The sequence below is a fragment of the Shewanella marina JCM 15074 genome, assembly GCF_000614975.1.
In the GTDB taxonomy this organism is placed as follows: Bacteria; Pseudomonadota; Gammaproteobacteria; order Enterobacterales; family Shewanellaceae; genus Shewanella; species Shewanella marina.
Window position 1 is genome coordinate 115,343 of the sequence record NZ_BALM01000006.1, and the last position, 54,630, is coordinate 169,972.

At 42.5% G+C, this 54,630-nt stretch carries 42 protein-coding genes, 2 tRNA genes, 4 pseudogenes and 1 riboswitch (1 of these 49 running past the window's edge); of the genes and pseudogenes, 33 read left to right on the forward strand and 15 right to left on the reverse strand.

Features of this window, described 5'->3' with window-relative positions; all coding sequences use genetic code 11:
• The 10 genes from ygeW to nifJ form a co-directional block, all read left to right on the forward strand.
• Positions 1-342 carry the final stretch of a knotted carbamoyltransferase YgeW gene (ygeW, locus tag JCM15074_RS21300; RefSeq protein ID WP_267880173.1) on the forward strand. It extends 534 nt beyond the left edge of the window, so 342 of the gene's 876 nt are visible here — the last part of the coding sequence; its start codon lies off the left edge, out of view; it ends in the stop codon at positions 340-342.
• Between the two features lie 65 nt (positions 343-407).
• Complete coding sequence (locus JCM15074_RS25235; RefSeq protein ID WP_267880174.1) at positions 408-653, forward strand: hypothetical protein; 246 nt, start codon at positions 408-410, stop codon at positions 651-653.
• 86 nt (positions 654-739) lie between these two features.
• Positions 740-1,942 (forward strand): diaminopropionate ammonia-lyase, encoded by a 1,203-nt coding sequence (dpaL, locus tag JCM15074_RS06820; RefSeq protein WP_025820539.1) that lies wholly within the window; start codon positions 740-742, stop codon positions 1,940-1,942.
• 117 nt (positions 1,943-2,059) lie between these two features.
• Positions 2,060-2,455: a hypothetical protein gene (locus JCM15074_RS24845; protein ID WP_234400177.1), complete on the forward strand. Its 396-nt coding sequence runs from the start codon at positions 2,060-2,062 to the stop codon at positions 2,453-2,455.
• Positions 2,407-3,270 carry a YgeY family selenium metabolism-linked hydrolase gene (locus tag JCM15074_RS21305; protein WP_234400178.1) on the forward strand — a complete coding sequence of 288 codons (864 nt, stop codon included), beginning with the start codon at positions 2,407-2,409 and terminating at the stop codon, positions 3,268-3,270. Before JCM15074_RS24845 ends, JCM15074_RS21305 begins: the two co-directional genes overlap by 49 nt.
• Positions 3,271-3,409: 139 nt before the next feature.
• Positions 3,410-4,681, forward strand: a complete 1,272-nt coding sequence (hydA, locus tag JCM15074_RS21310) for a dihydropyrimidinase (protein ID WP_304621826.1) — start codon at positions 3,410-3,412, stop codon at positions 4,679-4,681.
• Positions 4,648-4,995 carry an amidohydrolase family protein gene (locus JCM15074_RS25395; RefSeq protein ID WP_304621827.1) on the forward strand — a complete coding sequence of 116 codons (348 nt, stop codon included), beginning with the start codon at positions 4,648-4,650 and terminating at the stop codon, positions 4,993-4,995. Before hydA ends, JCM15074_RS25395 begins: the two co-directional genes overlap by 34 nt.
• 73 nt (positions 4,996-5,068) lie before the next feature.
• A complete protein-coding gene (arcC, locus tag JCM15074_RS06840; RefSeq protein ID WP_025820540.1) occupies positions 5,069-5,977 on the forward strand; it encodes a carbamate kinase in 909 nt (302 codons plus the stop codon).
• Between the two features lie 145 nt (positions 5,978-6,122).
• A complete protein-coding gene (locus tag JCM15074_RS06845; RefSeq protein ID WP_025820541.1) occupies positions 6,123-7,754 on the forward strand; it encodes an NAD(P)-binding protein in 1,632 nt (543 codons plus the stop codon).
• A gap of 9 nt (positions 7,755-7,763) precedes the next feature.
• Positions 7,764-11,459 carry a pyruvate:ferredoxin (flavodoxin) oxidoreductase gene (gene nifJ, locus JCM15074_RS06850; protein WP_084266971.1) on the forward strand — a complete coding sequence of 1,232 codons (3,696 nt, stop codon included), beginning with the start codon at positions 7,764-7,766 and terminating at the stop codon, positions 11,457-11,459.
• Between the two features lie 77 nt (positions 11,460-11,536).
• Here nifJ and yqeB read toward each other — a convergent pair whose 3' ends face one another.
• The 3 genes from yqeB to yqeC are packed head-to-tail and all read right to left on the reverse strand — an operon-like array spanning position 11,537 to position 14,008.
• Positions 11,537-12,898 carry a selenium-dependent molybdenum cofactor biosynthesis protein YqeB gene (gene yqeB / locus JCM15074_RS21315; protein WP_234400179.1) on the reverse strand — a complete coding sequence of 454 codons (1,362 nt, stop codon included), beginning with the start codon at positions 12,896-12,898 and terminating at the stop codon, positions 11,537-11,539.
• On the reverse strand, positions 12,847-13,125 hold the full coding sequence (locus JCM15074_RS24850; RefSeq protein WP_234400180.1) for an XdhC family protein: 279 nt from the start codon (positions 13,123-13,125) through the stop codon (positions 12,847-12,849). The genes yqeB and JCM15074_RS24850 overlap by 52 nt, the downstream gene beginning before the upstream one ends.
• Before the next feature lie 58 nt (positions 13,126-13,183).
• Entirely contained in the window at positions 13,184-14,008 is an 825-nt protein-coding gene (yqeC, locus tag JCM15074_RS06860; protein ID WP_025820543.1) for a selenium cofactor biosynthesis protein YqeC, read from the reverse strand.
• Positions 14,009-14,052: 44 nt separating this feature from the next.
• Between yqeC and mocA the strand changes: the two genes are divergently transcribed.
• The 14 genes from mocA to JCM15074_RS06925 all read left to right on the forward strand — a co-directional run bounded on the left by mocA (position 14,053) and on the right by JCM15074_RS06925 (position 32,977).
• The gene (gene mocA / locus JCM15074_RS21320) at positions 14,053-14,637 is read left to right on the forward strand and encodes a molybdenum cofactor cytidylyltransferase (RefSeq protein ID WP_037469260.1); all 585 of its coding nucleotides are present in this window, start codon (positions 14,053-14,055) and stop codon (positions 14,635-14,637) included.
• A gap of 317 nt (positions 14,638-14,954) precedes the next feature.
• A complete protein-coding gene (ygfK, locus tag JCM15074_RS06870; RefSeq protein WP_025820544.1) occupies positions 14,955-18,074 on the forward strand; it encodes a putative selenate reductase subunit YgfK in 3,120 nt (1,039 codons plus the stop codon).
• Between the two features lie 62 nt (positions 18,075-18,136).
• Positions 18,137-18,397: a hypothetical protein gene (locus JCM15074_RS24855; protein WP_234400181.1), complete on the forward strand. Its 261-nt coding sequence runs from the start codon at positions 18,137-18,139 to the stop codon at positions 18,395-18,397.
• Positions 18,398-18,414: 17 nt separating this feature from the next.
• Positions 18,415-19,464, forward strand: coding sequence for a putative aminohydrolase SsnA (ssnA, locus tag JCM15074_RS06880; RefSeq protein WP_025820545.1), 1,050 nt, complete (start codon positions 18,415-18,417; stop codon positions 19,462-19,464).
• Positions 19,465-19,601: 137 nt separating this feature from the next.
• Positions 19,602-21,782, forward strand: coding sequence for a xanthine dehydrogenase family protein molybdopterin-binding subunit (locus JCM15074_RS06885; RefSeq protein WP_025820546.1), 2,181 nt, complete (start codon positions 19,602-19,604; stop codon positions 21,780-21,782).
• The gene (locus JCM15074_RS06890; RefSeq protein WP_025820547.1) at positions 21,772-22,242 is read left to right on the forward strand and encodes a (2Fe-2S)-binding protein; all 471 of its coding nucleotides are present in this window, start codon (positions 21,772-21,774) and stop codon (positions 22,240-22,242) included. Before JCM15074_RS06885 ends, JCM15074_RS06890 begins: the two co-directional genes overlap by 11 nt.
• Positions 22,236-23,087 (forward strand): FAD binding domain-containing protein, encoded by an 852-nt coding sequence (locus JCM15074_RS06895; RefSeq protein ID WP_025820548.1) that lies wholly within the window; start codon positions 22,236-22,238, stop codon positions 23,085-23,087. The genes JCM15074_RS06890 and JCM15074_RS06895 overlap by 7 nt, the downstream gene beginning before the upstream one ends.
• A gap of 448 nt (positions 23,088-23,535) precedes the next feature.
• On the forward strand, positions 23,536-24,327 hold the full coding sequence (gene ygfM / locus JCM15074_RS06900; RefSeq protein ID WP_025820549.1) for a molybdopterin-dependent oxidoreductase FAD-binding subunit: 792 nt from the start codon (positions 23,536-23,538) through the stop codon (positions 24,325-24,327).
• Position 24,328: 1 nt separating this feature from the next.
• Positions 24,329-27,199, forward strand: a complete 2,871-nt coding sequence (locus JCM15074_RS06905; protein WP_025820550.1) for a molybdopterin-dependent oxidoreductase Mo/Fe-S-binding subunit — start codon at positions 24,329-24,331, stop codon at positions 27,197-27,199.
• A gap of 171 nt (positions 27,200-27,370) precedes the next feature.
• Positions 27,371-28,783, forward strand: a complete 1,413-nt coding sequence (locus tag JCM15074_RS06910) for a nucleobase:cation symporter-2 family protein (RefSeq protein WP_025820551.1) — start codon at positions 27,371-27,373, stop codon at positions 28,781-28,783.
• 165 nt (positions 28,784-28,948) lie between these two features.
• Entirely contained in the window at positions 28,949-29,242 is a 294-nt protein-coding gene (locus JCM15074_RS24860) for a hypothetical protein (protein WP_234400182.1), read from the forward strand.
• A complete protein-coding gene (gene guaD / locus JCM15074_RS21330; protein WP_234400183.1) occupies positions 29,191-30,264 on the forward strand; it encodes a guanine deaminase in 1,074 nt (357 codons plus the stop codon). Before JCM15074_RS24860 ends, guaD begins: the two co-directional genes overlap by 52 nt.
• Before the next feature lie 243 nt (positions 30,265-30,507).
• Complete coding sequence (locus JCM15074_RS06920; protein WP_051536852.1) at positions 30,508-31,887, forward strand: NCS2 family permease; 1,380 nt, start codon at positions 30,508-30,510, stop codon at positions 31,885-31,887.
• 109 nt (positions 31,888-31,996) lie between these two features.
• Complete coding sequence (locus tag JCM15074_RS06925) at positions 31,997-32,977, forward strand: endonuclease/exonuclease/phosphatase family protein (protein WP_025820553.1); 981 nt, start codon at positions 31,997-31,999, stop codon at positions 32,975-32,977.
• 3 nt (positions 32,978-32,980) lie between these two features.
• On the opposite strand, the pseudogene rihA reads toward JCM15074_RS06925, so the two are convergent.
• Positions 32,981-33,918 (reverse strand): annotated as a pseudogene (rihA, locus tag JCM15074_RS21335) (pyrimidine-specific ribonucleoside hydrolase RihA).
• A gap of 197 nt (positions 33,919-34,115) precedes the next feature.
• Positions 34,116-34,299, forward strand: a riboswitch (cobalamin riboswitch).
• 79 nt (positions 34,300-34,378) lie between these two features.
• Here rihA and JCM15074_RS06935 point away from each other — a divergent pair.
• Together JCM15074_RS06935 and JCM15074_RS06940 are read left to right on the forward strand one after the other, a co-directional pair.
• The gene (locus JCM15074_RS06935; RefSeq protein ID WP_025820554.1) at positions 34,379-36,355 is read left to right on the forward strand and encodes a TonB-dependent receptor; all 1,977 of its coding nucleotides are present in this window, start codon (positions 34,379-34,381) and stop codon (positions 36,353-36,355) included.
• A 127-nt stretch (positions 36,356-36,482) separates the two neighbouring features.
• A complete protein-coding gene (locus tag JCM15074_RS06940; RefSeq protein ID WP_025820555.1) occupies positions 36,483-36,719 on the forward strand; it encodes a dodecin in 237 nt (78 codons plus the stop codon).
• Here JCM15074_RS06940 and queG read toward each other — a convergent pair.
• From queG to JCM15074_RS23520, 4 genes are all read right to left on the reverse strand, one after another.
• Positions 36,716-37,876 carry a tRNA epoxyqueuosine(34) reductase QueG gene (gene queG, locus JCM15074_RS06945; RefSeq protein WP_148300746.1) on the reverse strand — a complete coding sequence of 387 codons (1,161 nt, stop codon included), beginning with the start codon at positions 37,874-37,876 and terminating at the stop codon, positions 36,716-36,718. The two genes, JCM15074_RS06940 and queG, sit on opposite strands and share 4 nt — an antisense overlap.
• A 43-nt stretch (positions 37,877-37,919) precedes the next feature.
• Entirely contained in the window at positions 37,920-38,408 is a 489-nt protein-coding gene (locus tag JCM15074_RS06950; protein ID WP_025820557.1) for a YcxB family protein, read from the reverse strand.
• Between the two features lie 61 nt (positions 38,409-38,469).
• Positions 38,470-39,255: a GGDEF domain-containing protein gene (locus JCM15074_RS23515; RefSeq protein ID WP_051536850.1), complete on the reverse strand. Its 786-nt coding sequence runs from the start codon at positions 39,253-39,255 to the stop codon at positions 38,470-38,472.
• On the reverse strand, positions 39,219-40,121 hold the full coding sequence (locus JCM15074_RS23520; RefSeq protein WP_051536851.1) for a tetratricopeptide repeat protein: 903 nt from the start codon (positions 40,119-40,121) through the stop codon (positions 39,219-39,221). Before JCM15074_RS23520 ends, JCM15074_RS23515 begins: the two co-directional genes overlap by 37 nt.
• Before the next feature lie 423 nt (positions 40,122-40,544).
• On the opposite strand from JCM15074_RS23520, the pseudogene JCM15074_RS21345 reads away from it, so the two are divergent.
• Positions 40,545-41,074, forward strand: a pseudogene (locus tag JCM15074_RS21345) (phosphatase PAP2 family protein).
• Positions 41,075-41,083: 9 nt separating this feature from the next.
• Entirely contained in the window at positions 41,084-41,515 is a 432-nt protein-coding gene (locus JCM15074_RS06965; RefSeq protein ID WP_025820558.1) for a DUF3069 domain-containing protein, read from the forward strand.
• Positions 41,516-41,577: 62 nt separating this feature from the next.
• Here the strand turns inward: JCM15074_RS06965 and JCM15074_RS21350 are convergent.
• Positions 41,578-43,265: pseudogene (locus tag JCM15074_RS21350) on the reverse strand (NAD-dependent malic enzyme).
• 170 nt (positions 43,266-43,435) lie between these two features.
• Positions 43,436-43,900, reverse strand: a complete 465-nt coding sequence (locus JCM15074_RS06975; RefSeq protein ID WP_025820559.1) for a YehS family protein — start codon at positions 43,898-43,900, stop codon at positions 43,436-43,438.
• A 279-nt stretch (positions 43,901-44,179) separates the two neighbouring features.
• Between JCM15074_RS06975 and JCM15074_RS06980 the strand changes: the two genes are divergently transcribed.
• Complete coding sequence (locus tag JCM15074_RS06980; protein WP_025820560.1) at positions 44,180-46,771, forward strand: TonB-dependent receptor plug domain-containing protein; 2,592 nt, start codon at positions 44,180-44,182, stop codon at positions 46,769-46,771.
• 69 nt (positions 46,772-46,840) lie between these two features.
• On the opposite strand, the gene JCM15074_RS06985 is transcribed toward JCM15074_RS06980, so the two are convergent.
• A complete protein-coding gene (locus tag JCM15074_RS06985) occupies positions 46,841-47,341 on the reverse strand; it encodes a DUF4447 family protein (RefSeq protein WP_025820561.1) in 501 nt (166 codons plus the stop codon).
• Between the two features lie 22 nt (positions 47,342-47,363).
• Entirely contained in the window at positions 47,364-47,759 is a 396-nt protein-coding gene (locus tag JCM15074_RS06990) for an SMI1/KNR4 family protein (protein WP_025820562.1), read from the reverse strand.
• 191 nt (positions 47,760-47,950) lie between these two features.
• On the opposite strand from JCM15074_RS06990, the gene rsuA reads away from it, so the two are divergent.
• Positions 47,951-48,643: a 16S rRNA pseudouridine(516) synthase RsuA gene (gene rsuA / locus JCM15074_RS06995; protein ID WP_025820563.1), complete on the forward strand. Its 693-nt coding sequence runs from the start codon at positions 47,951-47,953 to the stop codon at positions 48,641-48,643.
• 47 nt (positions 48,644-48,690) lie between these two features.
• On the opposite strand, the gene JCM15074_RS07000 is transcribed toward rsuA, so the two are convergent.
• The 3 genes from JCM15074_RS07000 to JCM15074_RS07015 form a co-directional block, all read right to left on the reverse strand.
• A tRNA-Leu gene (locus JCM15074_RS07000) sits at positions 48,691-48,777 on the reverse strand.
• A gap of 34 nt (positions 48,778-48,811) precedes the next feature.
• Positions 48,812-48,887: transfer RNA gene (locus JCM15074_RS07005), tRNA-Phe, on the reverse strand.
• 183 nt (positions 48,888-49,070) lie between these two features.
• Positions 49,071-49,832: an outer membrane protein assembly factor BamD gene (locus JCM15074_RS07015; RefSeq protein ID WP_025820564.1), complete on the reverse strand. Its 762-nt coding sequence runs from the start codon at positions 49,830-49,832 to the stop codon at positions 49,071-49,073.
• Between the two features lie 125 nt (positions 49,833-49,957).
• On the opposite strand from JCM15074_RS07015, the gene rluD reads away from it, so the two are divergent.
• The 3 genes and pseudogenes from rluD (at position 49,958) to clpB (ending at position 54,304) form a co-directional block, all read left to right on the forward strand.
• The gene (gene rluD / locus JCM15074_RS07020; RefSeq protein WP_025820565.1) at positions 49,958-50,929 is read left to right on the forward strand and encodes a 23S rRNA pseudouridine(1911/1915/1917) synthase RluD; all 972 of its coding nucleotides are present in this window, start codon (positions 49,958-49,960) and stop codon (positions 50,927-50,929) included.
• Positions 50,930-50,932: 3 nt separating this feature from the next.
• Positions 50,933-51,651: pseudogene (gene pgeF / locus JCM15074_RS21355) on the forward strand (peptidoglycan editing factor PgeF).
• A 79-nt stretch (positions 51,652-51,730) separates the two neighbouring features.
• The gene (gene clpB / locus JCM15074_RS07030) at positions 51,731-54,304 is read left to right on the forward strand and encodes an ATP-dependent chaperone ClpB (protein ID WP_025820566.1); all 2,574 of its coding nucleotides are present in this window, start codon (positions 51,731-51,733) and stop codon (positions 54,302-54,304) included.
• The last annotated feature ends 326 nt before the right edge of the window (positions 54,305-54,630 follow it).

Consider the following 54,630-nt stretch of genomic DNA (forward strand, 5'->3'; position numbering starts at 1 on the left):
TTTGGTAGCTTAGATCAACTAAAAGGCAAGAAGATTGCGATGACTTGGGCTTATTCTCCAAGCTATGGCAAACCATTATCAGTACCACAAGGCATTATCGGCTTGATGACTCGCTTTGGTATGGATGTCACTCTTGCTCATCCAGAAGGCTATGACTTAATCCCTGAAGTTGTAGAGCAAGCGCGCATTAACGCTGCTGAGTCAGGCGGAAGCTTCACTCAAGTAAACTCTATGGCAGAAGCTTTTGAAGGTGCGGATATTGTTTATCCAAAATCTTGGGCTCCTTATCAAGTGATGGAGCGTCGTACTGAGTTACTTCGCGCCAACGATCACGACGCTTAAAAGCCCTTGAGAAAGAGTGTTTAGCACAAAACGCACAGCATAAAGACTGGCATTGTACTGAAGAGATGATGCAGTTAACGAAAGAAGGCGAAGCATTATATATGCATTGTCTACCTGCTGACATTACAGGTGTTTCATGTAAAGAAGGTGAAGTGACTGAAGGCGTATTTGATAAGTACCGCATCGCGACTTACAAAGAAGCAAGCTGGAAGCCATATATCATCGCTTCAATGATTCTTAACCGTAAGTACCAGAACCCAGGTTTAGTGCTACAGCAGTTATTAAACGACTACGATAAGCGCGTTAAATAAGCCTATCACCATGGTTTTAATTAGCCAGTAATCGACGAGAGAAGGCTGTTCTCTCGTCACCTTCTCTTCGTTTAAAGGGGTTTATTGTGTCTACATTCTCTTTAAAGATGGATATTGCAAATAACCATCATTTTACCGGTCAGCAGTCTCCACTATTTAGTGTTGAAGAAGCACAAAAAGCACATGCTTTTCATGCCAAAATTGCTGGTTATCAAGCAACCCCACTGCAATCACTGGATCATTTAGCAGCGCATTTTGGCATCAGTAAAATACTGGTCAAAGACGAGTCATATCGATTCGATTTAAACGCGTTCAAAATGCTTGGCGGCGCATATGCGGTGGCGCGTTTGTTATGTGAAGAATATCAACTTGATATTAATGAATTTAATTTTGAAACGCTTAAAAAAGATATCAAACAACCGATGACATTTGCTACCGCAACAGATGGTAATCACGGTCGTGGTATTGCGTGGGCTGCCAATCAATTAGGCCAACACGCTGTCGTGTATATGCCAAAAGGTGCAGCAGCAGAGCGGGTAGAAAATATTCGTGCATTAGGCGCTGAATGTATTGTGACCGACCTTAACTATGACGATGCTGTGCGCTTAGCAATCAAGACTGCGGCTGAAAATGGTTGGAAAGTCGTACAGGACACAGCTTGGGAAGACTATGAGCAGATCCCGACTTGGATTATGCAAGGTTATACCACGCTAGGTGTTGAAGCGGTTGAGCAGATGCAAGCGATGAACGTGAAGCCAACTCACCTATTTTTACAAGCAGGTGTTGGTGCGATGGCTGGCGGCGTGTTGGGTTACTTCACTAATGTGTATGGCGCAAATAACTTACACAGTGCCATTTTAGAGCCTGAATTAGCTGATTGTATTTACCGTTCTGGTATTAGTGCTGATGGTCATATGGTCAATGTTGACGGCGATATGGCAACCATCATGGTTGGTCTTGCATGTGGTGAGCCTAATCCATTGGGTTGGCCTGTACTACGTGACTGTGCTACCCAATTTATCTCATGCCAAGACAGTGTTGCTGCATTAGGTATGCGAGTGTTGGCTAACCCACTTAAAAACGATCCTAAAGTGATTTCGGGTGAGTCTGGTGCCGTGGGTGTTGGTCTATTAGCTGCTATTTATCATCATCCACAACGCGCTGAATTAATGGCCAAATTGGGGCTAAATAAAGACTCAGTGGTGTTAGTGATTAATACCGAAGGTGATACCGACCCCGTGCACTATCAAGAAGTGTTATGGGAAGGCAAACACCCAACAACAGCGTAAGTTTTACCGATTGGTCAAAGTGTAGATTTACCAAGTCATCTAAGTGGTCTGCGCTCAAAAAATAATGAAATGGATTTTCGGTTGTGATGACCCCCAACCGCTTATTGGAGAAAGATAATGGCTATTCCTTTTAATGACGTACTTGCAAAAGCTCAAGAATACAAAGCTGATATGACTCGCTTCCTACGCGATATGATTGCAATTCCAAGTGAGAGTTGTGATGAAGAAAAAGTCGTCTTGCGTATTAAAGAAGAGATGGAAAAAGTAGGGTTTGATAAAGTTGAAATCGATCCAATGGGTAACGTGTTAGGTTGGATTGGTCACGGTCCTCATTTAATCGCAATGGATGCGCACATCGATACTGTTGGTGTGGGTAACATGGACAACTGGACTTTTGACCCATATCTAGGCATGGAAGATGATGAAATCATCGGCGGCGTGGTGCATCAGACCAAGAAGGCGGTATGGCGTCTATGGTTTACGCGGGCAAGATCATTAAAGATCTTGGTCTAGAAGATGAGTACACACTATTAGTGACGGGTACTGTGCAGGAAGAAGACTGTGATGGTCTATGCTGGCAGTACATCATCGAAGAAAGCAAAATCCGTCCTGAGTTTGTTGTTTCTACTGAGCCAACAGATTGCCAAATTTACCGCGGTCAACGTGGTCGTATGGAAATCCGTATCGATGTTGCAGGCGTGAGCTGTCATGGTTCTGCTCCTGAGCGTGGCGACAACGCTATCTTCAAAATGGGTCCTATCTTAAACCAACTTGAAGGTCTGTCTCATAACCTAAAGGATGATGAATTCTTAGGTAAAGGTACGCTAACTGTTTCTGAAATTTTCTTCACTTCACCAAGCCGTTGTGCTGTTGCTGATAGCTGCGCAGTATCAATTGACCGTCGTTTAACTTGGGGCGAGTCATGGGAAGGTGCACTAGAAGAGATCCGCGCACTTCCAGCAGTGCAAGAAGCAAATGCAGTTGTTTCTATGTATGAATATAACCGCCCAGCATACACAGGTTTAGTATATCCAACTGAATGTTACTTCCCTACTTGGGTGATTGACGAAGAGCATGTGGCAACTAAGACGCTTGAAGCTTCTTACGAACTACTATTCGACAAGAAACCAACGGTAGACAAGTGGACTTTCTCAACTAACGGCGTATCAATCATGGGTCGTTATGGTATCCCTGTTATCGGTTTCGGTCCTGGTAAAGAGCCAGAAGCTCACGCGCCTAACGAGAAGACTTGGAAAGATCATTTAGTGACATGTGCGGCTATGTACGCAGTGATCCCACAAATGTATTTACACCAACTTAAAAAGTAGTTGCTTGACGCGGTAACGTTAGTGTTACCGCTTTTTCTGCCACCTTTAATGCCTCATTTAAAGGTGGGTATGAATGACTAGCCTTAATATTAACCCAATCAGTAACGTGCTGTGTTAAGGCGCAGATTAGGACGATCTTATGGCTAGTTTTTTTCATGTTAATGATGCTCCATTTAATCGTGATGGGCGTGTCAATCAGATCAAAAATTTCATCATGGCATTGGCGTTTGAATATAAGTGTGAACTGATGAAATTGGCGAGTTTATTACGGCCAAAACAGGGTGGACAGATAGAGGTTGAAGCAATGGAACAGGCAAATCTATTAATTAAAAATGCCAAGCTGGTGGATGATCGCCAGCAATATGACGCTGATATGCTGATCCTTGATGGTCGTATTGAATTAATTAACACCCAAATTGATGCTGCAGATTGGCCCAATATTAAAGTGATTGATGCTAAAGGCTTGTGGTTAATGCCGGGCGGTATTGATGTGCATACCCATTTTAATATCGATGTCGGGATTGCTCAAAGCGTTGATGACTTCTTTACCGGCACCCGTGCAGCAGCCTGCGGTGGCACTACGATGGTGGTGGACCATATGGGCTTTGGCCCTAAAGGCTGTAATCTGCATTATCAGCTGGAACAATATAAGCAACATGCCCAATCTCGGGCTGTGATTGATTACAGTTTCCATGGGGTTATCCAACATATTGATGCTGATATTTTGGCAGAAATGCGTTCCATGGTGGAGCAAGAGGGCATTAGTAGCTTTAAGTTGTATCTCACCTATGGCTACAAGTTGGATGATAGCGAAGTTTTTCAAGCGGTATCAGAACTTAAAAAAGTAGGGGCTTTAACCACGGTTCATCCTGAAAATGATGCTGCCATTGTACAAATACGCCAACAACTTGAGGCCAAAGGGCAAATATCGCCACGTTATCTTGGTGTCAGTCGGCCGTTAGAGTGCGAAGCGGAAGCGATAGCACGGATGATCAATTTAGCCAAATTAGCCGGTGATGCGCCGCTGTATATTGTGCATTTATCTAATGGGTTAGGGTTAGATTATGTGCGCTTAGCACAACACAATGGTCAACAAGTTTGGGCGGAGACTTGCCCACAATATCTAGTGCTTGATGATAGCTGTTATGAGCGTGAGGATGTGCTTAAATTTACCCTTAGCCCACCATTACGTCCGCAAGCTGAGCAAGCAAAGTTATGGCAAGGTTTGATTGATGGCAGCATTGATACTGTCGCAACCGACCATTGTTCATTTAGTTATCAGCAACAAAAGCAGCTTGGTAAGGATGATTTTAAAGCTTGCCCTAATGGTCTTCCCGGTGTTGAAACACGTATGCCATTACTGTTTTCAGAAGGGTTATGCAAGGTCGGATTAGTCCATCACGTTTTGTAGAACTTACTAGCACTATGCCGGCAAAACTATTTGGTTTATATCCACAAAAGGGCTGCTTACAAATTGGCAGTGATGCCGATTTAGTCCTATTTGATCCGCAATTTAAACAAACCATTAGTCATGATCTGTTACATGACAATACCGATTACAGTCCGTTTGAAGATATTGCCGTGACTGGCTGGCCTGCCATCACGATTAGCCGTGGTCGTATCGTCGCCGAAAATGGCAAATTCAAAGGGCAAGCGGGTCAAGGCCAATTTATTTACCGCAAGAAATTCCAAGCTCCCGTAAGTGGAGACAACCAATACCAATAATATCCAGTGATAGGGGTCATAGCGTCCTTACCTATGACACTTAGCATACTGAAGTAGAGTCAATGGAGTGAAAATGAAACCTTTAGTTGTTATCGCCCTAGGTGGCAATGCCTTATTACGTCGTGGCGACGAGCCATCAATCACTAATCAATTAGCTAATGTAAAAATTGCTGCGCAAGGCATCGCTGAAATTACTAAGCAATATCGTGTCGCAATTGTGCATGGTAATGGTCCACAAGTGGGCTTGTTAGCACTGCAAAATTTAGCCTATGACAAAGTGGCACCGTATCCATTAGATGTGTTAGGCGCTGAGAGTGAAGGCATGATCGGTTATATGCTGGCTCAGGAGCTACAAAACCTTATTCCTAGCACCCAAGTAACCACCTTATTAACCCGCGTTGAAGTGGATCCAAATGATCCAAGTATGCTTGATCCATCAAAGTTTGTTGGTCCGGTTTATAATCAGCAAGAAGCCGCAACGATTGCTGAAGCGAATAACTGGATTATGAAGGCTGATGGCGAATATATGCGCCGTGTGGTGCCATCTCCTAAGCCACAAAATATTATTGATAAAGGCGCAATTGAACAGCTACTTGCTGCTGAGCATATTGTGATCTGTTGTGGCGGTGGTGGTATTCCTGTTCGTAAAGATGGTCAAGGTTTTGTTGGTGTTGAAGGGGTAATTGATAAAGATTTATCGGCAACACTATTAGCGAAGCAATTACAGGCTGATAAATTATTAATTTTAACCGACGCAGATGCGGTTTATTTAGATTGGGGCAAAGAGACACAGCGTGCTTTAAACCAAACCACACCAACTGAATTAGCACAGTATCAATCACAATTCCCTGCAGGCTCAATGGGCCCGAAAGTGGAAGCAGTGAGTGACTTTGCACTGTTTGGTGGCAGAGCCTATATCGGCGCCCTTGAAGAAGGTGTTGATGTGTTAGCGGAGCAAGCTGGTACTTGCGTGTCTAACTAACTCAGATGAAATAAAGATCATCATAAAATAAGCTTAACTTCATGTTTTATTGTGTTATTTAGTAAAGAATAACGCAAATTATGAAGACAAGCTGGGGTCACACTGATTACTCAGTGTGACTTATCTCTGCGTTAAGGTTATCTATATGAATCATTCTTATATTGATATGACACTGCCACCAGATCTGCGTGCTAAAAAGGGGTCTGGGCCAGTAAGATCGAAAGTTCCCGTTTATTGTAATACCTTGCCACCTTGTAATCATGCTTGTCCGACCGGCAGTAATATTCAAGCCTGGTTATCACTGGCTCAAGCCGAGCAATACGAAGCCGCCTTTCAAGAACTCATTAAAAACAATCCTCTTCCTGCCATCCACGGCCGTGTTTGTTACCATCCTTGTGAAAATGCCTGTAATCGTAGTCAAGTTGACCAATCTGTGAGTATTCATGCCGTTGAGCGTTTCTTAGGTGACAGCGCGATTGAACAAAAATGGCCAGTCCGTTTTGAAGCAATGCCAACGGGCAAGCGTATCTTGATTATTGGTGCGGGTCCAAGTGGCTTAGCAACGGCTTATCATTTAAAGCTAAAAGGCCATGATGTCGAAATTCGTGATGCGGCGCCAGTAGCGGGCGGCATGATGAATTATGGTATTCCAGCCTATCGTTTACCGCGTGATATTTTGCAGCAAGAGATAGCCCGTATTGAACAAATGGGCATTAAAATTGTGCTTAATTACACGGTTGATGACATCTTAGCTGAAAAAGTGAAAGGTGGATTTGACGCGGTATTTTTAGCCATTGGCGCCCACGTTGGCCGTGGCGTTGATATTGATAATGATCATCCTGAAAGAGTTTGTGATGCGGTGACTTATCTACGTGATATCGAATTAGGTACCGCGCCAACTCTTGGCCCTAAAGTGGTGGTTTATGGCGGTGGTAATACCGCGATGGATGCGGCTCGTACCGCAAGGCGTATGGGTTGTGAAGTATGCGTTGTCTATCGCCGCGATCGTGAACATATGCCAGCCCATGACTTTGAGTGCGCAGAAGCGATAGAAGAGGGCGTGAGTTTCCATTGGTTACGAACCATTAACCGTATTGATGATCGCGCTTTTACTCTTGAAAAAATGGTGATTAACGAACAAGGCCGACCTCAGCCGAGTGGCGAATTTGAAACCATTGAAGCAGACTCATTGATTCTGGCACTTGGCCAAAATATTGATACCAAGTTAACTCAAAATGTACCGGGTGTTGAGTATCAACAAGATGGCACTGTGATGGTTAACGAGCAAATGATGACGGGTTACCGTGGTTTATTTGCGGGTGGTGATATGGTGCCGAGCGAGCGTACAGTCACTATTGCAGTTGGTCACGGTAAAAAAGCCGCAGCCAATATTGATGCCTTCCTACGTAATCAACACTACAGCAAAATCAGCAAACAACCTTTGATTAAGTACGACAAATTGCATTTGTGGTACAAGACCGATGCCGACCAATCCGCGCAACCTGAAATTCCATTAGTTGAACGCGCGACTTCATTTAATGAAGTGGTGGGGGGATTAACGGCTGAGCAGGCTCACTATGAAGCGATGCGTTGCTACTCATGCGGTAACTGTTTTGAGTGTAATGGTTGTTATGGCGCTTGTCCTCAGGGCGCGATTACGCGCTTAGGCCCTGGTCAAGGTTATAAGGTGGATTATGACAAGTGTACTGGCTGCGAAGCCTGTGCTTCACAATGCCCTTGTCATGCGCTGGAGATGGTCTCTATTGAGACTGCGTAGGAGTCGAACATGTCAAATCAAGATAGTTATCAAGTTGATAGTCGCTCTGAAAAGCCAGCGACAGAAATCAACCCGCAAACCGTGACCATGTATACCTGTGACGGTAATGAAGCGGCGGCGCATATTGCTTATCGTGTCAGCGAAGTATGTGCTATTTACCCGATTACGCCATCATCAACAATGGCCGAATTAGCCGATCAATGGTCGGCGGAAAAAACTCGCAATATTTGGGGTAATGTACCATTAATTGCTGAAATGCAAAGTGAGGGTGGTGCTGCAGGTACTGTGCATGGTGCTCTGCAAAGTGGAGCATTAACCACCACATTTACCGCATCACAAGGATTGATGTTGATGCTGCCAAACATGTATAAAATTGCTGGTGAGTTAACCTCAGCAGTATTTCATGTGGCGGCGCGGTCATTAGCCACTCAAGGGTTATCCATCTTTGGTGATCATCAAGATGTGATGGCGGCGCGTAGCACTGGTTTTGCTATGTTGGCCTCATCCTCTGTGCAAGAAGCTCATGATATGGCATTGGTCGCTCATGCGGCGACTTTAAATGCGCGTATTCCATTTATGCACTTTTTTGATGGTTTTAGAACCTCGCATGAAGTGAATAAAATTTGTCTAATTGACGATGCTGCAATTCGAGAGATGATTAGTGATGAGCTAGTCCGTGCTCATCGTGATCGCGGTTTAAGTCCTGATACGCCATTTATTCGAGGTACCGCACAAAACCCTGATGTGTACTTCCAAGGTCGTGAAACCGTTAATCCATTTTATGCCGCGACTCCTGCTATTGTGCAGCGACAGATGGATAAATTGGCACTGCTAACTGGACGTCAGTATAAGTTAGTGGAATATTACGGCGCGCCAGATGCTAAGCGAGTGATTATCGCTATGGGGTCTGGGGTTGAAACCATTAAAGAGACCGTTGCCTATTTACAAGCGCAAGGTGAGAAAGTCGGTGTATTACAGGTTCGTTTATATCGCCCTCTATCAGCCCAGCATCTTTTGGCCGAGTTACCCGCAACGACGGAGAAACTGGTTATTTTAGATCGTTGTAAAGAGGCTGGTGCCAATGCCGACCCATTATTCCAAGATGTGCTAACCGCCTTAATTGATAACCAAGATCAATTAAGGCAGATGCCAAAATTGGTCGCGGGTCGTTATGGTTTATCAAGTAAAGAGTTTACCCCAGCGATGGTGAAGGCTTGTTTTGATAATCTGGCGCAGGAAAAGCCTAAGCATCATTTCACTTTGGGGATTATTGATGATGTGAGTCATTCACATTTAGAGTATGACCCAACATTTGATATTGAAGCCCACGATGTGGTGCGTGCCATGTTCTACGGCTTAGGTGCAGATGGTACGGTAGGTGCAAACAAGAACACCATTAAGATTATTGGTGAAGATCCTGAGTATTATGCGCAAGGCTATTTTGTGTATGACTCAAAAAAATCAGGTTCTCAAACCGAATCTCATTTACGTTTTGGTCATCATCCAATTAATAGCCCCTATTTAATCCAGTCAGCTAACTTTATTGCTTGTCACCAATCGACCTTTATCGATACCACTGACATGTTAGCTAAAGCGGCAGATAAGGCTATATTCTTAGTTAATACGGCAACGCCGCTAGAGCAGGTATGGGACAGTTTACCTGCACGCATGCAGCACACTTTAATTGAGCGCAAGATGCAGTTATATGCGATTGATGCTTATAAAGTGGCGCGTGAAACAGGCATGGGTAGTCGCACTAATACCATTATGCAGACCTGTTTCTTTGCTTTATCAGGCGTGATGGATAAAGCGTTAGCCATTGCTAAGATCAAGCATTCGATTGAGAAAACCTATGCTCGTAAAGGTGCAAAAGTGGTGCAGAAAAACTTTGCCGCGGTTGATCATACCTTGGCGCATCTGTATCAAGTGACGATTCCCGCACAAGTGACCGCGACTGAATGTATTAAAGCTGTGGTGTCAGATAAAGCGCCAGAATTTGTGCAAAAAGTGACTGCGCAAATGATGGCGGGGAAAGGCGACTTAATCCCTGTTTCTATGCTACCCATTGATGGCACTTATCCAAGTGCGACGACCCAGTGGGAAAAACGTAATATTGCGCAGAAAATCCCTGTGTGGGAAGCCAAAGATTGTATTCAATGTGGTAACTGCGTCATGGTATGTCCGCATGCGGCAATACGCGCTAAGTTCTACGATCAATCTAAATTAGCACTCGCACCAGAGGGCTTTAAGTCGGCGGGTATTACTGCGCGTGGTTTCCCTGATACGCGTTATACCTTACAAGTTTATGCTGAAGATTGTACTGGCTGTACCTTGTGTGTTGATGCTTGTCCAATGGATATGAGCGCCATGGTTAGTCAAGCAAGTGCAGGTGCGGATGTTGCAACAACTCCTGTGCGTAAAGCGATTAATATGGCGCTTAAAGAGCCTTATCTTGAGCAAGAGAAGCGTAATCTCGACTTTTTTGAAAGTCTTCCTTACAACGAACGTGCTCGCGTTGATTTCTCTAACGTGCGTGGTGCGCAGTTCTTGCAACCGCTATTTGAGTTCTCCGGAGCGTGCGCCGGTTGTGGTGAAACACCTTATCTTAAATTAATGTCACAACTGTTTGGTGATCGCTTAATGATTGCTAATGCGACGGGTTGTTCATCGATTTATGGGGGTAACTTGCCAACCACACCTTGGTCTAAAAATACCGATGGTCGTGGTCCTGCTTGGGCTAACTCATTGTTTGAAGATAATGCCGAGTTTGGCTTTGGTTTCCGTTTAGCCGCAATTAAGCAGCATGAGATGGCAGAGCAACTGTTGGTGCAAATGAGCAGCCAATTGCCTGCGCCATTAGTGGATCAATTACTTTATGCTGAGCAGTTAACAGAAACCAGTATTCAAGCACAGATTGGTCGTGTTGATCAGTTAAAACAGTTATTAACTCAGATTGGTGGCGAGACCGCTATGAACTTGATATCAGTTGCTGACCAATTAATCCGCCGCTCAATCTGGATTGTGGGTGGTGATGGTTGGGCTTATGACATTGGTTCAAGTGGTCTTGACCATGTACTGGCGAGCGGCGCAGACGTTAACGTATTAGTGATGGATACCGAAGTGTATTCCAACACTGGCGGTCAGATGTCTAAGTCGACTCCGTTAGGTGCTGTGGCTAAGTTTGCCACCGCAGGTAAGCGTTCAACTAAGAAAGACTTAGCCATGCAAGCCATTGCTTATAATAATGTTTATGTGGCGCGTGTGGCATTGGGCGCGGATCCGCAGCAGGTATTGTTAGCGATGCGTGAAGCGGAAGCCTATAAGGGACCATCAATCATTATTGCTTATAGTCACTGTATTGCCCACGGCATCAATATGGAAGAGGGCTTACATCAGCAGCAATTAGCGGTTAAGTCGGGTCACTGGCCATTGTTCCGTTATAACCCTGATTTACGTGATGTCGGCGAAAACCCATTCTCACTTGATACATTAAGACCTAGTATCAGTTTGAATGAGTATCGCTCTAACGAAACCCGTTATCAGGTATTACAGCGTAATCACCCTGAAATAGCACAAGAGCTTACGGCTCATGCGCAGCAAGTGGCACATGCGAAGTGGTCTTTATATGAAGATATGGCGACCCGTAAACCCGGCTCAGTAGCTCCTTTTGTCGAGTTACCAAGCGATTATGACGCGGTGCATTAAGCACTAAATCATTAATTTAAGAAACAAAAAATGGCAGGTTTATCCTGCCATTTTTTATTGATAACTCAGTGGTTAACTTACTTTTCTGCGTGCATTAATGCTTCTAATACACCACCGGCGATGGCGCGGGCTTTGTCTGACACACTATTAAAGTCAGCTTTTACGCCGCGCGGGTCAATATCGCCAATTTTAAAACCAGCCGAGACAGGTAAGCCATCGTTAAGTAGGCCACGTACCATGCCTGATAGTGGTGCGGTGATTGGCGTCTCATCCACATAAGCGACAATATCGCCTTCGTTAACAATAGCGCCTAACGCGACTTTGGTTTTCATGGTGCCCGCATTGGGCGCGCGGATCACGCGCTGATAAGTAAAACCGGCAATGCTACCGGGCTCGCCAGTATTTGTTTGAGCTGCGCCTTGATAAATTAAACGACCTAAATGGTGACCGCGATTGGTTTCAATGACTACATGGCAGTCGTCACCGGCACTAAAACCAGGGCCTAGCGCAACGGTAAACGGTGCCATTTGCATATGGGTACCCATATTGCGTTTAGCTAAAATAGCATCAACCACATAAAGCGGTTGTAACTGCTCGATAATGGCAGCTTGCTCATCAGCAATCACGGGGATATCACCTTGAGCCAATACTGATACGATATCTTTTAGATTATGCACTTGCTGCGCACTCACGCCTTCAATCGTCACTTTTTGATCATATAAGGCCTGTGCGAACGCCACACTGCGGCGAATATGAGTCGGTTGCTCAATATCTGTCATGACGACTTTGTAGTTAGCATTGTGTAGACGAATGGCAACGCCTGTTGCAATATCACCTGCACCGCGGATCAGTACCAGTTTTTGCTGCTTTTGATGTGGCATTTCATCTTTCATCTGCAAGCCGCTGCTGTCGTGTTTAACTTTAAGCACTTCGGCCATAATGCTGATGGCAATTTCTTCAGGTGTTTCTGCGCCGATGTTAAAACCGATAGGTGAGTGTATCGCCGTGATGGTGTCCTCTGTGACGCTTAGTTCGCGCAGATAATCGTAAATCACTTGGCGTTTACGGCGACTTGCCATTAACCCAAGATATTGGCATGGCTGATTAATGATCTGTTCAACCGCTTGTTGGTCTTGGTTGTTGGTGGCAATAATCACAAAACTATTTGGGGTGATATTGAGCTTGGCAATTGCGGCTTCAATGTTGTCGCCGTGAACTAATTGGCTATGCGCGGGGAAGTGCTCTGGCTGTAAGCTTTCTAAATAACTGTCTGCCACAGTGATGGCAAAGCCTAAGGTATGAGCGCAAAATGCGACTGCGCGGTTAACATGACCTGCACCAATTAAAATCAGCTGCGGTTTTAAACAAAACACGTCGATAAAGATTTTCATGGCGCCGCCACAATCCATGCCCATGGCATCTTTACCTGTTCGAGCCATACGGCTGATACTGTGCGTGGCGAGCCTTCGTTAATCGCCTCTAAACTTTGTTCAATGACGTAGCGTTCAATCATGCCGCCACCAATGGTGCCGATAATATTGCCGTCGCCTTTAACCAGCATTTTACCGCTGTGACGTGGTGATGAGCCTTTAGTTTCAATAATGCTGGCGATAGCAAAGGCAATGTTTTGTTGTTCTAAGGCAGCAGCTTGTTCAAAAATACTCATTTTATCATCCTTACTCAAAATCGGTTTTGAACTTAAAATCGAAAAACGGGTTGCCTATTCACTTATTGACTGTGATATGGCAACGCGGTGGCTGATCCAGTAATTGGCTTAACCAAATTTCAGTCAGCCCTAGTTTTGCTAAAGAGAGTTGGCTTACTTGTTGTTTGAGTAATGCAATATCTGGGCAAATATCTGTCTTATTGAGTAGCCAAATTCGCGTAGCGTGAGCTGGCGCTGATTTAAATAATCCTTGTGAGTCAGTCACCAATCTTTGCAATATGGAAATGGTTAAAAGTTCGCCATCAGTGCAGCGGGTGACCTCAGCAAAACGGGGCCAGCGATGAATTTTGTTTGGATTGATAACAAGTTGGAATAATTCAGTGCTGCAGATACCAATGACAGTATCAGTTTGAGAGGGTAGACAGGGTTCATTATCAGCAGGGCATTTTAGCGGTAAACAATGGGCGCCATCAGCCTCAACGATGATGATTGAAAACAGCTGGCTTTGTTTAATGCGATTAAGCATTTGTGGGCTCAGCCCTTGCACTTTGGTGGGCTGGCTCCCTGCAATACAGGCTTGGTAAGCAAAGGTTATACTGGCAGGCGTTATATTGATGTTAGTGCTGAATAGTTGAGTGAATTGTGTTAACTCGTCTTGTTGCTTTAGAGCATTATTATTTATATCGGTATCTGCTGAAATTATATGGTCGATATATTCATTATTAGGCAAGTACATTTTTGTGGTGGTGGTAATTAATACTTTGTGACCTTGCTTTTTAAACTCATTAGCTAAATAAAACGCTGTAGATGTTTTACCGCCAGCACCAACTAATGAAATTAATTGGCTTTTTAGTTGTGATGTAAATATACAAGAGGATATCATAGATACACCTTAGCAATTTATTGTTTTAGATAGAGTTAATTTAAATGGATAATAATATTGACTGTATTATTCCCGCTGCTGGTTTATCCAGTAGAATGGGGCAATGGAAATTAATGCTAGCATATAAGAATCACACAATACTTGATGAATGTATTGAAAATGCATTAAGTTTTTGCAGTAGAGTGATTCTAGTCACAGGTTATAATCATCAACAATTAGTGCAGCGTTATAGTGCTAATCCAGCCATTAAAATAGTAGTGAATGAAAACTATGAACTTGGCATGTTTAGCTCTATACAGCTTGGGGTTGCGGCGGTTGAAAGTGAATATTTCTTTATTTGTCATGGAGATATGCCTTGTGTTAAACAAGACGTTTATCAGCAGCTATGGCGCATGAAGGGAGACTATGTGTTGTTCCCCGGTGATATTTATCAAAAAGGGCATCCGGTATTATTACCACAAACGGTTATCCCATTAATTACTAATATGTATATTAATGGCAGCATGAAACAGGTTTTAAATGACTGTAATCATCGTTATTTATTAATAAAGGATAATGGAATTTATTTTGATGTTGATACACCTGAAGCTTATCAGCAATTATTAAATCAAGTACGGATAACTAATTAGTCTCGTAGAGTATTAAATATTATCGATGTGATAAATTTTATTAAATTGATAGCGATAAAAATGGGTACTAATAATCATACTCATTTAGGTAATATGTTTTTATTTATTCATTATCAATGTTTATACCTCGCACATAACAAATAAGGACGTTTGTTGATGTTAATCACGAAAATAACCTTTGTTTTCTCTTTTCTTAGAATTTGGCTTAGTAGTTGCTGAGTTAAATACAGTAAGCAAAATCTACTAATCCATAGCAGACATTTTTTTAAATGTGTGGGCTGTGCATAAAACTAAGAAAAGTAACAAGGAGATTTACCATGGCAGACATTATGCGTCCTGTCCCGTTTAGTGAGTTACTCAACCGAATGTTTTGCGAGTTTCAACAAAGCCAATCAATCTTTGGCATTCCTGCTGAACAATTTTACCAAAAAAAACATGATAGAGAATTATCTGTTTGGGGTGAAGATTGTGAAACGGGGATTGGTCCAGCAGCCGGCCCACATACGCAATTAGCGCAAAATATTATTAGCTCTTGGCTCGCTGGTGGCCGTTTTATGGAGCTAAAAACGGTTCAAAAGTTAGATACCCTAGAAATTGCTAAACCTTGTATTGACGCTGAAGATGAGTGTTTTAATACCGAATGGTCTACAGAGTTCACCTTAGTTAAAGCATTTGATGAATATTTAAAAGCTTGGGTGGCATTACATGCATTAGAGCAACTTTTCCCTGTTGCCAAGAAAACTAAAAAGCGTAGTTTTATTTTCAATATGAGTGTTGGCTATGACTTAGCGGGCATTCAAACTGCACCAATGCAGCAGTATATCGATAATATGCTTGATGCCAGCAATCATCCTAAGTTTGCTACTTATATCGCTGAAATGAAGCAATTCATTGAAGATAGCGAGCAAGTTGCTGCATTAGTGAATCCTGAGCAGAAAAAACAATTACTGGCTGTTATCACTCATATTTCACCTCGGATCACCCGTGGCGTGACGCTATCAACCATGCACGGTTGCCCACCGCATGAGATTGAAGCAATCTGCCGTTACATGATCGAAGAAAAGCACATCAATACCTTCGTTAAATTAAATCCAACATTGCTTGGTTTTAAGCGTGTGCGTCAAATTCTTGATCAGGCAGGCTTTGGCTATATCGGCTTAAATGAAGCTTCATTTGGTCATGACCTACAGATTGCTGATGCGAAAGCGATGTTACATCGTTTGGTTGAACTGGGTCAGCAAAAAGGCATTGGTTTCGGGGTTAAATTAACCAATACTTTAGGCACTATTAACGGTAAAGGCCGTCTACCAGACAAAGAGATGTACATGTCTGGCCGCGCGTTATTCCCATTATCAATTAACGTGGCATTAGAGCTATCACGTGAGTTTAATGGTCAGTTACCAATCTCTTATTCTGGCGGCGCTAGCAAGTTCAACATTAAAGAGATTTTTGAAACTGGTATTCGTCCTATCACCATGGCAACCGATCTATTAAAGCCGGGCGGATATTTACGTTTAGCCGATTGCGCCCAAGAGCTTGATTCAAGTGATCAGTGGCAGATGGATCAAATCGACTTAGTGAAGTTAGAAGCATTAGCCGCTAAGTCATTAGTGGCTGAGTACACTCAAAAAGAGTGGCGCGGCCCAGAACAGATCAGTGTTAAAAAAGCGGTACCGCTAACAGATTGCTATGTTGCACCTTGTGTTGCAGCTTGCCCTATTAGCCAAGATATTCCTGAATATATGCGCTTAATGGGTGAGAAAAAGTATGTGCAAGCGCTGGAAGTGATCTATTCACGTAACGCTTTACCTGCTATCACAGGTCATATTTGTGATCATCAATGCCAATATAACTGTACCCGCCGTGATTACGATGGTGCGCTTAATATTCGTGAGATGAAGAAAGTCGCCCTTGAAAAAGGTTGGGATGAGTATAAGCAAAAATGGCATCAGCCAAAGCATCCTGAGCAAGCACAAGCTGTTGCCGTTATTGGTGCCGGCCCAGCAGGTTTATCTGCGGCTTACTTTATGGCGCGCGCAGGTCTTGCTGTCACCATTTTTGAAAAAGAGCAAAGCGCTGGTGGCGTCGTCAATAATATTATTCCTAAGTTCCGTATCCCTGCAGAAGTGATCCAGCATGATATCGATTTTGTGACGGCTCATGGCGTTAATATCGAATATGGCTGTAAAGATTTAGATATCGCAGCCTTACAGCAAAATGGTTATAAGTATGTGTGCTTAGGTATTGGTGCAGATAAGGGTAACCCGATCCAAATCGCGGGTGATAACAGCAATATCTATAAATCTTTAGATTTCTTAGGTCGTTATAACCAAGGTCAATTTGCGGCTAATTCATTAGGCAAGCATGTGGTTGTGGTTGGCGCTGGTAATACCGCAATGGACAGTGCTCGTGCAGCACTAAAAGTGGCTGGTGTCGATAAGGTCACAGTGGTTTATCGTCGTAGTATTGCTGAAATGCCAGCATACAAGGAAGAGTATGACGAAGCGGTGGCTGATGGCGTTAACTTTATGTTCTTAACTAACCCTGAGTCATTTACCGCTGATGGTTTACTGACTGCGCGAGTCATGGAGTTAGGTGAAGCGGATGCCAAAGGTCGTCGTAGCCCAATGGCAACAGACAAGACGGTTGAACTACAAGTTGATGCATTAATTACGGCCGTGGGTGAGCAAGCTAACTGTGAACTACTTACTGCTATGGGCATCCCAATGGCAGACGATGGTTGGCCACAAGTGAATAGTGACACTACTGAGACAGGTTTAAATAACGTGTTCTTAATTGGTGACGCACAAACGGGTCCATCATCAATTGTGTCGGCGATTTCTGGCGCACGTAAAGCTGCTGCAACCATCTTAGCTCGTGAAACCAAAGTTGATGCACAAGCGATTATTGAAGCTGATGTAACGGCGACTGAAATCTATGCTCGTAAGGGTGAGATTAACGTCAAAGTAATTAGCGCACATGACCGCCGTGACAATCAAACAGATGAGTTTATTGATCAAGAAGTGAAGCGTTGTCTGCAGTGTTCATACGTGTGTAGCAAGTGTGTTGACGTATGTCCTAACCGCGCCAATATCTCAATCCCAGTACCGGGCTTCAAAGATGCATTCCAGACATTGCACATTGATGCTTACTGTAACGAATGTGGTAACTGTGCGCAGTTCTGCCCTTGGGACAGCAAGCCGTACAAAGAGAAGTTTACCATCTTCAACCTAGCGGATGATTTTGCGAATAGCACTAACCCTGGTTTCTACATTGAAGGCGGTAAAGTGCTGGTACGTCATCAAGGTGAGATTGTGACCACGATTATTGATAAGCAAGGCGAGCTTACGCTACCAGAAAGTATGCAAAAGCAGGCCACGATTATCAGTTATATCTACCGTCATCATCATTACCTACTAGGTCGTGTTGAACTGTAGTGGCCATAACCAACCACACGCTTAAGTGTGGTTGGTTTATTTCAACATTAAGAGGGATCATTATGTTAGTACTTAAAAATGCCACTGCAGTGCAATTTGAACCTGCAATGGTGCAGCAGCATATCGATATCGTCATTGATGGCGACATGATAAAAGCGGTTGGTCCTAATTTGGCGGCGCAATATCCACAAGCTGAAATTAAGGATATGCGCGGAAAATTAGTGATGCCAGGCATTGTTTGCTCACACAACCATTTCTATTCAGGCCTTGCGCGTGGTGTGATTGCCAATATCGCCCCTAGCCAGATTTTATCTCAATTCTAAAAAATCTATGGTGGCGCATGGATTGCGCTTTAGATGAAGAGGCGGTTTATTACAGTGGCTTAATTTGCTCGTTAGAAGCGATTAAATCAGGTTGTACTAGCGTGATTGATCATCATGCATCGCCAAATTACATCAAAGGTTCGTTAGCGACGTTACGTAAAGGCTTTATTAAAGCAGGTTTACGTGGCATGACCTGTTATGAAGTGACTGACCGCAATGGCGGTGCGAAAGAGATGCAAGCTGGCGTACTAGAGAACATCGAGTTTGCTCAGTTGATTGATAGCCATAAAGCAAAAGCTGATGAGCCATATTTGGTGGAAGCGCATATTGGTGCTCATGCGCCATTTACGGTCACTAATGATGGTTTGTCGATGATGTCTGAGGCGATGCAAGTGACGGGTCGTGGTCTGCATATCCATGTGGCTGAAGATCGTTATGATGTGACCCATAGTCATCACCACTATAGCCAAGATATTGTTGAGCGTTTAGACAGCTTTGGTTTGATTAATAGCAAAACCTTGTTAGCTCATGGTTTGTTCTTGTCAGACAAAGACGCGCAAATTCTTAATGAAAGAGATGGTTTCTTAGCTCATAACGCGCGTTCAAATATGAATAATAACGTGGGTTATAACCAGCTATTAAGTCGTTTTAATAATGTGGTATTAGGCACTGATGGTATTGGCGCAGATATGTTTGAAGAGCTTAAATTTGCCTTCTTTAAACACCGTGATGCGGGCGGCCCATTATGGCCAGACAGCTTTATGAAAAATCTATTTAACGGCAACCAAGTTTTAGCTCGCAACTTTGGCGCTAAATTTGGCCAGTTAGCTGCAGGTTATAAAGCTGACCTAACGATTCTTGATTATGTTAGTCCGACGCCACTACTTGCCGATAACTTAGCGGGTCATATGGCGTTTGGTATTAACTCTGGCAACGTCGACAGTGTGGTGGTTGAAGGCCGCTTTGTGTATGAAGGTCGTCAATTCCCATTTGATATTGCGCCAATTTATGCTGAAGCCGCTAAGGTTGCTAAGCGCGTTTGGCAAAATATGGATAATCTAGACTAATCAATAATTACTAACGTATTACCAGTAAACGACTGATTTTGATTCAAAATGTGAGGTTATCTAAGAGATAAGGACATTTGGGGTTAAGGTCAGTCGTTTTTGTTATTAGCTGTTCTACATAATGTGAGAGATATTGTATGGATACGGTAGATGCTCGATTCAAATGGCTTGAGGCCAATGGTGAAGCGCAGTACATTGCCGACCGCCACTACGATGGACTATTAGAGGGACGTTTTTATCGTTCCACTTGTTCTCGCGGTTACATTAAAGCGGTTAATGTGCCTGAACTTCCTGATGGATATTATCTTTTTTCGGCTAAAGATGTGCCGGGAACCAATCGCTTGCCTATTGTAGTACCTGATTGGCCCGCATTTGCAGACACTGAAGTGCGTTATATTGGCCAAGTCATTTTGCTGTTAGTTGGACCAGATCCTCTGGTATTGGAACAATTATTGACGCAAGTCAGTGTTGAATATGAACCTCTTACACCTGCTTATACCGTGGCGCAATCAAAGGCCTTGGTTGATGGCGCAATTCATAATCAAGACAACCTATTTGATGCTCATCAAATTGATAAAGGTGACATTGAGGCTGGGTTTGCGCAAGCGGTCACGATTTTTGAAGAAACAGTCACTACTGGGTATCAAGAACATCTCTATTTAGAAACTCAAGGCTGCGTCGGTTATGTTGCCGATAGTAAAGTGGTGATTGAAGGTTCGATGCAATGTCCTTGGTATGTTTATCATTGTATGTCGACCGTGTTAGGCCACCAGCATATCCGCGTTATTCAAGCGCCGACTGGCGGTGGTTTTGGCGGTAAAGAGGATTACCCTAATATCATTGCCGGGCCGTTAGCGGTCGCGGTTAATCAACTGCGGCAACCGATTAGAGTGGTACTTGAACGCCGTGAAGATATTGCCTTTACTTCTAAACGTCATCCCGTTGAATTTCACTATCGCACAGGGGTCGATAAACATGGTCAAATAGTGGCGATGGATATTAAATTTGACCTTAATTCAGGTGCTTATTTTAGTCTATCCGGCATCGTGTTACAGCGGGCGATTACTACCGCGACTAACGTTTATGATATTGCTAATGTGCGTATTCAAGGCCAAGCTTGGTGTACCAATACCGTGCCTACAGGCGCATTTAGAGGCTTTGGGTCGCCGCAAACTTGTTTTTGTATTGAAAGCCATATGAATCATATTGCGCAGCAATTAGGACAAGCCCCATTAGCCTTTAAGCAAGCCCACCTTTTGACTAATCAATCAACTACGTTAACGGGCGCAAGTATTTTTGGTGAGTTAGTCATCACTGACTTGATTGAGCAGAGTGTATCAGCCTCTCAATATCTGGCTAAGCGTGCAGCCTATGCGGCGCAATCAAGCCAAGGCGCTTATCGAAAAGGGATTGGTATCTCGATATTCCAGCATGGTTGTGGTTTTGCAGGAGATCTAGAGGACACCTTGGTGAAAGCCAAAGTGCGTTTAATTAAAGATCAAAACGAACAAGTCACCATTTTAGTTTCTAATACTGATATTGGTCAGGGGTTAGTACTTACTTTCAGACAAATCGTTGCCGATACACTGGCTCTGCCATTATCTCAGGTTGATATTAGTGTTGTTGATACCGACAGCGTGCCTGATTCAGGCCCAACCGTGGCATCTCGTTCAATTGTGATTGTCGGTTACATTTTAGAGCAAGCGGCGCTGGCTTTAAAACAGCAATGGCAAGTGGGCGAGTATCAAGAGATTGAGCAAGATTATCAAAAGCCAAGCTATCACCAATGGGATCAAATTAATTACCAAGGTAATGCTTATCAAAGCACCAGTTATGGCGTCAACGTGGTTGAAGTTGAAGTCGATATGGCCAGTTATGAGGTCAAAATTAATGATGCTTGGGGCTGTTATGACATAGGCCATGTGATCAATGAACAGATCTTTAATGGTCAGATTGACGGTGGCATGGTGCAAGCTCTGGGCTATGGTGCGATGGAAAAACTTGAACTTAATGGTGAGGGGGTATTTGCACAAAAGTCGATGGCAGATTACATGGTGCCGACCTCGTTAGATGTGCCTCGTATTCAACGTAGCTTAGTTGATAATCCGTATCCCTATGGCCCGCAGGGGGCTAAAGGTGGTGGAGAGCTGACCCATAATGGCGCGGCAAGTGCGTTTGTTGCTGCCGTTGAACAGGCTGTGGGTCAAGCCTTTAATCGTATCCCCGTCACTCCTGAGGTAATCGCTCAAACCCTAACGAATGAGCCACAAGCCAACATTAAGCGAATAGATGTGGCGGAGGTCACTAATGAAAATTGAATTTACCTTAAATCAACAACCGATTGCGGTAGATGTTGATCCGATGCAAACACTGTTGATGACTTTACGCCAAGATTGTGGCTTAACAGCCAGTAAGGAAGGCTGTAATGAGGGCGAGTGCGGTGCTTGTAGTGTGTTAGTCAATGGCCAGCTAGTGAATGCCTGTTTATTACCGATTGCGCAGGTCAGTGGCAATCATGTGCAAACGTTAGAAGGCTTACGACAAACAGAAAAAGGGCAATGCGTGATCAATGCCCTGCTGGAAGCAAAAGGGGTACAGTGTGGTTTTTGTAGTCCCGGCATGGTGTTGGCGCTATATGTGTTATTAGAGCAGCATCCACAGCCGACCGAGCAACAAGTACGTACCGCATTATCGGGTAATTTATGTCGCTGTACCGGCTATAGCATGATAGTCGATGCTGCTTTTATTGCTGCAACGAAAGGAGCTGGGCTATGGTAGCTATTTATCGACCTACGCAATTAGCGGATGCGCTTGCAGTATTAACCAATGAGACATGTACGGTATTTGCTGGTGGTACTGATTTAATGGTTAGGCATAGAGTTCGCCCCAATATTGTGGCTGATTTTAGTCAACCAGTGATGTTTATTGATGCCATTACTGAGTTGGGGCAAATTCAGACACTGGCTGACGGAACTTTACGAATTGGTGCTGCCGTGACCTTGGCCCAATTGATTGCTCATCCATTGATACCTGATCTACTCAAGCAAAGTGCTGCTAAAATCGCTGCGCCAGCATTACGCAATCGCGCTACTTTAGTGGGTAATGTGTGTAATGCTTCACCGGCTGCTGATACCTTACCTATCTTGTATTTATTAGATGCAAAGGTACAGTTACAGAGCTGCCAAGGTGAACGAACTATGGCGCTTACGCAATTTATTTTGGGTCCGGGGCAAACCCCTATTGATGGTTGTGAACTATTGACTTGGCTTGAAATCCCACCACAGCAATTTACACAAACCTTTTATCACAAAGTCGGCACGCGAGCTGCCAATGCTTTAACTAAGGTATCTGTGGTGGCTGCGGCGCAGGTTGTTGACGAACATGTATTAGATTGGCGCATTGCATTTGGTGCCGTGGCACCGACGGTCGTGCGATCGCCATCACTGGAACAGTTAGTGGTTGGTTTAAATGTGAGTCAATTACAACAAACTCATTTTATCACCCAGCTACAGCAACAATATGCTGAATTAATTGTGCCTATTGATGATCAGCGCTCAACGGCTAAATATCGAAAACAAGTGGCACTTAATTTATTAAAGCGTTGGTTGTTGATGATTAATTAAAATTATACTGAAAAGACTAAAGCCACTTATAACAAAGTGGCTTTTTTATGTTGAAAGCAAAATAAATTAATTATTAGGTACGATATAAAATATATACATGAATTATATGAGTATAGTTTAGTGCTATCACCTATATTTTATTTAAGGTTAAATCATTGATTTTGTTGGTTGTTATGTCATTTTATCATATTGATAAAATGATATTGATTTGATAGCAAATCTTATGGTTTTTGGGTGGTTTATATATGCGTAAATTAGCTTTTTTCCGTTCATTAAAATCAAATTCGACAAAATAGATATTAAAACTCGATTAGCTTCACAAACACCGCGGTTAAATGGACTTAATTGTGAGGTTGGCTTGGTTATTGCTCTGTTTAATTTAAATCGCAATTTTATTAAACGATTAAATATTAAATTTAATCAGTGACAATCAAGAAAGGGAACCGTGATGATTGAACATTATTTTCGCCCTAAAACAGTGAGTGAAGCATTGCAATTGATGGATAAGCATCAAGCTAATGCGACTTGGTTTGGTAGTGGCTCAAAGTTAAATGCAACCCCAACTAAAACGGTTAAAACCGTGGCTATCTCACTGTCTGATATGAAGTTGAATCAGATTGAACAGGTGCAAGGTGAATTACATATAGGTGCGACCTGTAGTTTACAAAGCATTATTGATCATGAGTTGACGCCTGACGCACTTAAACAAGCCGCAGCCTTTGTTTATTCTCGTCATGTGCGTAATCAAGCTTCTATTGCTGGTGAAATTGCAGCGATGCAAGATGAAGCTGTGGTAGTGCCTGCATTAATTGCGTTAAATGCCCAATTACAATTAGCTGGCGATTTGACTGTTGGTATTGAAGAGTACCTAAGCTCTGATCGTGGCTTAATCTTGAAAGTGATTATTCCTGAGCCAAAGTGCGCTTGTTTAACTCATACATTACGTCGTTCAGCCGCTGGCCATGCTGTGTTTACCGCTGCGGTTGCCGTTGATGCTGCAGGTAACACTATTATTGCATTAGATGGCATGAATACTTTAGGTGAGCGCCAAGCTAAACCGATTCGTCTGACTGATGTTGAGAAGTTAAATCTCACTGAAGAAGCACTAGAACAAGCGATTAGCAAATCTATTTTCCCGGTTGAAGATATCCGTGGCAGCGTAGCTTACAAACGCTATATCTGCTCGATTGTGATCAGTGATTTAGTGGCTGAATGTAAACAATTGGCAGGGAGAGCATAAGATGACTATTTCATTTATTTTAAATGGCCGTGAGCAACAATTAAATTGTGCTATTGGCGCCAATATGCAGCAAGTATTACACGGTTTAGGCTTACATTCTGTGCGTAACAGTGATGATGGCTTTGGCTTTGCTGGCTCTGATGTTATCCGCGTCAACGGCACTTTAGTTAATGCTTCATTGTTAATCGCTGCACAGCTTGAAGGTGCAGAAGTTCAGACTGCTGAATCATTAGGTACTTGGCAACAATTGAGTCTAGTACAACAAGCGATGATTGATGTTGGTGTGGTGCAGTCAGGTTATAACGACCCTGCAATGGCGTTAGTGATTACCGATCTTCTTGAGCGTATTCCACAGCCTAACCGTGAACAGATTAATGATGCATTAAGTGGCGTATTCCACCGTGATGCAGGTTACCAGCAGTTCTATGATGTGGTGGCATTGGCAAGCAAGCGCTTACAAGATCCACTCTATCAGCAGCAATATGCCCCTGAGTTTAGAGATGACTTAGCCATCGTGGGTAAGAACTGCGCTAAGATTGATGCGGCTAAAATGCTACGGGCACAACCTTGCTATGTGGAAGATAGAATCCCGGCTAATGCTTGTGTGGTTAAAATGCTACGCAGTCCACACCCACATGCTTGGATTAAACACCTTGATGTGAGCAAGGCTGAGGCTGTTGCTGGTGTGGTAACCATTATTACCCATAAAAACTGCCCAGATATCTCTTATACGCCAGGTGGTCAAAGTGCGCCTGAACCATCACCATTAGATCGCCGCATGTTTGGCTTAAAGATGCGTCATGTGGGTGACCGTGTCGCAGCTGTTGTAGCTGAGTCGGTTGAAATTGCAGAGCAAGCACTAGCACTGATTGAAGTTGAATATGATGTGTTGCAACCTGTAATGGATATTGACCAAGCTTTAGCCGTTGATGCACCAATTATTCATAATGAGCCGATTGAATACCGTTGTGGTGAGCCTGCTGATTTAGCTGAGCAAAATTTAAATGCGGATCCACGTGAAGGTAAGCTGATTGTTAACTTCCCAATTGGTTGTTTCCCGCGTAAGAATATCGCCGCCAGTGTGCGTGGTCATATTGGTGATATGGAGCAGGGCTTCGCTGATGCGGATGTGATTATCGAGCGTACATATGAGTCTAAGCAAGCACAGCAATTGCCTGTAGAAACGCATATTTGTTACAGCTACATGGATGATGACCGTTTAGTGTTACACGACTCTACTCAGGTGCCTTGGCATGTGCGTCGTCAAGTGGCTAACATTCTAGGCGTTAAGCAAAATAAAGTGCATATCGTTAAAGAGCGTGTCGGTGGTGGTTATGGTTCTAAGCAAGATATCTTATTAGAAGATGTGTGTGCTTGGGCAACATGGACTACAGGCCGTCCTGTGTATTTCCACCATACCCGTGAAGAGGAGTTCATCTGTAACTCTAGTCGTCACGTGGCTAAGGTGACCGTGAAGTTAGGCGCTAAAAAAGATGGCACCATCACTGCCATTGATATGGATTTTAAAGCCAACACCGGCCCTTACGGTAACCATGCGTTAACTGTGCCTTGTAATGGCCCTGCGTTGTCATTACCACTTTATCCATGTGATAACGTCGACTTCAGAGTAACCACTTACTACTCAAATATCTGTCCAACAGGTGCATACCAAGGTTATGGCGCGCCAAAAGGTAACTTTGCACTGACCATGATTATGGCTGAGCTTGCCGAGCAGTTAGGTATTGACCATTTAGATATGGTTGAGAAAAACCGAGTGGTAGAAGGCCAAGAGTTGAAGATTTTAGGTGCCATTGGTGAAGGTAAAGCACCAACATCAGTGCCTAAAGTTCACAGTTGTGCATTAGAGCCAATTCTTAAAATTGGTCGTGACATGATTGAGTGGGATAGTCCAAAAACACAAGACGGTGATTGGGCAACGGGTCGTGGTGTCGCGATTATCCAGCAAAAATCGGGTATTCCTGATATCGACCAAGCTAACTGCAGCATGCAAATGGCATCAGATGGCACCTTTATTGTGCACTCTGGTGGCGCTGATATCGGTACGGGTTTAGATACGGTTATCAACAAATTAGTGGCTGAAGTTCTATGCTGCCCAATGTCAGACATTACTATTCACTCTGGCGATACTGACCATACTCCATTTGATAAAGGCGCTTACGCTTCATCTGGCACTTGTTTCTCTGGTAACGCGGCCAAGATTGCTGCTGAAGCGATGCAGGCTAAGATTTTGGCTTGTGGCGCAGAGATGCTCGGTGAGCCTGTAGATCAAGTGAAGTTAGTGGCACCAGGTGTTGTTAAAGGCTTAAGTGGTCAAGTGGGTTATGGCGAGATTGCGCATAAAGCTGAAAGTGGCACAGGTTGGGGACAACTGCTTGCATCGGGTTGTTACACCACTTCTGAGTTTGCTTTCCCTTATGGTGCTAACTTTGCAGAAGTGGCAGTTAACCGCCGCACCGGTGAAATTAAACTGAATAAGTTCTATGCGCTGCTTGATTGCGGTACTCCAGTTAACCCTGATTTAGCTCTCGGCCAAATCTATGGTGCCAGCATGCGTGCGATTGGTCATAGCTTGTTTGAAGAGATTATTTACAACGAACAAGGTATTCCACAAACTCGCGATTTAAAAACTTATGGTGCGCCAATGATTGACGATATTCCATTTGATTTTAAAGCCGTATTAGTCCCTAGTGATGATCCTGTTGGCCCTTATGGTGCTAAGTCTATCTCTGAAATTGGTGTTAATGGTGCAGCGCCTGCTATTGCTAGCGCAATCCACGATGCATGTGGTGTTTGGCTACGTGATTGGCACTTTACGCCAGAGAAAATTTTAGCTGGATTAAACAAGCTGTAATCCGATAAGAGCGACTGTTTTTAAGTAAATAGTCGCTCTTTTTGTATCTATTGCAATGGTAATTAGCTGATTAATTATTATTGAAATAAATATTAACTAATTGTTTTTAAAGATTTAAAGGTGTTTGTCATTGAATTTTAATTAAATAAATATAACGATTGAGGGATCATTATGAAGTTGCTTTATAACGTTGAAGATAAACCGCCTATTGGCGCTTGGTTCTTATTAGCATTACAACATATGTTGGCAGCAATGGGCGCCATCGTCGCAGTACCTCTAGTGGTTGGTAGTGCGCTTGGGCTTGCCACAGAAGAGCTAATCACGTTAGTCAATGCAGCTTTAATCGTCTCTGGATTAGTGACTATCATTCAGTGTAAGGGTATTGGCCCTGTTGGTATCCGTTTACCTGTGGTGATGGGCACAAGTTTTACCTTTGTTGCGGTTGCGATTTCAATTGGCGCAGCTTCAGGAATTTCTGCGGTATTTGGCGCATCACTTGTGGGATCTTTAGTGATGATTATCGGCAGCCGTTTTATGCCGCAAATTCGTAAAATGTTTCCACCTGTTGTTTCTGGCACCGTGGTGGTGTTAATTGGCTTAACTATTTTACCTGTCGGTGTTGACTGGTTTGCCGGTGGTTTTGTTGGCCAAGAACAATATGGTCAATTGCCAAATTTATTATTGGGCTCATTAGTATTAATTGTGGTGATTGCTCTGTCACAAGTGAAAAAGGGCATTATTTCTGCTGCCGCAATCGTGATTGGTATGGCGGTAGGTTATGTTGTCGCGATGGTGATGGGCATTGTTGATTTTAGTCCTGTGACCAATGCGCCCTTGTTTGCGCTACCAGATGTGATGCCATTTGGTATCAGTTTTACCATCAGCGGCATCATCGGTATGTCTATCGCTTATCTGGTCACTATTATGGAATCAACCGGTGACTTTCTTGCCTTGAGTGATGCCACTCACACTAAGCTTACTGGTAAAAAATTATCTCGCGGTATTCTTTGTGATGGTATTGGTAGTGCCATGTCTGCAGTCGTTGGCTCAACCCCATTCTCTTCATTTAGTCAAAACGTCGGTATTGTTGCTATTACTGGTGTGGCTAGCCGTCACGTGGTGGCGCTGACAGGCGTGTTGATGTTAGTGGCTGGCTTATTTCCTAAATTAGGCGGCTTAGTTGTGACGATTCCATCACCTGTATTAGGCGGTGCTGGTTTGGTGATGTTTGCCATGATCATCTCAGCTGGTGTTGCCATTCTCGCTCGAGTTAATTTTACCAAACGTAATATGTTAGTGATTGCGCTTGGTGTTGCAGCCGGTCTTGCGGTGACGGTTCGCCCTGAAGTATTAACCTATTTACCTGATTCATTGCATGTGGTGCTGGGCTCTGGCATTACCACAGGCTCAATGGTGGCATTAATTCTTAATATCGTATTGCCAATAAATCGTGAAGATGAAGCTGAATGTGCACTTGAAAAGCGCGCTTCATTAGAACAGCAAGTTGAAGATTGTGAGCAATGTGCTCGTGAACTTGAGCTTGAAAAGCAGCGCAGTTTGGATGGTAAGCGCGGCATGATTTAATTCGATTGACTCGAATATGTAATTTATTGATTTTTAAAAGATAGTTTAAGTATGTGGGTTACCTATAATCGCTTAGGGTATGAGTTATGGCTATGGACAGCAATGTTGGATGATGCTCAATTAGCCATTTTTGAAATACCTTTTTTGAAAAATTAAGGAACGAAAATGGGACATGTAGAATCGATCAAAGCTATTCGCGCATCCATTTTAGATGTGCAGTGTGTAGTTGATAAGCCAGAAGATATTGAAAAAAACATTCGCTTTATTGAAGACGGTTTAATGTTAGTTGTCGACGGTAAAATTGAGTGGGTCGGACAATGGCAAGATGGTAAACAGAAGGTACCGCCATCAGTGCGAGTACGAAGTTATCCGGGCAAAATTGTGATGCTGGATTTATTGATACGCACGTGCACTACCCACAATCAGAAATGGTCGGGGCTTATGGTGAGCAGTTATTAGAATGGCTGAATAACTACGTGTTCCCTACTGAAGCGCGTTATAAAGATAAAGACTATGCCAAAGAGATGTCAGAATTCTTTATTAACCAATTATTACGCAACGGTACCACCACTGCACTCGTATTCGGTACTGTGCATCCTGAGTCTGTTGACTCATTATTTGAGGTTGCCCAACACCTGCGTATGCGTATTATTGCCGGTAAGGTGATGATGGATCGCAACGCGCCTGATTATCTACTCGATACCGCTGAAAGCAGTTATCAAGAAACTAAAGCCTTGATTGACAAATGGCACGGTAAAGATCGCTTGTTATATGCGATTACCCCGCGATTTGCACCGACATCAACGCCAGAGCAATTAACCTTGGCTGGCCGGTTAAAAGAAGAATATCCAGATGTGTATGTGCATACCCATTTATGTGAAAACAAAAATGAAATTAGCTGGGTGAGAGATTTATATCCAGATCGCAGCAGTTATTTAGATGTTTATCATCACTATGGTTTAACCGGTTCTAAGAGTGTATTTGCCCACAGTATTCACCTTGATGATTGCGATTGGGATTGCCTCTATAAAACGGATTCTACTGTAGCTTTCTGCCCAACCTCGAACCTTTATTTAGGCAGTGGTTTATTTAAACTGCAGAAGGCTTGGGAGCATAAAGTGAAAGTGGGTATTGGTACCGATATTGGTGCAGGTACCACCTTCAATATTCTACAAACCATGAATGAAGCTTATAAAGTGATGCAGATGCAAGAGTATAAGTTATCTGCATTTGAGGCTTTCTATCATGCGACGCTAGGCGGCGCTAAGTCATTATCTTTAGATCACGCGATTGGTAACTTTGACGTGGGTAAAGAGGCTGATTTCGTGGTGATAGATCCATGCACGACGCCATTACAGCAGTTACGTTTTGATAATTCTAAAAACTTAGCTGATGAGTTATTTGTATTAATGACATTAGGCGATGATCGTAGCATTTACCGAACTTATGTGGATGGCCGTTTAGTCTATACCCGTAGCTAAGCGTGCGATAACAAGAGTAATGATGTACAGAAGTTATAAGGAAAGGAAATAACCAGTTGATCACACCATCTGCCTATTTTCATTAAACCGGTGTTAATCACCTCTTTAATGAGTAGGTAATATTTAGCAAGCATAACACTGTGTGGTTTGGTTTGTTAAACATTGCTACAGGAGCGCTGCTTAATTAAACTCGCGCGCTCCTGAATAACAAGCAATATTATGGAGATAACAATAATGTCTGAAATGAATGATATCGCTACAGAACCTTTGCAAGTACCTGAACAACAAAGTGAACCGGAACAAGGTTCAAAAATTGAACGGTTTTTTCAAATTAAACAACGAGGAAGCTCAATTAGACGAGAACTTATCGCTGGGGTAACAACCTTTTTAGCAATGGTGTACTCGGTGATTGTGGTGCCAAATATGTTAGGCGCTGCAGGCTTTGATCAGGGCGCAGTATTTATTGCAACCTGCTGTATTGCTGCTTTCGGTTCGCTACTGATGGGATTATGGGCTAACTTGCCAATGGCAATTGGCTGCGCCATCTCATTAACTGCCTTTACTGCATTTAGCATGGTATTGGGTCAAGGCCTGAGTATTCAGGTGACCTTGGGCGCTGTATTCTTAATGGGTATCGTGTTTACTGCGATTACTGTAACTGGAGTGCGGCAATGGATCTTAACTAATTTACCTGCAGGTATTGCTCACGGCACTGGTATTGGTATTGGTCTGTTTTTGCTCTTAATTGCCGCTAATGGTGTCGGTTTAGTTGTTAAAAACCCAGCACCTGGCTTGCCAGTGGAATTGGGTGACTTTACCTCTCTACCAGTATTGGTTTCGCTAATCGGTCTAGCTATTATTCTTGGTGTAGAACGGTTACGTGTGCCTGGTGGTATTTTATTAGTGATTGTTGGTATCTCTATTTTTGGTTTGATTTTTGATCCAAATGTGCAATACCAAGGTTTCTTTGCGATGCCATCATTTTCCGGTGAGGGTGCTTTAATTGGTACCATGGATGTGATGGGGGCATTTGACCCGATTGTTATTCCAACTGTATTAGCATTGGTTATGACGGCAATTTTTGATGCGACGGGTACGATTCGTGCGGTAGCTGGTCAAGCTAACCTGTTGGATGATAAAGGCCAAATTATCAATGGCGGTAAAGCATTAACAGCTGACTCAGTCAGTAGTATTTTCGCTGGTTTTGTGGGTGGCGCACCTGCTGCAGTGTATATTGAATCTGCTGCTGGTACTGCTGCTGGTGGTAAAACAGGTTTAACAGCGACTGTGGTTGGCGGCTTGTTCTTAATGCTAATTTTCTTAGCGCCTTTAAGTTACTTAGTGCCATCGTATGCAACTGCACCTGCATTAATGTATGTAGGCCTATTGATGTTAAGTAACGTTGCTAAATTGGATTTTGATGATTCAGTCGGCGCGTTATCAGGCTTATTATGTGCGGTATTTATTGTACTAACTTGTAATATCGTAACGGGTATTATGATTGCGTTCAGTGCATTAGTTATTGGTCGTGTTGCTTCTGGTGAGTGGCGTCGATTGAACGTGGGTACGGTGGCTATTGCAATCATACTTGTGTTGTTCTACGCAGGAGGCTGGGCGATTTAGTCTGACTAGATTGTAGAGTCTGTTTATTGATGCCAAAATAACATTAAGTTGTTTTGGCATTATTCTTTTGAAGAAAGTGAATAATGACGCCAGCATTAAAGGAAAGCTTGTGTCACCTGATTGTCCTGCTTTAACCGTAACCAGTTCGACTCCAACCTCATTTCAATGTGTCGTTGCGACCTTAAATCTATTTAATTTTCTGGCGCCTCCTGATGCCTATTACCAGTTTGATAATATTTATACTGAGCAGCAGTGGCAAAAAAAATGTGCTTGGTTAACGCGTTTTATTGAACGAATTGAGCCTGATATTTTAGGGCTGCAAGAGGTGTTTAGCATTGCTGAGTTACAGCAATTATTAACCCCGCTTGGGTATCCTTATTTTGCCTGTGTTGACCAACCACAAATTCATGACGAGTTTATTTATACCGATCCTGTGGTCGCCGTTGCCAGTAAATATCCGATTACCGCGGTTGAGCGACTCAAACCCAGTATTGAGCAGTTAAATTTACTTAATTTAGCCGCTGATTTTGATTTTAGTCGCGCCATTGTGCGCGCTACTATCCGCTTGCCTTTGCTCGGTGAGGTTGATTGTTATGTATTACATTTCAAATCTAAACGGCCGACCAGCTTGCAGCATGAACATTTGTTAGCGCAGGGACTCGGGCGCTGGTTATCTGATAAGCGACGTGGTGATGAAGCGGCGCTATTGAGTTTAATGATTCATTGCGAGAATCCAGTTAATCGCGCCGTGTTAGTGATGGGTGATTTTAACGATGAACTGATAAGCCCTCTATTAACGCCATTATTAGCTGATACTCAGTTGGCACTGCAAGACAGTTTCAGCTTATTTCAGCAGGGATATATTGGCTTGCCGTTAACCAGAATACCGACCCACTACTATGGTGCAAATGGCATGGTATTGGATTATATTTTGCTATCAAAAAGTTTTAATCCACAGGCGTCCTGTAGTATTGCTGAAGTGACGGATTATTGTTTATATGATCAACATTTAATTGCACCGCAGTATGCGCTAGACAGTCATAGTAGCGATCATGCGGCTGTGGTGATTACCATTAACAGCCGCAGTTAGTGTTTACTTAGTGTAAGCGTGTAGCGACTCAACCAATAGATCGACAAAACCTTGGCGGTCTAAACCAAATAACACTTTGGCATTTGGCTGTTTGTCTGTCAGCAAGTAGCGATCGACTACCGTCATACCTTGGGTGTATTCACCTTTAGTCTCAATGCTGACAAAGCAGTCTTGAACTTCAAACAATTCAGGTTTGATTAACCAAGCAATGGTGCATGGGTCGTGCAGTGGTGCGCCTTCAAAGCCCCACTTTGGATCGCGGTGGTAGATCATAAAGAAATCAAGCAATTCAGCGACACATTGAGCGATTGGATTTTGGATAGCGCGAATACGCTCAATATCTTCATCCATAATTTGTGCTTGATGAGTGACATCTAGGCCGCACATGACAATAGGTAAGCCTGATTTAAAGACAATGTCAGCGGCTTCTGGATCAACAAAAATATTAAATTCAGCCGCTGGGGTCCAGTTCCCCACACCTGCCGCGCCGCCCATTAGGACAATCTGCTTAATCTTGTTATGTAGCTCAGGATAGGTATTAAGTAATAATGCGATATTAGTTAATGGTCCTGTTGGTACTAAACTGATTGGCTCTGGTGATTCACGTAAGGTTTTAGCCATTAACTCAATGCCATTGAGTGATGATGCTGCAAAACTTGGATTCGGCAATTCTGGGCCATCGAGGCTGATTCGCCATGTACACTTGGGGCAATAATTAATTCACGCGCGAGCGGTTTAATGGCGCCTGCGGCAACTTCAATATCGCTGCGGTTAAGTAACGTTAGAATTCGCAGAGCATTATTTAAGGTTTTATCTGGGGTTTGATTACCTGCACTGGTGGTAACCGCTTTTACATCTAATTCCTTGCGGCTTAGCGCTAAAATTAATGCAATCGCATCATCATGACCAGGATCGCAATCGCAAATGATAGGGTGGATCATCTTGTATTCTCCAACAAGTTTTTTATAAGAATAAACACTAATTTATCACGTGCTGTTAATTAATTATGTTAACTGTGGCATAAGAATTACCATCATTGACGCACAGTAGATTGCTACATAAATGTAAAATGCTGCATGGACATTTATCCGTGTAGACGTCTATAATGCGAGCGTCAAATGATGACTATAATTAGTATAATCAAGTCAATTTTATAGGTGCCCTTGTTAGTCCTTGGGATAATCTGGGAAGGTTGTGTGAATCAACCACTGCCCCCGCAACGGTGAAAGGTGAGAGTTTAGTGCGCGTCGCGTTAATAATTAAACTCATGTCAGTGATGATATAGCCTCAGTCCGGAGACCGGCCTTTAAAGTGATTTTAAGATTTCGGAGGGCAGATCTTAGAATGCGTGAATATTATTTACGTGACGACATGCTCCGTTACTTTCGGGAGTTATAAGTAATGGTTTCAGTTTCAAAATTAGCACTGTTTGTTAGCAGTGTACTCGCATCTCCGCTTGCTATAGGCGCATCTGATATAGCCAATTCAGAGACGGAACAACCGATGGATATGACCATGGTGGTCGTTGGGCGTAGCGATACCCCAATTCTTAATATGCCATCTGATGTTGAAGTGATTGATTCGGCACAAATTCAAGCCAGTGGTGCGACTAATTTAGCGCAATTACTGCGTGGTCAAAGCAGTATCCAAGTTTCCGATGTTAACTTAGGCCCAGTATTTTCTATGCGGGGTTTTAGTGCTTCTCAGGCGGCTAATAACACCTTAATCTTAATCGACGGCCGTCGTCTTAATAATATTGATATTGCCGCGCCGAGTTTAGGGGCAATTGCACTCAATCAAATCGATAGAATTGAGATTTTATCGGGCAGCGCGGGTGTGCTTTATGGTGATCAGGCGGTTGGTGGTGTCATTAATATTATTACTAAACACCCTGAAGATACGACCGCGCAAATTCAGTTAGGTGGTGGCAGTTATAACAACTATCACGGTATGGCTGATGTTGGCGGCAAAATTAATGATAATTGGGGCTATTACTTAGCCGGTAGTTATGACCGTGGTGATAACTATCGTCGTCATAACGAGAATAAGACCGGTTCAGTGTTAGGTCGCTTAAATTATCAAGACGACAAGAGTCAATTTCATGCTGAAGCCAGCTATTACGACAATAACCGTAATCTGCCTGGTTCATTAACATGGCAACAATATCTTGACGATCCGCGCCAAGTAAATCCATTTAACGTAGATGATTATAGTCATGAAATGACTCAAGCTTATCGTTTAGGTTACCAATATAACCTGAATGATATATGGGCGTTATCAGCGGATGCGAATTACACTGACAGTACTGTAAATTCGATTAATTGGGGCAGCCCGGGCCGTAATCACCGTACTTTATTTGAGTTATCCCCTAAAGCGGTGGCTAATTACCAAGTGGATGCTGGCACGCTAAATATTATCAGTGGTGTGGACTTAAGCCGTGGTACCTCTAAATTCTCATTTGGCCGTGAAAACGTTCAAAAAGTCCTGAGTGTTTATACTCAAGCAACTGTGCCATTAACGTCAACAGTTAGCTATGTGGTTGGTGGTCGTTATAGTGAAGTGCGTGATAACTTAGTCGATGGACTGGTTTATAGCGATGGGGTTGAGTTAAAACAAAATGCCCATGCATTTGAATTAGGCTTAAATTACCGACCAACCGATGCATGGCGTTTTTATGTACGTGCTAATGACAATTTCCGCTTTGCAAAAGTCGACGAGCAAGCCTATACCTCACCGGGTGTAATGGGCTTAACCCCACAAACGGGTCGCTCATATGAAACCGGTTTTGACTGGCTATTAGCTTCACAAACCATACGTCTAAATCTTTATCGTTTAGATTTAGAAGATGAAATTATTTACGATAATAATGCACAAAAGCCTACCGGCGGTAGTTTTGATGGTGCTAACGTTAACGCTGATGCATCACGTCGTTACGGACTTGATTTAGATTGGGATTGGCAAATTACTCAAATGGTTGAAGTGGGTGCTAGCTACCAATATGTTGATGCCGAGTTCACTAAAGGCCCTAATGATGGCAAACAGTTATCTTGGGTGGCACCGCATACAGGTCGAGTTTATACCAGTGTTGATATTACCGATTCTTGGCAGCTTTATTTAGATGCTAATTATGTGGGCAGTCATTACAGTGATGGCGATAATAGCAACGTAGGTGATAAACATGGAGCTCCTAAACTTGAAGCTTATACCTTAGCTAATATCGCTTTGAATTATCATCGTGATAACTGGTTGGCGAGTTTAAGAGTGAATAATTTGTTGGACAAACAATATGTCTCTGCCAGTTATTATGGCAGTTATGGCAATAGCTATTATGCTGGTGCAGGCCGTGAAATTGACTTTACTGTTAGTTATCAATTTTAATTAATTGCTGATATTGCATCATTATTTAGCCAGCATTATGCTGGCTTTTTTACCTCTATGATATTCCCATCTATACTGATAATTGCAGTAATGCTAATAAATGATGACAGAGATAGAGGGAAGCGCGATGAGCCATACTTATAAAATTGTTGAGTTAACGGGATCTTCACCTATCAGTTCTGATGAGGCTGTGCGTAACGCCATCGCTTTTGCCGGGCAAACGGTGCATAACATGCGTTGGTTTACTGTGACCGAAACTCGAGGTCATTTAGAGGCTGGTGTTATTGCGCATTGGCAAGTGACCATTAAAGTCGGCTTTACTTTAGATGAGCCCGGTGAGCGTAATGATTTTAGAGAAATTTAAGCGTCGCGAGGCATCCCTTTTTGTACCGTGCGAATGATACGTTGAGTCTTACGTGGTGTAGTTATTTCGCTTGTTGTTGCTTGCTGTGCAAGTGCCCAGTCGATATGTTCGATAACCATGTCATCTTCAATTAACGATTTTTTTGCATGTAAAGCGCTGATGACTTGCGCTGACGTTGGCGCATTGCCCAGTGCAACGGCTATATTGCGTAACCAGCGTTGATAGCCAATACGTCGAATTGCACTGCCTTCGGTACGCTTTAAGAATTCAGCTTCAGTCCAAGCAAATAAATTGAGTAACTCAGGTTGGCTTAATTCGCTGCGAGTATGAAAGTCATTTTCTTGGGTTAATTGGCTATCGCCATTAAAAGGGCATACCAGTTGGCAATCATCACAACCGTAAATACGATTACCAATTAAGGGTCTAAACTCCTCAGGAATACTGCCTTGTAGTTCGATGGTTAGGTAGGATATGCAGCGGCGTGCATCAACGGTATAGGGGGCAACAATCGCACTTGTTGGGCACGACTTTATGCAGGCGACACATTGTTTGCATTGTTCCGCTTGCGGCTTATCTTGTGGTAGGGGGATGTCGACCAATAGCTCGCCTAAGAAGAACCAACTTCCTTGCTGATTTAACAGCAGTGAATGCTTACCTGTCCAACCGAGTCCGGCTCGTTCTGCTAGTGGCCTTTCTAGAATGGGCGCTGAATCGACAAATGGGCGAAAATTAACACTTTCACCGCCAAGTGCGACAACTGCTTCATTGAGCATTTCGCCCAGTTTCTTTAGCCGATTGCGGATGAGTTTATGGTAATCACGGCCACCGGCATAGCGGGAAATATAAGCAAGCTGTGGGTCACTCAAATTACTCGCAAAGCCTGCTTCTGGTGGTAAATAACTCATGCTCACACTGATGACGCGTAGTGTCCCTGGATGTAATTCAGCTGGCCTTGCTCGCATCATACCGTGATTAGCCATATAGCCCATTTCACCATGGTAACCGGCATCTAACCAAGCTTGTAACTTAGCTTCTTCATCATGCAGATCAACTCCGGTAATGCCTAATTGCTGGAACCCCAGTTGCTTGGCCCATTGCGTTAATTGCTGAGCTAATTGATCTAATTGTAAAGAGGTTAAGTTACTTTTCGCAGGCATGAGATTGAGTACTGTATAAATAGAGGTTTGGGTATCATTGATATTAGCGTGATATTTGCTGGCGAACAAAATCCTGCGCAGCATCTACTAATGTCGATTTAAGAATATAATAACGGCCTTTATTGGTCAGATGTAATACAAAACCAAGTGGTTTTTCTTCGATATTATCAATATCACTCCAATTGATTGCTTGTTTTACAAAATCAGATTCAATACGAATACCTTGTTCGTTTAATGTAAGTTGTACTTTGTTATTGGCTGCTTTTGACATCATTTGACGCCATAGCCACCAAGTACGAGCAAAATAAACATTGAGTCCTTCAACAATACCTAGGCCGATAAAGAAATAACTTAAGTAAGCGGGAATACCTACGTGGGCAAAACCTGCCATTAAAAAGCCTACAATGACTAAAGTAATGGCTTTAACGTAAGCTTTAATACCTGTTTTTGCCGTTGCAGTTTCATCAAAACAAGCTTGATAGTACGGCTTATCTAAAACAAATTCAGTTTGAAAGTGTGTGGGTTCTGTCATGGATTAAGCTCAAGCAAAAATAAACCGTTATTGTAATTGATAAGTCATCACTAAGGTAAATTTAATGATGACTTAGTGAATAACAATTGCGGCCTTCTGATTTTGCTTGGTATAAGGCAATATCAGCTCGTTTGACCAATTGCTCAAAGCTGCCATCATCATTGATACAAGCGACACCAGCACTGATGGTGAGATTAAAGTTACGGGCAATATCAGTCAGTAATGTCTCGGCGACAGTATGCACTAAACGTTTGGCTATTTGTTCAGCTGCTTGCAAGGTTGAGTTAGGTAAAATAACCAGAAATTCTTCGCCACCGATACGACATACAGTATCATCTTTGCGCATAATTGAAGTGCTAATTTGAGCCAGTGCTTGTAAGGCTTTGTCGCCGCATTCATGACCGAGATGATCATTAATTTGTTTGAAATGATCCACATCAAATATGATAATCGATAAGGGTGACTTGGTTTTTTGTGACTGTATAAATAATTGATGACCAATTGAATATGCTTCACGTCTATTGGCTAATTGGGTTAAAAAGTCGGTTCCCACCTGACGTTGTAACCGCTTCGATTTAATCGCTTGTCTGCAGGCATAAAGCGTACTGATCATTAACATGATGCCGACCAAGAAAATAATCGTACCCTGCAACATGTCATTTTTCTTCATCATTTCAAGTTCACGTTCTTTAAAGCGTTGTTCTTGGATGAGGCGTGAGTTTTCGCTTTCTATCTGTTCTGAATCAAATCTGGCACGCATTTCAATGGTGTGATGTTGTTGTTCCTTTAGGTTTAAATCTTTTAAGCTTTTTATATATAACTGCAAAGTAGAATAGCTAAATGCCACTGTTGTAAGCCTGCATAAATACGGCTTTTAAGTTGCAGCGCATCCGTCATACCTCGACCATTTTTAACGGATTGATAACTGGCTATCGCGCGTTCTAGCAATTCCATTGCTTGTTGCTCATCGCCTTTAGAGTGTAATAGTCGTGCTTTAATGAGCATCAGTTCACTAAAGTACATTGGATATTTATCCGTAATATAGATATGTGCAAAATCTAAATGATGTTCTGCAGCGGTAAATCTACCCATTTTGAGTTCGAGTTCTGCCATATAAATGGCAACCGTTGCCGCGGTAAAAGGATCTCGCTGCTGCCAATGTTGGTAGCTGGCGTGAAAGTATTCTAATGCTTGGTCATTTTTATTTAGCTTTTCAAGGGCTAAGGCATACTCTGTTTTAATGGTATAGACAATGGTTTCTTGTTTCTGCTTTTGATAGATAGGCAGTAACCTATTAAAATATTTAATCGCCATTTTTGGGTCGCCAAAACGACGGTAGCTGGTAGCTAGCTCAAATAAATTATTATTCGCCCAGCGCGTTAACCCTAGTTTGTCATAAATGTGTTGTGCGGCAATTAGATCATTTAATGCTAATGCGTAGTCACCTTGAAATGAGTGCAAAGTGCCACGAATATTGCGTCCGTCAGCTATTAAATGTAAGTCATCAATTTGGTAGGCTTTGGCTATCGCCACATCATAGCCCTTCATTGCCGCTTCAACGTGACCTTGGTGTTCTAAAAACGCGGCTCGACAGAGTGCCAAATCAATCATGGCATCAGGATAGGCTTTATTACGAGGATTATTGAGCTGCTTATTCGCAAAAATAATACCTTGTTCAATACCTTGCTCTGAATTGGGATCATGAGCCAGCATTCAAAGCGGCTGAGCTTCACACTGCGGCTGATATCTGAAGTGGGAACAATGGACTTTAATTGAGCGATTGCACGGTTAAAATCTTGTCTGGTGTCATATTGACCATTATCGATTTTGGCGATGAGTTTATCTGCATCAATGGCGTGGCTAGATTCAGACTCTGATGCCCAAGCAAAATTAATCATTAATGATAATCCAGCTGGTATAATCAGCTGAGTATACCAATGGTTAAATGATAATTTCGGCATGAGATTAGCCTTACCAATGTTGAGGTTGAGCAGATTAATAATCTATTAGAATACCTGTTTGTAACGTGGTTTGACCAGTATTTTTTAAAAATGTAGATAAAAATAGTAATTTAAATTTAATAAGTTAAGTCTAATATAGAAAAGATTAACTTAATAAGGGAGTGAGTAAAAGTAGATGAAGCGGTTATTAATTTTAGGCTTATTTTGTATGTCGGCTAATGCCAATGCGAGTTCAACACTTGAAACATCAGGCGATGTACTTCATCTACTGTTACCTGCAACGGCACTTGGTGCAACACTGTTTTATGAACAGGATAATGATTATCAAGGTAGTATTGAATTAGTTAAGGCTGCGGTAAGCAATCGCTTGGTGGTTGAAGCATTAAAATATAGTGTTGATAAGCAGCGTCCAGATGGCTCGGGTGATGATTCTTTTCCATCTGGTCATACAGCTGATAGCTTTATGGCTGCCACCTTTATTTACCAACGTTATGGCTGGCAATATGGTGTACCTGCTATATTGGTGCCAGTTATGTAGGGTATACTCGCGTTGCCAGTGATAAGCATCATGTTGAAGATGTATTAGCGGGTGCTGCAATCGGTGCTCTAGCTGGTTGGTACTTTGCGACACCTTATGAAGGTGTGCAACTGACCCCAATCGTGGGTAATGGCCAATATGGTTTATATGTAAGTGGACGTTTTTAAGAGAACATTATGACAACAATTTCGCCAGAATATCAGGCTCGAGTAGAACAAGTCGCATTTAATGTATGTGCAGTTGTGCTACCAATGGATCAACTACCAGAAGGATTAGTTGAAGCCTACCAAAATTTATTAGCAGAGCTATTAGAAGATAATTCAGCAGCTTTTGCTAACGCATGGCAGCAGTTGCCAACAAGTGCGCAAGCACTGCTTCCTCAGGCTGATTTTCATGGTTTTTATATCGCACAAGCATGGCTACAATTAAGCCGCGTTGCGCAAGATATTGCTGATATGGCAGATTCAGAGGATGCCATTAACGAGCAAGAGTATGACGGTATCTTTAGCCGTTTAGCCGTTGCCTCTTTAAAAGAAAGTGTACGTAAGCTTAAAAAAGCACGTACCGATCGTTCAATGCTTAACAGCATGAAGCAAGTGATTGGCTAAACGCTGATAATGAAAACAAAAAGCCCAGATTGAGTCTGGGCTTTTTTATATCATGTTATTGATTAGAACGAAGTGCGTTTATAACTGCGGTATTGCGCCAACCAGAAGTTATTTTCAATTTTCTGTTGTAGTTGTTCATCAGTACGCTTAGTCGCTAAGCCTTCTTCAATCGCCACTTTACCCACGGCGAAAGCAATATACTTGCTCACTTGTTGAATTTCTTCAAGCGGTGGCAGCAATGGGCCTTCACCGTATTTAGCCAAAGGTGAACACTCTGCAAGTGCGCGGCTAGATGCCATTAACATGGCATCACTGACTCTAGTTGCCCCAGAAGCTAATACGCCTAGGCCAATACCAGGGAAGATAAAGCTGTTATTACACTGGGCAATTTCAAACTTTTGCTCACCTACTTGGACTGGATCAAATGGGCTGCCAGTGGCGACTAAGGCTTCGCCATTGGTCCAATTTAGGATATCTTTTGGGGTCGCTTCTACGCGGCTAGTTGGGTTTGATAATGGGAACACAATTGGGCGAGGGCAATGTTCATGCATCGCCTTAATAATTTGCTCTGAGAATAATCCAGGCGCACCCGATACACCAATCAATACCGTTGGTTTAGCATTGTTGACCACATCAAGTAACGAAATATTATCGCTAAAATTATACCAGTGTTCAATGTGCTCATGGCTATGAGCTAAACGCTGCTGGAATGGCAATAAGTTAGGCATATTATCTTGTAATAAGCCCCAGCGGTCGATCATAAACACTTGTTGACGCGCCTGTTGATCGGTAATCCCTTCTGCAACCATTTGCGCAATAATCGCTTCGGCAATACCACAACCAGCAGATCCGGCGCCTAAGAAGGCAACTCTCTGCTCTGAAAGTTTTGATTTTGCTGCTTTACAGGCTGCCAGTAAAGAACCTACTGTAACCGCCGCAGTACCTTGGATATCATCATTAAAACAGCAATATTTGTCTTTGTAGCGCTCTAATAATGGCATTGCATTTTTTGCGCAAAGTCTTCAAACTGAATTAACACGCCCGGCCAGCGGCGTTGTGCAGCCTCCATGAAAGCTTCAACAAATTCGGCATACTCTTCGCCACCAATGCGCTGATTACGCCATCCCATATACATAGGATCATCAAGCAATTGTTGATTATCTGTACCAACATCTAAGGTAATCGGCAAGGTATAAGCTGGACTGATACCACCACAACTGGTGTATAGCGATAGCTTACCAATTGGGATTCCCATACCACCAATACCTTGGTCGCCTAAACCTAGAATACGCTCACCATCAGTGACCACAATAACTTTTACTTTATGGCGAGTTGAATTATTAAGGATGTCATCAATACGATCTTTTTTAGGATAAGAGATAAATAGACCACGGTTACGGCGATAATTGTGTGAGAATCGCTGACATGCTAAACCAACGGTAGGGGTGTAAATGATAGGCATCATTTCACTGATATGGTGTTGGATTAAATGATGGTAAAGGGTTTCGTTAGTGTCTTGGATATTACGCAGAAAAATATGTCTATCGAGATCTGTCGTGCAATTTTTATATTGTTCGTAAGCACGAGAAGATTGCTCTTCAATGTTCTCAATTACATGGGGTAATAATCCCTCTAAATTGAAGAAAATACGCTCTTCTTCTGTAAAGGCACTGCCTTTGTTAATTAATGGTGCTTCTAAGATTGCAGGCCCAGCAAAAGGAAGATAGAGCGGGCGTTTTTGATCGTCCATGGCAAACCCTAATTTACGAGTAACGGTTAGAAGTTAAAGCTTATCATAAAATATGATCTTGATAATATTTAGACTGTTATTTTGCCTACCTAAGTATGACATGGCGGATTTTTGGTTATAAAAAACGCAGCAGAGCTGCGTTTTGTCTTATTTACTAAATAAGTAGCGCCTTATTTACCACGATATTTAAGTGATAGGCCTTTAATAAAGTTACGTAATACTTGATCACCGCATTTTTTATAATGCTTGTGTTCAGGATTTCTGAATAACGCACCTAGCTCTGATTTAGTCATACCAAAATCAGCTAATGCAAGTAGCGCAATGATTTCATCTTCACGTAAATTTAAAGCGATACGCAATTTTTTGAAAATAAGGTTATTACCTAATTGTGATACCGGCTTTGGTACTTCACTACCTTCACGTAAACCACGCTTATCGATAATTAAGCCATCAAGGAAAGAACACATAATGCTATCGTTACATGGACGATAACCTTCCTCTTCCTCTTTCTTTAGCATATCGATGAGTAGCTCAGTCGGCATCTCGTAATCTGCTTTGGCAAAAATGCGAACCACTTTTGAATTACTGAAATCGAATACAAAACGTAGTCGGCGCAAAATGTCATTATTTGTCATAGCTTTTAATTTCTTCACTGTTACATGCCGCGGCTGCGGCATTTGTGGCGAATTATACACCAAATGATGACGTGGGCGTTACTGCACAATGACTTTTAATTTAAAGCGATAATTAATGTGGAAGAAATTAAACACAATTTGCGACAAATAATTTATTAGCATTCACTAATTTAAACTGGCAATTTCTGAAAAATCAACATACTTATCTATTGGTTGTAGAGCCAAACTGACTGAAGTGAGTGGGAGTCGATGTCGTAAATAGATAACAATGAGGTTCATATGGAATATGAAACAATGATGAAAACGACTATTGCGTTTTCAGTTGCGAGTTTAATGTCGCCAGTTGTCATGGCTGCAGATGAAGATGTTGAAAGAATAGAGGTTACTGGCAGTCATATTAAGCGAATCGATTTAGAAGGGGCATCGCCGGTTACAGTGTTAACGGCTGATGATATTGTTAAATCAGGTGCGCAAGATATGTCCCAGCTGCTGCGCAAGTTGCCTATCTCTGGCAATGGTACATTTTCAACCCAAGGTAATAATTCAGACGATACTTCTAATGGCGGCGCCGCTATCTCGTTAAGGGGGTTGGGCGCAGATTCGACGCTAGTATTGTTAAATGGGCGCCGCATTGCGGTATCAGCTTTTGCTAAATCGATTGATACGGCATTTGTCGATATTAATGCAATTCCCATGTCAGCGGTTAAACGGATTGATATTGTTAAAGATGGTGCCTCCGCGACTTATGGCTCAGATGCTATTGCAGGTGTTGTGAATATTATTTTGAAAAAAGATTTTGAAGGCTTTGAAGTCAATGCCAAAGTGGCCGATACCGTTGAGGATGGTGATGGTCAGCTCAGTGGTTCAATCTTATGGGGAACCCAATCCGACAACGCTCATACCACAGTGATTTTAGATTACTTTAAGCAAAAAGAGACACTCTTTGCTGACCGTGATTATTCAAAATCCGCCGATCAACGCGCTAATGGCGGTGAGGATTTTAGATCCAGCGCAGGTAACCCCGGAACTTACATTCCTGCTACGGTTGACGCCAATGGGGCCATTTTAGCTAAAACAGACGATTACAGTTGGACTCCTGCTGCTAACTGTCCTGATACAAGCGTAGATGGAGATTTTTGCCTATACGACTATGCGTCGCATATGACTTCTATTCCAGAATCGACTCGGATTGGTTTAACGGTATTTCAAGATTATGAATTTGATAATGAGATCAAGCTATTTGCTGAAATGATGTATCAGCATAATGAAAGTAAGATTAAAGGCGCTGCGAGTCCGTCATTTTCTGAATTATATATGTTGAAAGATAATCCATTATTTACCTCTGGCACTGTGGTCAATCCCTTTGTTGGTGAAGATTTGACTATGCGTCGCCGCTTAACTGAGGCGGGTAATCGTTTTAAGGAAGCCGAATCTGACAGTGCCCGTTTAGTGTTAGGACTCAATGGCGTTGTCATGGATTGGGATTGGGATTGGGAGCTAGCATACACCTATTCATATAACCGTAATCATGAATATGGTAAACAGGGATTTGTGCAAACACCGCGTTTACAAGCTGCAATTAATGCTGGTTTATATAATCCATTTGCAACCACTCAAGATCAGGCTGTCATTGATGATATTACCGTTAATACCACTCGTAATGGTAAATCTACTACCTCTGCATTTGATGGCAAAATGTCAGGCAGTATTTTCAGTATGCCAGCAGGTGATGCCGCGTTAGCTGTTGGGTTTGAATATCGAGAAGAGAAAATTTCTGATGATCCCGATGAGCTATTTTTACGCGGTGAGATTTTTGGTACAGAGGCAACACAGGCAAGTGGTGAGCGCGATCAAACCTCGCTGTTTGCTGAGCTGTTTATTCCAGTATTTGAGCAATTAGAAGCGCAAGTGGCATTTAGATATGAGAATTATAGTGATTTTGGTAACACCACGAGTCCTAAAATAGCGCTGCGTTATATGCCGACTGAAAGTCTAACCTTCCGTGCCAGTTGGGGTGAAGCATTTCGGGCTCCATCAATTGTGCAATTGGGGCTAGGGCCCACACAAGAGTCGCCGGGGCTCGTCGATAAATTACGTTGTGCTTTAACGGGCCTAAAAGAGGACTGTACTGCGACCGAGAAAACCGTGATTTTTTCAGGTAATCCAGATCTGAAACCAGAGGAGTCGGTGTCTTATAACTTAGGCATGGTTTGGCAAATTACTGATGAGCTGAATTTTGGACTTGATTACTGGAATTACGATCAAGACCACTTAATCACTTCTGATAGTCAATATCGGTTAGATCAAGAGGGGAGTAATCCTGCGATTGTTAAGCGTGAACCTGCATCTGGTGGCATTCCTGGGCGGGTTATTGAAATGTATGATCGCTTCGTTAACTTAGGTAGTCAAACTACTGATGGTATCGATTTTGATATCAAATATAAGTTTGATGGTGCGCAATATGGTGAGTTTAATTTTAGCTATAACCTGACTTGGGTTAATTCTTTTAAGCAAACCCGTGAAAATGGGACTTCAAAAGAATTAGCTGGTGAGTTCCAACATCCTGAGTTTCGCTGGGTCGGTGGTGTTGACTGGAATGTGACTGATTGGCAAACGGCATTGCGGTTAAACTATATTGGTGAATATGCTGATGATAAAGATGCGGGAGCAACGGGTACGGTTGATTCTATGATGACGGTAGATATGAATGTCAGTTACGTCGGTTTTGAACATTGGACACTAACCGTTGGCGGAACCAATTTGTTTAATGAGGACCCTCCATTTAGTGCGGCTGATTTTGTGGGTTATGACCAGACGACTCATTCGGCACAAGGTGCATTTTGGTATTTAAGCAGTAGCTATCGTTTTTAATGTTTAGCTGGCTATAAAAAAACGGCCGTAGAATACATCTATGGCCGTTTTTATTTTAACTTTCGCTACTTATAGCTGAGTTGCAGCCCATTTAGCACGGTTTTCGCGGCTTTCGCCTAAACCTTGTTGCTCGCGGAATGCTTTATAAGATTCAACATCAAAGGCAACCAGTGTAATTTCAACTTCTAATACCAGTTTGCACTCTTTTTTGATGCGCCATGCGGCAGTGTTATATAGCTCAGTTAATGGCAAAGAGCTTAAAAACTCAGGGTTATACTGAACATATAATGCCTGTGTTGGGTAAACAACAAAGCTTAAACGACGCTTAGGCTCTTTTTTAAATAATGCTTCAATACTGTCTGAAGTATTAACCACTTGCATTTCAATGATGTCATCAATTTCAAGCAGTTTCTTTTGCGCAAGTTCTGGCGCAACAGTTTCACTATTTTCCCAAGCTAATACGTCTGCTTCAGTGGTTTTGGTGATTTCTGCAACTTGTGCTGGTGTAAGTCCTAATGACTGACGTAAACACTGCATTTCAATCGCATTTAATGGCACATTCTTTGACATAATATTCTCTCTATAATTAAGCTTAGGCTAACCAGACGTCTTCAATCCAATCCCATAGTGATTCCCACTGCTCTGTGTATTCACCATCTTGCCAGAAGAAGATTTCACCTTCTTGGCTAATGCAGTAAAAACTGTCACCTTGTTGGCAAATCGCAACCATCTCTCTTGGCATACCGATTGACCAAGCATATGAGGTCACTTCAGGTAAATAAGTATGAGAAAAAGGATCTGATGCGGTTACCGGTTCGATTGCACCATAAATTACATCACTTGCATCTAGCAGGTATTCTTTTAGGTCACCGGGTAGGGGGATTAAAATTTGCTCTTCAACTTCCACTAGTTGTTCAAATGTTGGTAACTCTAGTGGTACTGGAACGGTTTCGCTTAGTTCCTGAAGTTGCTCAATTATTTCGTTCATGAGGATCTTAGATTAGCCTTTATCTGCTTAAATTCTGTCGATTGGGAAAAACGCTTTGGCGGATTATAGCGGCTATGACGTACTAAGTAACGCAAAATAGTTTGAGTATAATTTAGCTAAGCAGATTAAAGATTATGTGAAAATGCCGCTTTAGCGGATAATAGGGTTAATAATTATATGATGAGTTTAATATGCGTTTAGATAAATTTATTTGTGATTCAACTGAGTTGACTCGCAGTTTAGCCAAAAAAGCCCTGCACCGTGGCGATGTTTGTTGCGATGGTGAAGTGGTAAAAAGCTCTAGCTTTAAAGTGTTACCAACCCATAAAATTACCTTAAATGGTGTTGAGTTATCACTGATTGGTACTCGTTACCTTATGCTCAATAAACCTGTTGATACGATTTGCTCAACAATTGATGAAGTTTATCCATCAGTATTGGGATTATTGGATATTGAGAAAGTGGATAGCTTACATATTGCTGGCCGTTTGGATGCAGATACCACTGGTTTAGTGTTAATTACAGACGATGGTCAATGGTCACATTCAGTTGCATCACCTAAGCGTAAATGCCCTAAGCGTTATCGGGTACAATTAGCTGATCCAATTGGTAGCGAGTTAATTGAAACATTTGCTAATGGTATTGAGCTACGTAATGAAGATGGTCCAACATTGCCCGCACTATTAGAGATTATTAACCCAACTGAGGCGCTATTAACCATTACTGAAGGTAAGTACCATCAAGTGAAGCGTATGTTTGCTGCTGTGGGCAATAAAGTGGTTGGCTTACACCGTGAGGCCATTGGTGCCATTGAATTGGATGCTGAACTTGAACTTGGTGAATGGCGTTATTTAACCGAAGCTGAAGTTAAATCAGTTAAGTAAGCAATACCAATAAAAAACCTCGCCATGCGAGGTTTTTTTATTAAGGCTGGTACAGGTGAGAAGACTTGAACTTCCATGCCCTAATGGGCACCAGCACCTGAAGCTGGCGTGTCTACCAATTTCACCACACCTGCAATGTATTAACCGTCTATGACAATTAAACAAAGATGGTGCCCGAACCCGGAATCGAACCAGGGACACGAGGATTTTCAATCCTCTGCTCTACCGACTGAGCTATTCGGGCATGCAGCGTATTAAAAGGTTTTTAAGTGGATGAGTCAACCGCTTTTTTTGAAAAACAATTAAAATGGATCGTATCGCACAATTTTTACACCCAGCTGTTGCAGGCGTGTTATTATGAGCGCAGACAAAATAAAAAACCAATCAAAATAATTGATTGGTTTTTTTGTTGATACGATAGTATTTATTATTCTTTCAGTAACTTACTGTCAGGATAGTTGGCCATCAATACTTGACGAGCATGTGCTGCTAGTGGTTTTTGTCCTAATTCATCATAGGCTTTTACCATGATTTCTAGCGCCATTTGTGTTGATGGTGTATCTGGATATTGTTCTAATACCTCTTGAGCACGGCCTGCTGCTGCAGTCCAAGCATTCATCATGGTATAATATTCAGCTACTTTTAAATTATATTCTGCTAGGCGGTTTTTTAAGGCAACCATGCGGTTACGTGCATCGGCTGCATATTTACTATCAGGGTAACGTTTGATCAGTAAATCAAAATCTTTAAATGCTTGTTCAGCATTTTTGGGATCGCGGTCGCTGCGGTCAATGCCTAACATATCGTGAAATAGATAGTCATCGGCCTGCATATTAACCAGACCACGCATATAATAAACATAGTCGATGTCTGGGCTAGTAGGGTTTAAGCGAATAAAACGATCAATATTAGCGATAGCAGAAGCAGGGTCGTCTAGTTTATAGTAGGCGTAAATCATATCTAATTGGACCTGAGTTTTATAAGGGCCAAATGGATAACGAGAATCTAAAGCTTCTAAATTTCGAACAGCTTTAGCATAGTTGCCTAATTCCATTGAGGTTCTAGCTTGTGAGTACAATGCTTCTGGGGATTGTTTACTCACTTCGTACTCTGGTTCCGAGTTGCTGCTACATGCGGCAATTACCAGAGTAAGTAGGGCCACGGTAGCGCCTTTAGCAAATTTATGCATACTTTATTCGATTCTTTTTAAGTTGTAGTTAAGAATTTTTCTATTTCGTTATAAAATAGACGACAATTTCGATTGTAACAGATTGCACATATTTTAGGACCCTTAAAATCAGGGTACGGTTCCTTATGACACAAGAGATTAATCTAAAAAGCGAGATTTCAGCAAGCCAAACAGGTCTGCGATTAGACCAAGCGGTTGCGGAATTGTTTCCGGACTACTCACGTACGCGTATCAAAGAGTGGATTCTAAGCGATAGCGTATCGGTAGATGACGTTGTTGTAAATCGTCCGCGCGAGAAAGTACTTGAATCACAAGTAATTGAGGTTAAAGCAACACTCGAAGAAGAAGTTAAGGCGGAAGCGCAGTTAATCGACTTAGATATTGTTTATGAAGATGACGATATTATTGTGATTAACAAACAAGCTGGTTTAGTAGTACATCCTGGTGCCGGTAACCATGACGGTACTCTGATGAACGCGCTACTACACCATTGCCCAAGCATTGAACATGTACCTCGTGCGGGTATTGTGCACCGTTTAGATAAAGATACGACCGGTTTGATGGTTGTGGCTAAAACGGTTGAAGCACAAACGCATTTGGTCGCAGCATTACAAGCGCGTGAAATTACACGTGAGTATGAAGCGATTGCTATGGGGACTATGACTGGCGGTGGTATGGTTGATGCACCAATTGGTCGTCATCCAACTAAGCGTACTCATATGGCGGTTCATCACGCAGGTAAGCCTGCTGTGACACATTACCGTGTGGCAGAAAAATTCCGTGCTCATACACGTTTACGTTTACGTCTAGAGTCTGGTCGTACTCACCAAATTCGTGTACATATGGCGCATATTGGTCACATCTTAGTGGGTGATCCTGTATATGGTGGTCGTCCAAAGCCACCTAAAGCGGCGAGTCCAGAGTTTTTTGAAGAGTTAAGAGGCTTTAAACGCCAAGCGCTACATGCGGTACGTTTAGAACTTGCACATCCAATGACGTGTGAAGTGATGACTTGGCATGCGCCAATCCCTGACGATATGGTTAAGTTAACTAAAGCATTACGTCAAGATACACTTGAGCATCCGATTGAGTATTAATTAATGCTAGTAGTTGATTGGCCTGTTCCCAATGGGATAAAAATCGCATTTAGTCAACGTCATGGTGGCGTAAGTTTGCCACCCTATGACTCGTTAAACTTAGGTTTACATGTGGGTGATGATGCTAATGCGGTAGCAGCCAATCGACAACTTGTGGCGCAGCAATTGGCTTTGCCACAAGTGCCTTACTGGTTAGAGCAAGTTCACAGTACTAAAGTGGTTGAGCTCGGTGTTGATACCGATACAATTGCTGATGGCAGCTTCAGTCGACAACCCCATCAAGTGTGTGTGGTGATGACTGCGGATTGTTTACCTGTATTATTAACCAATAAGCAAGGTACGCAAGTTGCAGCTGTTCATGCCGGTTGGCGTGGTTTGTGTGATGGCATCATTGAGCAAGCCATTGCCAAATTTGATTGCAATGCTGATCAATTAATTGCTTATCTTGGCCCCTGTATTGGCCTCAAGCTTTTGAAGTTGGCGCAGAGGTCAAACAAGCTTTTATTGATAAAAATCCCCAAGATGAACATTGTTTCATCTCCCATTCTGATAAGTATTTAGCTAACCTTTCTAAATTAGCCGAAAATAGGCTAACTAATTGTGGTGTAAAAAAATTTTATACTGCAGGGTGCTGTACTTTTAGTCATCAAAATGACTATTTTTCCTATCGCCGCGACGGTATTACTGGTCGTATGGCATCTTTTATTTGGATCCAAGCTTGAAATTCTAAGGCCGCCCCCCATCTTTAAAGTAAGAAACATTTTAATTAGTAAATTGCTTTAAATTAGTAACGGAGGCTGTATGCGACTCGATCGTATGACCAATAAATTTCAGCTTGCCATTTCCGACGCTCAATCATTGGCGCTAGGCCGTGACAATCAATTTATTGAACCGATCCATTTAATGGTCGCTTTGCTCAACCAAGAGGGAAGTTCCATTAATCCACTGCTGACGCAAGCAGGGATCCAAATTAGTAACTTACGTTCATTGCTTGGTCAGCAATTAGAGCGATTACCTCAGGTGCAAGGCACTGGCGGAGATGTACAACTATCTCCTGCATTAATTCGATTACTTAATCTTTGCGATAAGCTTGCGCAAAAACGTAAAGATAAATATATCTCGAGTGAACTATTTTTATTAGCCGCCATTGAAACAAGTGATCCATTAGCTGATTGCTTAAAACAAGCAGGCGCGACTAAACCCGTTTTGGAGAAAACCATAGACCAAATGCGTGCTGGACAAAATGTTGACGATCCGAATGCAGAGGATCAACGCCAAGCATTGAAAAAATACACAGTCGATTTAACTGAACGTGCAGAGCAAGGCAAGTTGGATCCTGTGATTGGTCGTGATGATGAAATCCGTCGCACCATTCAAGTATTGCAACGTCGTAGCAAAAACAATCCAGTATTAATTGGTGAGCCAGGTGTAGGTAAAACTGCCATCGTTGAAGGTTTAGCACTGCGTATTGTTAATGGTGAAGTGCCAGAAGGCATTAAAAATAAACGTGTATTATCACTGGATATGGGCTCCCTAATTGCGGGTGCTAAATATCGTGGTGAATTTGAAGAGCGTTTAAAAGCGGTATTAAATGAACTTGCCCAAGAAGAAGGTCAGGTGATTTTATTTATCGATGAATTACATACTATGGTAGGGGCAGGTAAGTCTGACGGTGCGATGGATGCGGGTAATATGTTAAAACCAGCATTAGCGCGTGGAGATCTGCATTGTGTTGGTGCCACTACCTTAGATGAATATCGCCAATATATTGAAAAAGATGCTGCGTTAGAACGTCGTTTTCAGAAAGTGCTAGTTGACGAACCAAGTGTTGAAGACACTATCGCTATATTACGTGGTTTAAAAGAGCGTTATGAGTTACATCACCATGTAGAAATTACTGATCCTGCGATTGTTGCTGCGGCAACAATGTCTCATCGTTATATTTCAGACCGTAAGTTACCTGATAAAGCTATTGACTTAATTGATGAAGCTGCATCAAGCATTCGTATGCAGATTGATTCTAAGCCAGAGCCATTAGATCGACTTGAACGCCGTAGCATTCAACTAAAGTTAGAAGAACAAGCATTAGCAAAAGAAACTGACGAAGCCAGTCGTAAGCGTTTAGAGATGCTGCGTGAAGAGCTGAGTGAAGTTGAAGTTAAATTTAATGAACTTGATACCGTATGGAAGCGTGAAAAAGCTGCGCTTGCAGGCACTCAGAACATTAAAGCTGATCTTGAACAAGCTAAAATGGATTTAGAAATTGCACGCCGTGCTGGTGACTTAACTCGTATGAGTGAGTTGCAATATGGCCGTATTCCAGAACTTGAACAAGAGATTGAGCTTGCCGCATCAGCAGAAACACAAGAGATGACCTTGTTACGTAATAAAGTCACTGATGTTGAAATTGCTGAAGTGCTATCAAAAGCAACGGGTATTCCTGTCGCTAAGATGCTAGAAGGCGAGCGCGAAAAATTATTGCAGATGGAAAATGTGCTGCATGAACGCGTCATCGGTCAAAATGAAGCTGTTGATGCGGTTGCAAATGCTATTCGTCGTAGCCGCGCTGGTTTAGCAGATCCTGATAAGCCAATTGGTTCATTTCTATTTTTAGGCCCAACTGGTGTTGGTAAAACAGAACTCTGTAAGTCATTAGCGAAGTTCTTATTCGATACTGAATCTGCCATGGTTCGTATCGATATGTCTGAGTTTATGGAAAAACATACCGTGTCACGTCTAGTCGGTGCTCCTCCGGGATATGTCGGTTATGAAGAGGGCGGTTATTTAACCGAAGCTGTAAGACGTAAACCATATTCAGTTATCTTGTTAGATGAAGTAGAGAAAGCACATCCAGATGTGTTCAATATTTTATTACAAGTGCTAGATGATGGACGTCTAACAGATGGTCAGGGTCGTACAGTCGATTTTAGAAATACCGTGGTGATCATGACCTCAAACTTAGGCTCAGATATTATTCAAGATAAATTTGGTAGTTTAAGTTATGGCGAAATGAAAGCCGAAGTGATGAATGTCGTGACGCATCATTTCCGTCCAGAGTTCCTTAACCGTATTGATGAAACAGTAGTGTTCCATCCTTTGGATGCTGACAATATCAAGTATATTGCCAATATTCAGTTAGCTTCTTTACGTAAGCGTTTAGCTGAACGTGATTATGATTTAGAAGTGAGTGATGCAGCACTAGCGCTAATTGCCGAAGTGGGCTTCGATCCAGTATATGGTGCAAGACCCCTTAAACGTGCAATTCAGCAAGAGATTGAGAATCCGTTAGCGAATAAATTACTGCGAGGTGATTTACTACCCGGTTTAGCTATTCGAGTCGATGTGGAAGATGGTAATTTAATTTTTAACCAGTAATGGTTAAAAATGAATAAGTTAATGGCACTGCTTATACAGCAGTGCCATTTTTTATATAAAGCACTGGAAAATCCCCAACCATTTGCCAAACTTTACTGCTCAGATTGATATTTAGATGGTGGTTAGCCCAATAATCTTCGATTAAAAATTCAAATTTGTAGGATAAAAACACAAGTTGATTGTTTTTTAATCGGTTGTGTTGTTTTAACTTAAATAAAGCTTAAAATCACTTGCAGCATTTTAATAAGCCCCTATAATGCGACCCACTGACACGGCAAACGGCGCTTTAAAGCAAGTTTGGAAAGTGTAAGCGGTTACTCACTAAA

Coding starts and splice junctions, on each gene's coding strand:
- JCM15074_RS25235 (WP_267880174.1), top strand. CDS start 408: ATGATGCAGTTAACGAAAGAAGGCGAAGCATTATATATGCATTGTCTA.
- JCM15074_RS24845 (WP_234400177.1), top strand. CDS start 2,060: ATGGCTATTCCTTTTAATGACGTACTTGCAAAAGCTCAAGAATACAAA.
- JCM15074_RS21305 (WP_234400178.1), top strand. CDS start 2,407: ATGGCGTCTATGGTTTACGCGGGCAAGATCATTAAAGATCTTGGTCTA.
- hydA (WP_304621826.1), top strand. CDS start 3,410: ATGGCTAGTTTTTTTCATGTTAATGATGCTCCATTTAATCGTGATGGG.
- JCM15074_RS25395 (WP_304621827.1), top strand. CDS start 4,648: ATGCAAGGTCGGATTAGTCCATCACGTTTTGTAGAACTTACTAGCACT.
- arcC (WP_025820540.1), top strand. CDS start 5,069: ATGAAACCTTTAGTTGTTATCGCCCTAGGTGGCAATGCCTTATTACGT.
- JCM15074_RS06845 (WP_025820541.1), top strand. CDS start 6,123: ATGAATCATTCTTATATTGATATGACACTGCCACCAGATCTGCGTGCT.
- nifJ (WP_084266971.1), top strand. CDS start 7,764: ATGTCAAATCAAGATAGTTATCAAGTTGATAGTCGCTCTGAAAAGCCA.
- yqeB (WP_234400179.1), bottom strand. CDS start 12,898: ATGGCTCGAACAGGTAAAGATGCCATGGGCATGGATTGTGGCGGCGCC.
- JCM15074_RS24850 (WP_234400180.1), bottom strand. CDS start 13,125: ATGAGTATTTTTGAACAAGCTGCTGCCTTAGAACAACAAAACATTGCC.
- yqeC (WP_025820543.1), bottom strand. CDS start 14,008: ATGATATCCTCTTGTATATTTACATCACAACTAAAAAGCCAATTAATT.
- mocA (WP_037469260.1), top strand. CDS start 14,053: ATGGATAATAATATTGACTGTATTATTCCCGCTGCTGGTTTATCCAGT.
- ygfK (WP_025820544.1), top strand. CDS start 14,955: ATGGCAGACATTATGCGTCCTGTCCCGTTTAGTGAGTTACTCAACCGA.
- JCM15074_RS24855 (WP_234400181.1), top strand. CDS start 18,137: ATGTTAGTACTTAAAAATGCCACTGCAGTGCAATTTGAACCTGCAATG.
- ssnA (WP_025820545.1), top strand. CDS start 18,415: ATGGATTGCGCTTTAGATGAAGAGGCGGTTTATTACAGTGGCTTAATT.
- JCM15074_RS06885 (WP_025820546.1), top strand. CDS start 19,602: ATGGATACGGTAGATGCTCGATTCAAATGGCTTGAGGCCAATGGTGAA.
- JCM15074_RS06890 (WP_025820547.1), top strand. CDS start 21,772: ATGAAAATTGAATTTACCTTAAATCAACAACCGATTGCGGTAGATGTT.
- JCM15074_RS06895 (WP_025820548.1), top strand. CDS start 22,236: ATGGTAGCTATTTATCGACCTACGCAATTAGCGGATGCGCTTGCAGTA.
- ygfM (WP_025820549.1), top strand. CDS start 23,536: ATGATTGAACATTATTTTCGCCCTAAAACAGTGAGTGAAGCATTGCAA.
- JCM15074_RS06905 (WP_025820550.1), top strand. CDS start 24,329: ATGACTATTTCATTTATTTTAAATGGCCGTGAGCAACAATTAAATTGT.
- JCM15074_RS06910 (WP_025820551.1), top strand. CDS start 27,371: ATGAAGTTGCTTTATAACGTTGAAGATAAACCGCCTATTGGCGCTTGG.
- JCM15074_RS24860 (WP_234400182.1), top strand. CDS start 28,949: ATGGGACATGTAGAATCGATCAAAGCTATTCGCGCATCCATTTTAGAT.
- JCM15074_RS06920 (WP_051536852.1), top strand. CDS start 30,508: ATGAATGATATCGCTACAGAACCTTTGCAAGTACCTGAACAACAAAGT.
- JCM15074_RS06935 (WP_025820554.1), top strand. CDS start 34,379: ATGGTTTCAGTTTCAAAATTAGCACTGTTTGTTAGCAGTGTACTCGCA.
- JCM15074_RS06940 (WP_025820555.1), top strand. CDS start 36,483: ATGAGCCATACTTATAAAATTGTTGAGTTAACGGGATCTTCACCTATC.
- queG (WP_148300746.1), bottom strand. CDS start 37,876: ATGCCTGCGAAAAGTAACTTAACCTCTTTACAATTAGATCAATTAGCT.
- JCM15074_RS06950 (WP_025820557.1), bottom strand. CDS start 38,408: ATGACAGAACCCACACACTTTCAAACTGAATTTGTTTTAGATAAGCCG.
- JCM15074_RS23520 (WP_051536851.1), bottom strand. CDS start 40,121: ATGCTGGCTCATGATCCCAATTCAGAGCAAGGTATTGAACAAGGTATT.
- JCM15074_RS06965 (WP_025820558.1), top strand. CDS start 41,084: ATGACAACAATTTCGCCAGAATATCAGGCTCGAGTAGAACAAGTCGCA.
- JCM15074_RS06975 (WP_025820559.1), bottom strand. CDS start 43,900: ATGACAAATAATGACATTTTGCGCCGACTACGTTTTGTATTCGATTTC.
- JCM15074_RS06980 (WP_025820560.1), top strand. CDS start 44,180: ATGGAATATGAAACAATGATGAAAACGACTATTGCGTTTTCAGTTGCG.
- JCM15074_RS06985 (WP_025820561.1), bottom strand. CDS start 47,341: ATGTCAAAGAATGTGCCATTAAATGCGATTGAAATGCAGTGTTTACGT.
- JCM15074_RS06990 (WP_025820562.1), bottom strand. CDS start 47,759: ATGAACGAAATAATTGAGCAACTTCAGGAACTAAGCGAAACCGTTCCA.
- rsuA (WP_025820563.1), top strand. CDS start 47,951: ATGCGTTTAGATAAATTTATTTGTGATTCAACTGAGTTGACTCGCAGT.
- JCM15074_RS07015 (WP_025820564.1), bottom strand. CDS start 49,832: ATGCATAAATTTGCTAAAGGCGCTACCGTGGCCCTACTTACTCTGGTA.
- rluD (WP_025820565.1), top strand. CDS start 49,958: ATGACACAAGAGATTAATCTAAAAAGCGAGATTTCAGCAAGCCAAACA.
- clpB (WP_025820566.1), top strand. CDS start 51,731: ATGCGACTCGATCGTATGACCAATAAATTTCAGCTTGCCATTTCCGAC.